Raw genomic sequence first — 57,027 nt, 5'->3', positions numbered from 1 at the left:
GGGAAGTCCGCGAAGGAGATGGAGATGTCCATCGCGGTGATGACGAGCTCGACGACCTTGGCGAAGCGCACGGCGTCGAAGCGCTGGTTGCCCTTGCCGTCGTCGTCGAGGAACTTCATCAGGTTCAGCGAGGCGAGGTTGCAGGACGAGTTGTCCAGGTGCATGTACTCGCTGCAGGGGTTGGACGCGGTGATGCGGCCGGTCTCCGGCGTGGTGTGCCAGTGGTTGATGACGTCGTCGTACTGGATGCCGGGGTCGGCGCAGGCCCAGGCGGCCTCGGCCAGCCTGCGGAAGAGGGCCCTGGCGTCGACCTCCTCGATGACCTCGCCGGTCATCCGGGCGCGCAGCCCGAACTTGGCGCCGTTCTCGTACGCCTTCATGAACTCTTCGTTCACGCGGACGGAGTTGTTGGCGTTCTGGTACTGGACGGACGCGATGTCGTCGCCGCCCAGGTCCATGTCGAAGCCCGCGTCGCGCAGGGCGCGGATCTTCTCCTCCTCCTTCACCTTGGTCTCGATGAAGGCTTCGACGTCCGGGTGGTCGACGTCCAGGACGACCATCTTGGCCGCCCGGCGGGTGGCGCCACCGGACTTGATGGTGCCGGCGGAGGCGTCGGCGCCGCGCATGAAGGAGACGGGACCGGAGGCGTTGCCACCGGAGGAGAGCAGCTCCTTGGAGGAGCGGATGCGGGAGAGGTTCAGGCCGGCGCCGGAGCCGCCCTTGAAGATCATCCCCTCTTCCTTGTACCAGTCGAGGATGGACTCCATGGAGTCGTCGACCGAGAGGATGAAGCACGCCGAGACCTGCTGCGGCTGGGCGGTGCCGACGTTGAACCAGACCGGGGAGTTGAAGCTGAAGACCTGGTGGAGCAGGGCCCAGGTGAGCTCGTGCTCGAAGATCTCCGCGTCGGCGGGCGACGCGAAGTAGCCGTGGTCCTCGCCGGCCTTGCGGTACGTCGTGACCACGCGGTCGATCAGCTGGCGGAGGCTGCTCTCACGCTGCGGGGAACCGACGGCGCCGCGGAAGTACTTGCTGGTGACGATGTTGACCGCGTTCACCGACCAGGAGTCGGGGAACTCCACGCCGCGCTGCTCGAAGTTGATCGAGCCGTCGCGCCAGTTGGTCATGACGACGTCACGGCGTTCCCAGACCACCTCGTCGTAGGGGTGCGTCCCCGGGGTGGTGTGGATGCGCTCGATGCGCAGGCCCTTGGCGGCGGGGGCCGCCGCGGCCGCCTTGCCGGCCTTGGCTCGGGAACCCCGTGCCGGGCCGCTCGTCGTCTCTGTCATGTGCCGCCTCCCATTACAGGCATTACAGGTAAAACGCCCTGAAGCGCCGCGGTCTTCCCGCGTCTGTGTCTCTCACGGCCGGTGCACCCCCAGGTGCCCGGCAAGTCCGGTGCCGGTGCGCGCCGCTATGGCGCGGCGACGGTGGCGGTGGGGACGGCTCCGTCCCGGTCCCGCCCTCCGGTGTCGCCCGGCGGCCCCTGGTCGCGCAGCTCGGCGATCGCCGCCTCGAAGTCCTCGAGCGAGTCGAAGGCCCGGTAGACCGAGGCGAACCGCAGATAGGCGACCAGATCCAGGTCCTTCAGCGGGCCGAGTATGGCCAGTCCGACGTCGTGGGTCGACAGCTCGGCGCTGCCCGTGGCACGTACCGCCTCCTCGACGCGCTGCCCGAGCTGGGCGAGGGCGTCCTCGGTGACGGGCCGGCCCTGGCAGGCCTTGCGGACCCCGGCGATGACCTTGTTGCGGCTGAAGGGTTCGGTGACCCCGCTGCGCTTGATCACCATCAGCGAGGCCGTCTCCACGGTGGTGAAGCGGCGGCCGCAGTCGGGGCACTGCCGGCGACGGCGGATCGAGGTGCCGTCGTCGGTGGTCCGGCTGTCGACGACGCGACTGTCGGGGTGTCGGCAGAAGGGGCAGTGCATCGTTTCCCTCTCCCTCCCTCACCCACGGTGAGCGCACGACTTCTGAGCCCGAGGGGCCGGTGACGGCCCCGCGAAGCAGCCACAAGCATAGGCGATCCGGAAGGGCTTGATGACCCGGGGACCACTACTTGTGGGGGCTGCACACCATCCAACCACTAGATCTGGTGGCGTGGTGGCCACATGCGCCCATCGCACGAACCGCGTGTCGCGGCCCGCTGACGGGACGGGAGCCTACGCGACGCGGCGCTTACCGGGAGAGCCGGGGCGCGAGTGACACACTGGGTGTACGCATCGTCACGGCTCGCGCATCATGGGACTGTGCGGAAGGACGGGGGCGCCGGCGCAATACCAGCCCGGGGAAACGGCGTTCGGCTCCCGAATGCGGAGCGAATTCGAATTCACATTCGATCAATACCATCTACACCTTGATCGCGACAGCGGATCCATGCAAATTCACTCGAACGTGTGTTTGGCGCAACCTTTCGAAAGCAACTACCGTTGTCCTACTAGGGAGAACATCTCGAGAGGGGCCGCCGTGACCACCACCGCCGACAGCGCCGCATTGACCGCCCATGACCGCCCCCAGGACCGGGTACGCCCGATGGAAGCGATGAACGACGAGACGCCAAAGCCCGCGCGAGCGCTACCCGGACGACCTCCAGGAATCCGGGCGGACAGCTCCGGACTCACCGACCGCCAAAGGCGCGTCATCGAGGTGATCCGGGATTCCGTCCAGCGGCGCGGATACCCGCCGTCCATGCGCGAGATCGGCCAGGCCGTCGGGCTGTCGAGCACCTCGTCGGTCGCCCATCAGCTCATGGCCCTGGAGCGCAAGGGATTCCTCCGGCGCGACCCCCATCGCCCCCGGGCGTACGAGGTGCGCGCCTCCGACTCCACGCAGGCGCAGCCAACGGACACCGCCGGGAAGCCGTCCGCGTCGTACGTCCCGCTGGTGGGCCGGATCGCCGCCGGCGGCCCGATCCTCGCCGAGGAGTCCGTCGAGGACGTGTTCCCGCTCCCCCGCCAGCTGGTGGGCGACGGCGAGCTGTTCGTCCTGAAGGTCGTCGGCGACTCGATGATCGAGGCCGCCATCTGCGACGGCGACTGGGTGACCGTGCGCCGTCAGCCGGTCGCGGAGAACGGCGACATCGTCGCCGCGATGATCGAGGGAGAGGCCACGGTCAAGCGCTTCAAGCGCGAGGACGGGCATGTGTGGCTGATGCCCCACAACGCTGCGTACCAGCCCATTCCCGGGGACGAGGCGACCATCCTCGGCAAGGTGGTGGCGGTGCTGCGCCGGGTCTGACCCAGGACCCGCCCGTGACCGGGCCCCGGAACCTCTGCGCCGGTTCCGGGGCCCCGTTGTGTGCCGGGGGCTGCTCCCGCTGTGCCGCCGGGGTGCCCGGTCGACGAACACCAGACGATGCTTCGGGCCAGCACCGGCCTCGCGGCGGCGATCGCCGCCGCGCCGCTCCCGCAGCGCAGACTCCTGCTGCGCCTCCCATGCCGGGGCGAGCTCAGCGACGAGTTCGGCAAGATGCTGTCGGGATATGCCCGATAGGGCAGGATGAGACAAGGCCGTGCGGGCTGATGACTTCACATCCACGGGCGCCGCGCCTCGCGCCGCCTACGCCTGCCGCCGCTCCCACTGCTCCTTCGTGATCTCGTACCGCACACCCCCGTGCTCGGAACCCTCGACCGCCATCATGTCGTCCGGCGTGGGGATGCTCTCCGCGAGCGTCATCCCGAGCTTCTCCATGACGTTGCGCGAAGGGCGGTTCACGGTCATCGTCTCGGCCCAGACCATGCGGATGCCGAGCTCGGCGAACCCCTTCGCCAGTAGCGCCTGCGAGACCTCGGTGGCGTAGCCCCGGCCCCAGGCCGCCTGGCGCAGGCGGTAGCCGAGTTCGGCCTCCTCACGCGGGCCGCTGCGCAGCGGACGCAGGCAGAACCAGCCGACGAACGCGCCGCCGTCCTTCTCGTACGCCGCGAACAGGCCGAGGTCGTGACCCCAGCGCTCGTAGCCGGCGAGGATGCCGGGGATGGCGAGGTCGCGGACCTCCTCCGGCGGGGTCGGAGCGCCGCCGGTCAGGTAGCGCATCACCGCCGGGTCGCTGTCCAGCTCGATCAGCAGGTCCGCGTCGGCGGCGGCGAAGGGGCGCAGGGTCAGGCGCTCGGACTCGAGGTAGGTGGTCACGTGAGGATCATGGCCGAGACGGGTCTGACGGTCCAAGGCGTTTTCGGGCTGCGTCTGTCACCGGGGCTGGAGGAGCAGCAGCATGGCACTGCCGCCTGCACGTCAGGCCAAGGACCCGCCTCCATCGCTCCCCAAGTCGTTACTCGGCCGCCGGGGCGGCGGCGTCGATGGCCGCCAGTGAGCGGCGGACCTGGTTGCGGTCGGTCGTCTGCCAGAAGTCCGGCATCGAGGCCTTGATGAAGCTGCCGTAGCGTGCCGTGACCAGCCGGGGGTCGAGCACGGCGACGACCCCGCGGTCCCCGGAGGCGCGCACCAGCCGGCCGGCGCCCTGGGCCATCAGCAGGGCCGCGTGCGTGGCGGCGACCGCCATGAAGCCGTTGCCGCCCTTCTCCTCGACCGCCTTCTGGCGTGCGCTCATCAGCGGGTCGTCGGGGCGGGGGAACGGGATCCGGTCCATGACCACCAACTGGCAGTTCGGCCCGGGCACATCCACCCCCTGCCACAGCGAGAGGGTGCCGAACAGGCAGGTGCGGGCATCCGAGGCGAAGCGGCGGATCAGCTCGCCCAGGGTCTCCTCGCCCTGCAGCAGGATCGGGTGGTCGATACGGCCGCGCAGCGCCTCGGCGGCGGCCTGGGCCGCGCGCATGGACGAGAACAGCCCGAGTGTGCGGCCGCCCGCGGCCTCGATCAGCTCGGCGAGCTCGTCCAGCATGTCCTCGCGGCCGCTGTCCCGGCCGGGCTGGGACAGATGGCGGGCGACGTAGAGGATGCCCTGCTTGGGGTAGTCGAAGGGCGAGCCGACGTCGAGGCCCTTCCACTCCGGCGGATCCTCCTCCCCCTCGGCGGCCATGGTGCCCTCCGGGGCCAGCCCGAGCGAGGCCGCGACCCCGTTGAAGTCGGCGCCCAGCCGGAGCGTGGCGGAGGTCAGGACGACGGAGCGCTCGGTGAACAGCTTCTCCCGCAGCAGCCCGGAGACGCTGAGCGGGGCGACCCGCAGCGAGGCGCCGAAGCGGTCGTGGCGCTCGTACCAGACGACGTCGTACTCGGAGCCCTCGACGATGCGCTCGGCGACCTCGTGGACGTTCTCCGTGGCGGCGAGGGCCATCTTCCGTACCGCGTCCTCGTCCTGCACGGAGCGGTCACGGGTCTCGCCGAGCGAGGTGATGACCTGCCGGCAGGCGTCGCGCAGCGCCATCAGGGCGTAGCGGAGGTCCTCGGGCAGCTCCTCGAGACGCCCCGGGAGGGCGAGTTCCATGAGCCGCTCGAAGCCCTCCGAAGCGCTCATCAGGGCGTCGGCGGCCTTCTCGTTGACCAGCTTCGCCGCGAGCTTCACGGTCCGGTTGACCCGGCCGGGGGTGAGCTCGCCGGTGGCGACGCCGGTGACCCGGGAGACCAGTTCGTGGGCCTCGTCGACGACGAGCACCTCGTGGGAGGGCAGGACGGGCGCGCCTTCGAGGGCGTCGATGGCCAGCAGCGCGTGGTTGGTGACGACGACGTCGGCGAGCTTGGCGCGCTCGCGCGCCGCCTCCGCGAAGCACTCGGCACCGTACGCGCAGCGCGAGGCGCCCAGGCACTCACGGGAGGTCACCGAGACCTGCTGCCAGGCGCGGTCGGAGACACCGGGGGTCAGGTCGTCGCGGTCGCCGTTCTCCGTCTCGTCCGCCCAGTCGCGCAGCCGGAGCAGGTCCTGGCCGAGCTTGCTGGTCGGCGCGGCGGCCTCGAACTGGTCGAAGAGCCCGTCGCCCTCGTCCTGCGGCACGCCCTCGTGGAGCCGGTGCAGGCACAGGTAGTTGGAGCGGCCCTTGAGCATCGCGAACTGCGGTTCGCGGCGCAGCAGCGGCTGCAGCGCGTCGACGGTGCGCGGCAGGTCGCGCTCGACGAGCTGGCGCTGCAGGGCCAGGGTCGCGGTGGCGACCACCACACGCTCGCCGTGGGCCAGCGCGGGAACCAGATAACCGAGCGACTTGCCGGTGCCGGTGCCGGCCTGGACGAGCAGGTGGGAGCCGTTGTCCACGGCTTCGGCGACGGCTTCGGCCATGGCGACCTGGCCGGGCCGCTCCACCCCGCCGACCGCGGTGACGGCGGCGTGGAGGAGGTCGGTGAGGGCGGGCTTCGAGGGCTGTGTCATAGGGGGTCCAGCCTACGGGGCGGCACCGACAGCGCGGTCGCCACCACCGGCCGTCCGCCGGTCCCCCCGCGGGACCGGCGGGTCACAGGACGTGGCGCAGTACGCGGTCGCGGACCAGCAGCGCGGCCCGCTTGCCGGGCAGCTCGACCTCCGCCGAGAAGCGGAATCCGGCGGTGAGGAAGGCGGCCACGGACGGGGTGTTGCGCAGGTCCGGCTCGGCGATCACCCGGGTGCAGCGGGGGCGGCGGCGCAGGACGTGGTCGGCGACGGCCCGCAGCAGGGTGCCCCCGAGACCGCGGGCCCGGTCGGCGACGGGCCCGATGAGCAGGTGGAGCCCGGTGTCGTGGGGGCGGGCCGGGTAGTGGCGGGCCAGCGGGTCGAGGTCGGCCCGGTAGACCTCCCAGTAGCTCATGGGCACCCCGTCCAGGACCCCGACACAGGGCACGCTGCGCCCGTCGCCGTCGAGCTGGGCGCGCAGGTGCCGCTCGGCGACCTCGGGCCGGCCCGCGAGCTCCCAGAACTCCGCGACGGCCGGGTCGTTCATCCAGCGGGCGATGACGGACAGGTCGCGCTCGGGGCGTACGGGGACGAGCTGGAAGGTGCCCGCGGGGGTGCCGACCGGGCCCCAGTCGGCTACCCCGTCGAGGAGGTCGTCGAGCGGGGTCGCGGAGCCCGCGCGGTCGTCGGCGGTGACGTCCTCGTCGAAGAGGGCGCGGACCTCGGGGGGCAGTTCGAGGTCGAGGGTGTCGTCCGCGTTCTCGTCGCAGGGGTCCAGGGGGTCGGCGGTCGCCGCCGGGGAGGCGGGGGCGCGGGTGGGGTCGGCGGTCGCCACGGTGGTCGCGGCCTCCTCTCGTCAGGCGGTCAGCGGGTTGGGGACGGTGACGTAGACGGACTGGGTGTCGACGGGGCCGACCAGCTCGTCGATCCCGTGCAGCCGCGTGAGGAGATTGGCCTTGCAGCGCAGCAGGGGTTCGGCCAGCAGCCGCGCGGGCAGGCCGGAGCGGCCGGCGCGCGCGGCCTGTTCCAGGAAGCGGCGCAGGGCGGCGAGGAGCACCCGTTCGTCGGCGAGGCGCTGGGAGCCGAGGGCGCCGACGAGGCCGAGGACGTTGTTGACGCCGAGGTAGTAGGCGAAGCGCTCGTCCGCGACGGCGTCGGCGACGAAGGTGTCGCTGCTCTCGCCGGCCCCGGGCAGCAGGGCGGTGAGGCCGGCGCGCGCGGACTCGCGGAAGTAGTAGCCCTGGTTGTCGCGGTAGCGGCCGCCGGACGGCCAGCCCTCGGCGTCGAGGACGACCAGGGTGTTCTGCTGGTGGGCCTCCAGGGCGATGCCCGCCTGGCCGTCGAGCCACAGGACGGGCCGGACCACGGCGTCGAGGTAGCGCAGGAACCACTCGGTGGCGACGGCCGCCACCGGTCGTCCGGTACGGGAGGCGAGCCGGGCCAGCAGTTCGGCGAGCCGGGACCGCAGGACGCCGCCGCCGTCCGGGGCGGGGCGGGGGGCGGTGAGGCCGGCGAGGCAGCGCACCTCGTCGCGGGGGCCGAAGGGGTTGTGCCGCAGGACGACGTCGAGGCCGGGCACGGGGACGCCCGCCGCGGTGCCGACGGCCAGCCAGGCGGGGTCGCGCACGATGTCGAACCCGGGGTGTGCGGCGTGCCAGCGCGCGGCGAGGCCGGCCCGGAGCAGCCGGTGCACCTCGACGCCGCGGTGGAGCTCCTTGCGGAGGTTCTCGCGTCGGGAGTTGGTGATCCGCAGGGCCAGCGAAAGCTTGAGCATCGCGCGGGCGCCGGGCCGGTACACGGTGCGCAGCGAGGACGTGGGGTGCCAGGGGTCGCCGGCGGCGCCGAGGTCGTGGAGGAGTCCGGCCTCCAGCAGTGCCCGCACCCCGGGGCGGTGGGCGACCTCGCGGGCCTGCCAGGGGTGGAGCGGGAGCGGCACGGTGCCCGCGGGGAGCCGCCGGACGAGTTCCGGTCCGGCGAGGGCCGCCAGCAGCTGCTCGGCGGGGAGGGGGCGGCCGCGTTCGGTCCAGGCCGAGTCGGTGGCCAGGAGCGAGCGGTGCACGGACAGCCAGTGCAGGGGGAAGGCCCCGCGCAGCTCCGGGGCGTACACCGCGGCCTCGGCCTCGGTGATCCCTTCCCGGCCCTTGGGCGCGGGGTGCAGCGGGTGGCCCAGGACGAGGGCCTGCTCGGCGTCGAGGAAGGGGTCGGTGCCGTGGGGGGCGGCGGGGCGGGCGCGGCGGGCGGCGAGGAACGCGGCGGTCTGGCGTACGGAGTCGGCGACGCGCGCGACGAGGCCGGCGCCGTCCGGGCCGGTCGCGGAGGCTTCCCGGGCGAGCAGCGCGGCGAGGGTCACGGCGTCCAGCGGGGTGCCTCCGGCGGCGGGCCGCGGGGCGCCGAAGCGGTGGTGGCCGACGGCCGACCGGTGGTGGACCGGGACGAGGAGTTCGGTGCCGCTCGCGGGGAGCGGCACGCGCAGGGTGCGGCCGTCCGGCTCGGGCTGCAGCCCCGTCTCGCGGACCCAGCAGCGCAGCAGGGCCTCCGTGCCCGCGGCGTCGGCGGCGGCCCACGGATCCGTCTGCTCCAGCGGGTCGGCGCCGGGCGACGGGGCGGGCGGCGCCGGCGGCCCGGCGTGGCCCGGCAGCGCGGTGTCGCCCTGCGGTTCGGCCGCGGCGGCGCGCTGCTGGGGGACGGCCACGGTGGCTTCGTCGCCGGGACGTAGGGTCATCGCTTCGCTCCGTGAGGGGTCGGCGTCCGGTGGGATCCGCCCCGGAACGGGGCCGGTGGGCGCAAGGTCACACCCGGACCGCCGTCGCCGCGGCGAGGGCGTCGGCGAGGCGGTCGAGGACTGCTTCTGACTGTTCTTCGGTGATCGTCAGCGGCGGCAGCAGCCGGATCACGCTGGCGTCCCGGCCGCCGAGTTCGACGATGAGCCCGCGGTCGAGGGCGGCCCGGCGGACGGCCGCCGCGAGGCGCGGCGCGGTCGGGGGGACGCCCAGGGGGCCGGCGGCCGCTTCCGGGTCGACGAGTTCGACGCCGATCATGAGGCCGCGGCCGCGGACGTCGCCGACGCAGGGGTGCTCTGCGGCCAGGCCCCGCAGCCGGGCGAGCATGCGGTCCCCGAGCAGGGCGGCACGCTCGGCGAGGCCGTTGCGCCGCACATAGGCGAGGGTGGCGGTGCCCGCGGCCATGGCGAGCTGGTTGCCGCGGAAGGTGCCCGCGTGGGCGCCGGGCTGCCAGCAGTCGAGTTCCTCGCGGTAGACGATGACGGCGAGCGGGAGGCTCCCGCCGATCGCCTTGGAGAGGACCATCACGTCCGGGACGATCCCGCTGTGCTCGACGGCCCGGAAGGTCCCGGTGCGCCCTACTCCGGTCTGCACCTCGTCGGCGATGAGCGGGATGCCGCGGGCGGCGGTCGTCTCGCGCATCCGCCGCAGCCAGGTGTCGGGGGCGGGGATGACACCGCCCTCGCCCTGTACGGGTTCGAGGAGCATGCCCGCGGGGGGCTGGATGCCGCCCTTGGGGTCGTCGAGGAGGTTCTCCGTCAGCCGGGCGGAGAGCTCGGCGCCGTCGTCGCCGCCGACGCCGAACGGGCAGCGGTAGTCGTACGGGTACGGGAGCCGGGTGATCCGCGCGTCGGCGGTGCCCGCCGCGCCGCGGACTGCGGTGTCGCCCGTGGCGGCGAGGGCGGCGGCCGTCATGCCGTGGTAGCCGCCGGAGAAGGCGAGCAGTCCGCCGCGGCCGGTGGCGGTGCGGACGAGCTTGAGGGCGGCCTCGACGGCATCGGTGCCGGCCGGCCCGCAGAACTGGATGCGCCCGTGGTCGGCGAGTTGACGCGGCAGGGTCTCGAAGAGGGCGGTGGTGAAGGCGTCCTTGACGGGGGTGGCGAGGTCCAGCACGTGGAGCGGGGCGCCGGAGTCGAGGACGGCGCGGATGGCCTCCAGGACGACGGGGTGGTTGTGGCCCAGGGCGAGAGTGCCGGCGCCGGAGAGGCAGTCGAGGTAGCGGCGGCCGTCGGCGCCCTCGATGGTCATGCCGCGGGCCCGCACGGGGACGACGGGCAGCGAGCGGGCGTAGGTGCGGGCGGCGGACTCGCGCTGGGACTGGCGCCGCAGGATGCCCGCGGTGTCCTCGGACTCGCCCTCGCGCGCCGCGGGTCGGCACCTCGCGCTCGGCATGGCGGCCACGTGCTCACTCCTCGGTGTCGGCGCTTGCGTTCCCGGAGCTACCAACGAGGCACGCGCTTACCGGCAACTGCCTGGGGCCGAGATCCTGGCGAGGAACCGCCGGCGCGGCGTCAGCCGTCCTCTCGTCGAGGGCATGGTGAGGGGGTGCCCTCCAGTGGGCAGACGACGTGTTGACGATGTGTTGACAACAGGGGGGCCACAACCCATGGCACCGATAAGCCGGTTGGCCGCTGCCGCCGTCGCCGCGGCACTGCTCGCCGTGACCGCGACGGCCTGCGGCCCGTCCGACGACAACGCCGACGCCAAGCCGAGCCCGACGCCCACCGCGACGTCCGGGGACGGCGGACTCCAACTGCCGACCGCCCTCCCGAGCAGCCTCGACGACCTGGACAAGTGGGCCGACGCGCTGAAGGACGGCGGCTGGAAGAACTGGGACAAGGACAAGTGGCTGCGCGACGCGGCCGACTTCATCAACCCCGTCATCAAGGACCTCTGGGACGCCGACCGGCTCCGCAACGCCGACGGGACCCCGGACGACGAGCAACGGCCCGACCTGGGGCGGGCCGACGACGGCGCCACCGACCCGGAGCCCGCCGCGATCCGGGCGCAGCGCCTTGCGACCCCGTACCACGATGCCTCCCCGGCCACGGGCAAGCTGCTCTTCGACATGCCCGACGGCCAGGCGGTCTGCTCGGCCACGGTGGTGAGCGACCCGGCGAACCCCGGCCGCAGCAACCTGGTGTGGACGGCGGGCCACTGCGTGCACGCGGGCGCGCGGGGCGGGTGGTACCGCAACATCGTCTTCGTGCCGTCCTTCAACGACACGGGCCTGAGCGGCGCCGCGCTGCGGAGCGCCGGCAAGGAGCAGCTCGCCCCCTACGGCACATGGTGGGCGACGAAGGCGGGGACCTCCCAGCAGTGGATCGACGGGGGCGGGGAGTCCTCGCAGACCAGTTCCGCCTACCCCTACGACTTCGCGGTGCTGAAGGTGACCGATCCGGACTCGGACAAGTCGCTGGAGGAGACGGTGGGGGCCTCGGTGCCCGTCTGGTTCGACGCGCCCACCTCGGCCGCCATCGACTCCATGGACATCCGCGGCTACCCGGCGGCGGCCCCCTTCGACGGCTTCGGCTACCAGCAGTACCACTGCTCGGGCGACCCGGTCCGGCTCGCCCTGGACTCGCGGGCGCCGACGATGCACTGGCTGGGCTGCACCATGACGGCGGGCTCGTCCGGCGGCGGCTGGTTCGCCCGGAAGCCGAACGGAGAACAGGCCCTGGTCAGCAACACCTCGATCGGTCCGCAGGACGGCCCCCGCTGGCTGGCGGGACCGCGTCTGGGTTCCGAGGCCGAGGAGGTGTTCGACGCCGTCCGCGGCTGACACCGCCGCCCGGACGCCGGAAGGACCCTCCCCCAGCGCGGGGGAGGGCCCTTCCGGTGTGTACCGGGGATGCCGGACTAGCGGCGCGCGGCCAGTGCGAACGGTTCGAGGTCCGCCGCGAGCTCGTCGTGCACCCGCGCCTTGAGCAGGGTGCCCTCGCCGGTGTGCTCCTCGGAGAGCACCTCGCCGTCCGCGTGGACGCGGGCGACGAGCTCACCGCGCGTGTACGGCACCAGGGCCTCGATCTCGACGGCGGGCCGCGGCAGCTCGTCGTCGATCATGCCGAGCAGCTCCGCAATACCCCGCCCGGTGCGGGCGGAGACGGCGATGCAGTGCTTCTCCCGGCGCAGCAGGGACTGCAGCAGCACCGGGTCGGCGGCGTCCGCCTTGTTGATCACCACGATCTCCGGCACGTCGAGCGCGCCGACGTCGCGGAAGACCTCGCGCACCGCGGCGAGCTGCTCGTCCGGGTTGGGGTGCGAGCCGTCCACCACGTGAAGGATGAGGTCGGCCTCGGCGACCTCCTCCATGGTGGAGCGGAACGCCTCGACCAGGTGGTGCGGCAGGTGCCGCACAAAGCCGACGGTGTCCGCCAGCGTGTACAGCCGCCCGCTCGGGGTCTCCGCCCGGCGCACGGTCGGGTCCAGGGTGGCGAACAGCGCGTTCTCCACCAGGACGCCCGCCCCGGTGAGCCGGTTGAGGAGCGAGGACTTGCCGGCGTTGGTGTAGCCGGCGATCGCGACCGAGGGCACCTTGTGGCGCTTGCGTTCCTGGCGCTTCAGGTCGCGGCTGGTCTTCATCTCCGCGATCTCGCGGCGCATCTTGGCCATCTTCTCGCGAATGCGCCGGCGGTCGGTCTCGATCTTGGTCTCACCGGGACCACGGGTGGCCATGCCGCCGCCCGAGGAGCCGGAGCCACCGCCGCCCATCTGCCGGGAGAGCGACTGACCCCAGCCGCGCAGCCGCGGCAGCATGTACTGCATCTGCGCGAGCGAGACCTGGGCCTTGCCCTCACGGCTCTTGGCGTGCTGGGCGAAGATGTCGAGGATCAGCGCGGTGCGGTCGACGACCTTGACCTTGACGACGTCCTCGAGGTGGATGAGCTGGCCGGGGCTGAGCTCACCGTCGCACACGACGGTGTCGGCACCGCTCTCCATGACGATGTCGCGCAGCTCCTGGGCCTTGCCGGAACCGATGTAGGTCGCCGGGTCGGGCTTGTCGCGGCGCTGGATGACACCGTCCAGGACGAGGGCGCCGGCGGTCTCGGCGAGGGCGGCGAGCTCCGCGAGGGAGTTCTCGGCGTCCTGCACCGTGCCGTCCGTCCAGACCCCGACGAGCACGACCCGCTCCAGGCGGAGCTGGCGGTACTCGACCTCGGTGATGTCCTCGAGCTCGGTGGAGAGGCCGACGACCCGTCGCAGCGACGCACGGTCGGAGCGGTCGAACTGGTCGCCGTCACGCTCTCCGTCGATCTCGTGACTCCACGCGACGTCCTCTTCCATCAGGGCGTCGGCCCGAAGGCTCTCGGGGAGGCGCTGGCGGCTGCGGGCAGAAGAAGCAGAAGAAGAGGAGGAAGAGGAGGTCATTGGATCCTTTGCTCGGATGGTCGACGGGAACGCGGGGCACTCGGCCCCTCGTACGGTGACAACGTCCCGCGGGCCCGGAGGATTCCCCGGGTCCGGGCGCGCCGTCGTCGCCGTAGGTAGATGGTCGCACGGCCCTCGCCGCCGGGTCACGCGACTTTCCCGGCCTCACGCCGGTGCGCGTGGCCGTGCACCGGTTTGGCGGGCACGGAGCGTTTCCAGTCGGGGTGGCCGGGCATCGGGGGCGTGGTGGGCCCGTAGAGCCAGGCCCGCAGGAAGCCGCCCAGGTCGCGGCCGGCGACGTCGGAGGCGAGCGCGATGAAGTCGCCGGTGGAGGCGACCCCGTCGCGGTGGCGGGCCACCCAGGCCCGCTCCAGCCGCTGGAAGGCGTCGGGGCCCATCTCCTGGCGCAGGGCGTAGAGCACGAGCGCCCCGCCGAAGTAGACGTTGCCGCGGAAGATACCGAGCTTGCCGTCGCTGCCGGGCGGCTTGGGGGCGGCGGCCGGGCCGCCGTCACGGCGCAGGCGCGCGTCGGCGCCGTAGGCGGCCTTGGCGAACTGCTCCAGCGTGAGCTCTCGGTAGTGCTCGGCGGCGTAGCGCCACTGGTACCAGGTGGCGTGCCCCTCGTTGAGCCACAGGTCGGACCAGGTCGCGGGCGAGACACTGTCACCGAACCACTGGTGGGCCAGCTCGTGCACCATCACCGGCGCCGCGTCGGCCTCCCGGCTCAGCAGCACCCGCCGCTCGAAGAGCGAGAGGGTCTGGGTCTCCAGCTCGAAGCCGGTGACGGTGTCGGCGCTGAGGATGCCGTACGTCTCGAGGGGGAAGGGGCCGACCTGCTCCTCCATCCACGCGATCTGCCCTGCGGTCAACGCCAGGCGCTTCTCCAGCTTGGCCCGGTCCGGGTCGGCGGTGCCGACGACGTCCCGCAACGGCAGGCCGCCGGGGCCGGTGCGGCGCAGGACGGTGGAGCGGCCGACGGACACCTGCGCGAGCTCGGTGGCCATCACGTGGACCGTGCGGTAGTTCCAGGTCGTCACGGGGCCCTTGCGGACGGCCGTCTCGGGCAGGCCGTTGGCGACGACCGTGAGGTCGTTCGGCGCGGTGACGTGGAAGGCGAAGCGGGCCTTGTCCGAGGGGTGGTCGTTGCAGGGGAAGACGGTGTGGGCCGCGGCGGCCTGGTTGGCCATGGCCAGGCCGTCCTTGGTGCGGATCCACCCGGTGTCGCCCTTGGCCGCGGGGTCGCTGGTGTGCACGACGGTCACCCGCAGGAGGTCGCCGCGGGGGACGGGAACGGCGGGGGTGACGACCAGTTCCTCGCGCCAGGTGCGGAACGCCGCCCGGCGGCCGTTGACCTCGACGGAGCGGACGTCGCCGCGGAAGTCGAGGTGGAAACGGTCCAGGGTGTCCGTGGCGAAGGCGTCGACCCGGGTCACGGCGTCCAGCGGCCGGTCGTTGCCGTGGTAGGTGAACGAGATGTCGTAGTCGTGGACGTCGTACCCGGGGTTGCCGAGTTCGGGGTAGAGCCGGTCGCCGAGCCCCACGGGCGTCGTGTCACCGGGCAGTCCGGCCGCGGTGAGTGCGGCCACGGCCGCCGCGGTGACGCCGGCACGGCGCGCAAAGGATCCGATCATGGGATACGGCTATCAGCGCACCGTGCCCGCCGGGCGGCGGCGCGTGGGCACCCCACCCGATCGGGTACTCCTCTACGGCTGCGCGGCTGCCACGGCCTCCTGGGCGCGGTACACGTCGTACACGCCGGGCACGGCGCGCATCGCGCGCATGAGCGCGGGCAGCGCTCCCGGATCGGGCAGTTCGACGGTGTAGGTGTGGCGTACGCGGTGCTCCTGCGGGGGCTCGACGGCGGCGTAGACGATGGCCACGCCCTCGGTGGCGATCACCTCGGTGAGGTCGGCGAGCAGCCGGGGCCGGCCGAGCGCCTCGGCGTAGAGGGTGGCCCGGTGCCCGGTGACGGGGGCGTCGGAGCGCCAGTGGACGGCGACCTGGGCGCGGCCGGAGGCGGCCATGCGCGCGGCGACGGGGCACTCGCTGCGGTGCACGGCGACGGTGCCGCCGCGGATGGGGAAGCCGGTGATCCCGTCGGGCGGCACGGGGGTGCAGCAGCGGGCCATGCGCACGGCCGCGCCGGGCGGGTCGGTGTCCGCGAGCGGTTCGGCGGCCCTGCGGGCGGCCGTGGCGGCGGCGCGGACGGCGGGCGCGGCCGGCTCCTCCTCGTCGGTGGCCACCGGATGGGCCTCCAGCCAGCGGGCGATGGCGATCCGGGCGGCCGGGGTGCGGGCGTGCTCCAGCCACTCGGGCGAGGGCCCGTATCCGTCCGCGTCGCCGTCGGCGCCCTCGGTCATCAGCAGGTGGACGGTGTCGCCGTCGCGCAGGACGGTGCCCAGCGGTGCGAGCCGCCCGTTGACCCGCACCCCGACGCAGGCGTGGGCGCCCTCGCCGTGCAGCGCGTACGCGGCGTCGGTGCAGGTGGCTCCGTCGGGCAGGCCCACGGTGCCGCCGTCGGCGGAGAAGACGGTGATCTCGCGGTCCTGGGCGAGCTCATCGCGCAGGGTGCTCCAGAAGAAGTCCGGGTCGGGGGCCTCGCGCTGCCACTCCAGCAGCCGGGCGAGCCAGCCGGGGCGCGTGGGGTCGACGCGCTCGCCCTCGTCGCACTCCGCGGTCTCGGCGGTGGCGTACGGGTTGCCGAGCGCGATGACCCCGGCCTCGGCGACGTGGTGCATCTGCCGTGTGCGGATGAGGACTTCGGCGACGCGTCCCTCGCCGTCGCGGATGGCGGTGTGCAGCGACTGGTAGAGGTTGAACTTGGGCGCCGCGATGAAGTCCTTGAACTCCGCGATGACGGGGGTGAAACAGGTGTGCAGTTCGCCGAGGACCGCGTAGCAGTCGGCGTCCTCGGCGACCTGGATCAGCACCCGCCCGAAGTCGCTGCCGCCGGGCAGCGCGCCGCCGCGCTTGAGCCGGACCCGGTGCACGGAGACCACGTGCCGGGGCCGCACCTCGACCTCGGAGCTGATGCCGGCCTCGCGGAGCACCCGGCGGACGTCCTCGGCGACGGCGCCCAGCGGATCGGGCAGGGCGGCGTGCTCCAGGATCAGTTCGGTGGTGCGCAGGTAGTCCTCGGGGTGGAGGATGGCGAAGACCAGGTCCTCCAGTTCGGTCTTCAGCGCCTGGACGCCGAGGCGTTCGGCGAGCGGGATCAGCACGTCGCGGGTGACCTTGGCGATGCGGGCCTGCTTCTCGGGCCGCATGACGCCGAGGGTGCGCATGTTGTGCAGCCGGTCGGCGAGCTTGATCGACATGACGCGGACATCGTTGCCTGTGGCGACGAGCATCTTGCGGAAGGTCTCCGGCTCGGCGGCGGCGCCGTAGTCGACCTTCTCCAGTTTGGTGACGCCGTCGACGAGGAAGCGGACCTCCTCGCCGAACTCCTCCCGCACCTGATCGAGGGTCACCTCGGTGTCCTCGACGGTGTCGTGGAGCAGCGAGGCGGTCAACGTCGTCGTCTCCGCGCCGAGTTCGGCCAGCAGCAGGGTCACGGCGAGCGGGTGCGTGATGTAGGGCTCGCCGCTCTTGCGCATCTGCCCGCGGTGCGAGGACTCGGCGAGCACGTACGCCTTGCGCAGGATGGCGAGGTCCGCGCCGGGATGTCGAGTGCGGTGCACCTTGGCAATGTGCTCGATGGACTCGGGGAGCCGGCCCGCGCGGCCGCCGGGGCCCAGCAGGGCCGCACGTCCCATCCGGCGCAGGTCCGCGGCCCGGGGGATGCGCCTGCGTCCTGCGGCGCCCGGGGCGGTCTCCACTGCGTTGTCCGGTCTCATGCGGCACCTCCGGCAGCGTCACCCACCGGCGGGATGGCTTCCGTGCCGGTGCTTGATGCTACCGAGCCCATCACGTGCCGCTGCCACGCTCTCGCCCAGCGTGATCGGCATCACCCGTTCGAGCGAATACAGGGCCTTGGGAGCGGGTATCGTCAGCCGCCGTCGCCGAGCCAGGCCGGATCGATGACGCCCTCGGCGACGATGACCGCGGGGCCGGTCATCTCGACCGTCCCGTCGGGACGTTCGGTGATCACCAGGGTGCCGCCCGGCAGATCGACCCGGTACGTCTCGGGACGGCCGGTCACGGCCGGGTCGCGGCCGTCGCGCCGGGCCGCGGCGACCATGACGGCGCAGGCCCCGGTGCCGCAGGAGCGGGTCTCGCCGGAGCCGCGCTCGTGGACCCGCATGGCGACGTGGCGGTCGCCGCGGTCGACGACGAACTCCACGTTCACGCCGTCCGGGTAGGCCGCGGCGGGCGCCCACGCCGGTGCGTCCAGCAGCTTGCCTGCGTCGGCGAGGTCGTCGACGAAGGCGACGGCGTGCGGGTTGCCCATGTTCACGTTGCGGGCGGGCCAGCTGCGCTCGCCGACCGCGACCTCGACCCCGCCGGCGGGGAGCGCGGCGCGGCCCATGTCGACGGTGATGTCGCCGTCCTTGTCGATGTGCACCCGGCGCACGCCCGCGCGGGTCGCCACGGCGACGTCACCCGCACCGGTGAGTCCGGCGCGCAGGAGGTAGTGGGCGAAGACCCGTACGCCGTTGCCGCACATCTCCGCGATGCTGCCGTCGCTGTTGCGGTAGTCCATGAACCACTCGGCCTCCGCGGCCATGGCGGCGGCCTCCGGGTGCCTCGCCGACCGCACGACCCGCAGCACCCCGTCGCCGCCGATCCCGGCGCGGCGGTCGCACAGGCGCGCGACGGCCGCCGGGGTCAGCTCGAGCGCCCCGTCGGGGTCGGGGATGATCACGAAGTCGTTCTCCGTGCCGTGCCCCTTGAGGAAGGGCAGGCCCTGCGGTGCTGCGCTGGTCATGCGCCGAGTCTACGGGTCAGCGCAGACGGGCGACCCGCCAGAAGGCGAGCAGCGCCAGCACCACCGTGATCGCCGCGTACAGCGCCACGAAGCGCCAGTCCGGACGGCGGCCGGAACCGCGGGCCGGCAGCCCCGGCCAGGTGTAGCCGACCCGGCGGGCGGCCATGAGCCCCCAGCCCGCGGAGCAGCATCCCAGCAGGAGGCCGAGCATCGCGACGACGGCGCCGCCGTCACCGGCCTCGAAGGCCAGCGGGAAGGCGAACATGAGCGAGCCGAGCACGCCGAGGGCGACGATCGGGGCGATCTGCCACGCGCGCAGGCGCCGCTCGGGACGCAGCTCGCGGAAGGACTGCTCCTCCTCCGCGAGGGTCGACCCCTCCAGCGGGTCCTCCAGAGGGCCGTCCACCACGAGCCGGTCGCGCGGCTCGAGGTCCTCCCCTGAGGCGCGCTCGGTGCGATCCGGCTGGGGTCCATTGCGAGGGCCGGCTTCCATCGCCACGCGCCCTCCCAAGAAGTCCGACACCGTAGCTCCGATGCTCGATGATGGCACGGGCGAAGCGGCGTCAAGTGCCGCTGGGGCGTCCCGATGCCATCACGTGATCAGGCTGTGACCGCCCGACCGGGCGGGGCCGACGACTGCGAGCGCCTGGGTCACCAGTTCCTGTCCGCGGCCGCTGAGCCACCGGACACGGCCGTCCCGGCGGAACCACGAGTCCTGGCGGCGCGCGAAGCGCTTGGTGGCGCGCACGGTCTCGGCGCGCGCCTCCGCGTCGGTGCACTCCCCGGCCAGCGCGGCCAGCACCTGCTGGTAGCCGAGCGCCCGGGAGGCCGTGCGTCCCTCGCGCAGGCCGGCCCCCTCCAGGGCGGTCACCTCGCCGACCAGTCCGGCCTCCCACATGCGGTCGACCCGCAGCGTGATCCGTTCGTCGAGTTCCGGACGGGGGACGTCGACGCCGATCTGGACGGTGTCGTACACGGAGTCGTGACCGGGCAGGTTCGCCGTGAAGGGGCGGCCGGTGATCTCCACGACCTCCAGCGCGCGGACGATCCGCCGGCCGTTGCTGGGCAGGATCACCCGGGCCGCCTCCGGGTCCACGGCGGCCAGGCGGGCGTGCAGCGGGCCGGAGCCGAGCGTGTCGAGTTCCGCCTCCAGCCGGGCCCGCACCTGCGGGTCGGTGCCGGGGAACTCCAGGGCGTCGATGGCGGCGCGCACGTAGAGCCCCGAGCCGCCGACGAGCACGGGGGTGCGCCCGGCGGCCAGCAGACGGTCGATCTCGGCGCGGGCCAGGCGCTGGTACTCGGCGACGCTGGCGGCCAGGGTGACGTCCCATATGTCGAGCAGGTGGTGCGGCACGTCCTGCCGCTCGTCCTCGGTGAGCTTGGCGGTGCCGATGTCCATGCCGCGGTAGAGCTGCATGGAATCCGCGTTGACCACCTCTCCGCCGAGGGCCTGGGCAAGGGCGACACCGAGGTCGGACTTGCCGGCCGCGGTGGGGCCGACGACGGCGATCACGGGGGGGACGTCGTTTCTCACGTGCACAGTTTCGCAAATTCCGGCGGCGCGGTTTCACCTGCGGACGAGTAAGATCGTTACGGGAAAAGGGTCATTTCCGACAAAGGCATCCATGGGAGACGGTGACGCATGAGCCTCAAGGACACGCTGAAGGCCAAGGCCGAGCACGCCAGGGCCAGGGCCGGCGCCAAGGCCGGCGACTTCATGGACCAGCACGGCGAGGCGATCGGCTCCCGGCTGGACAAGGTCGCGCGCACGGTCGACGAGAAGACGAAGCACAAGTACAGCGGAAAGATCCACAAGGGCGTGGACAAGACGAAGGACGCCATGGAGCACCTGAAGGACGGCGGCTCCAAGGACACGCACTGAGGACGGTCCGGGCCCAGGGACCCGCCCCTGCTACGACCAGGCCGCCACGAAGTAGCCGACGCCGTACGGCGCCTGGTCGTACAGCAGGTCACCGCTGAGCCCGGCGCCGTCGGCGGCGCCGGCGAGCACCTGCCAGGGGGCGCGTCCCGCCGCTCCCAGTTCGGTCGCCAGCGGCACGTCCAGGTCGGACAGCGCCTTGGTGTCCGCGGCGCCCAGGGCGCGCGCCACGGAGGCGTCGAAGGGTTCGGCGCGCTCGTCGAGGTAGCCGGGCGCCTTGAGCGTGCGGCAGGTGCTGCCGTCGCCCATGACCAGCAACGCCACCCGGTCGGCCAGCTCCGCCAGGCCCCGCCCCAGCTCCAGCATCCGGGCCGCCGGCGCGGACACAGGCACCCCGGCGGCGTGCAGCGGCGCGGTCGAGCCGGCCCGGTTCAGCAACCAGGCCGCGAGCGTCAGCGAGGGGGCCAGGGGCTCGGGGTCGCCGCCGTCGCCGAGCCGCACCGCGAGGTTCACGCCGTAGGGGCGCAGCGAGCCCGTGCCGCCGCCCTCCCAGACGTGCGCGGAGTCCGCGGGGCCCACCACCACGAGCAGATCGGGGCGCGCGGCGGCCGGCACGGCCAGGGCGTCCGCGCAGGCGGTGCGCAGCGGGTCCAGTTCCGGCGCCGCGCCCGACGCGACGTCGGGCACGAGCAGCGGCGGACAGGGGCATACGGCGGCGGCGACCAGCATGATCGGAACCCTACCGTCCGCCGTCTCAGAAGCCCTCGGGCACGCGGTCCCAGGGCTCCGCCGTGGCGGCGACCTTCGGGTCCTTGCTGTCGTGGACCAGTTCGGCGACCGTGAAACGGCAGACGTAGGTCGTGGTCACACCCTCGTTGACCTGGACGAACCCCTCCCCCGAGCGGTAAAGCCAGCTGCGCCGCACGCTGAACGGCTTGCTCGGCCGGTAGGCCAGCGCCGTTTCCTCCAGCTTGCGCAGCGCCTCCTCGCGGGTGCCGTCGACGTGGCCGAGGAGCTCGAACTCCCACCGCCTGGCGTCGCCGCTGCCCACGGTCTCCTCGGCGAAGAGCCCCCAACGAGCCATCCCGCGTCCCCCACTTCCCCGCGTCCCCGCGGTCCCCGCGCCGTCAGTCGCAGCCGCATCCCGGTGCGGCCGCCGCCGGTGCCGGCACGGGCGCGCCGATCGTCGGCAGGCCCAGCATGACACCCGCGGGCTTGGCCGCCGCGGCCGAGGTGCGCCGCTCCCAGGCGTCGCCCGCCGCGGTGCGGCGGACGCCGAACGCCGGGTGCTCGGCGAGCAGGTGGTGCGGTGCGGCGTAGCTGATCTCCGCCATCACCACGTCGCCGGGACGGACCGGCTCGGCGGGCGGCGCGAAGTGCACCAGGCGGTTGTCGGGGGCGCGGCCGGACAGGCGCCGCGTGGCGTCGTCCTTGCGGCCCTCGCCCTCGGCCACCAGCACCTCCAGGGTGCGGCCGACCTGCTTCTTGTTCTCGTCCCAGGAGATCTCCTCCTGCAGCGCGACCAGCCGCTCGTAGCGCTCCTGGACGACCGCCTTCGGCACCTGCCCCTCCATCTCGGCGGCGGGCGTGCCCGGACGCTTGGAGTACTGGAAGGTGTAGGCCTGCGCGAAGCGCGCCTCGCGCACCACGTGCAGCGTCTGCTCGAAGTCCTCCTCGGTCTCGCCGGGGAAGCCCACGATGATGTCGGTGGAGATGGCGGCGTCCGGCATCGCGGCGCGCACCTTCTCGATGATGCCGAGGTAGCGGTCCTGCCGGTACGAGCGGCGCATCGCGCGCAGCACCGCGTCCGAACCGGACTGCAGCGGCATGTGCAGTTGGTGCATCACGTTCGGGGTCTCGGCCATGGCCGCGATCACGTCGTCGGTGAAGTCGCGGGGGTGCGGCGAGGTGAAGCGCACGCGCTCCAGGCCTTCGATCCCCCCGGTGGCGCGCAGCAGCTTGCTGAACGCCTCGCGGTCGCCGATGTCGGAGCCGTAGGCGTTGACGTTCTGGCCGAGCAGGGTGACCTCGATGACGCCCTCGGCGACGAGCGCCTCGACCTCGGCGAGGATGTCGCCGGGGCGGCGGTCCTTCTCCTTGCCGCGCAGCGCGGGGACGATGCAGAAGGTGCAGGTGTTGTTGCAGCCGACCGAGATCGACACCCAGGCCGCGTAGGCCGACTCGCGCCGGGTCGGCAGCGTGGACGGGAAGGTCTCCAGCGACTCGGCGATCTCGACCTGAGCCTCTTCGGCGATCCGGGCGCGCTCCAGCAGCACCGGGAGGCTGCCGATGTTGTGGGTGCCGAAGACGACGTCGACCCAGGGGGCCTTCTTGACGATGGTGTCCCGGTCCTTCTGCGCCAGGCAGCCGCCGACGGCGATCTGCATGCCGGGCCGGGCGGCCTTCTGCGGCGCCAGGCGGCCGAGGTTGCCGTAGAGGCGGTTGTCGGCGTTCTCCCGGACCGCGCAGGTGTTGAAGACGACAACATCTGCGGACACCGAGCCGTCCTCGTCCTTGGGCGCGCGGACGTAGCCGGCCGCCTCCAGGAGGCCTGCCAGCCGCTCGGAGTCGTGGACGTTCATCTGGCACCCGTAGGTGCGGATCTCGTAGCTCTTCACATCCTGCTCTTCACGCTGCACCCGTCCAGGGTAAGGGGCGCGTCGCGGGCCCTCGTGACCGCGCCCGCCCCTGTGCGGGCGGGCACCGGACCCCATGGGCGGCGCCGCGGCGTCAGGCGGCGGGCGGCTCGGGGAGGAGGCGGTGCTTGACCCACGGGCCGGCGGTCTGCACGGGGTGGTGGAAGCTGCCTCCGGTCACGCCCGTACCGCGCGGTACGACCGCGATCTGCCCCCGGACGGCGGGGCGCGCCCCGGGACGGTTGGCCCCCGTGGGGCGGACCTGGGCGTCCGGGAGCCGCAGGCCGCGGGACGGCGCTGGCCAGTGCGGCGCCGGGCCTGGCACTATCGCGGGGATGGAGCTCCCCCGTATCGGCAGACGCCGGGCCGTGCAGGCCGTGCTGGCGGTGGCGGCGGCGGTCGCGCTGCTGCTGTGGTGGGTGCTGCCCTCCGACGGGCCGTCGTACCCGAGGGACAGGGTCGACTTCGCCACCGGTGTGCGCAACGGCGTGTACGACACGTACGGGAAGCGGCTCCAGCCCTATCTGCACACGGACCTGCCCGGGGTGCCGGTGCGCCTGGTGCGGTCCGAGGGGTCCGTGGACAACGTCCGGCGGGTGGCGACCGGCGAGGCCGACTTCGCGATCGCCGCGGCCGACGCCGTCGCGGACTACGACGGCCCGGGCGGGGGACGGCTGCGGGCCTGCGCGCGGCTGTACGACGACTACGTGCAGCTCGTGGTGCCTGCCGACTCCCCCGTGCGGTCGGCGAAGGACCTGCGCGGGCTCCGGGTGGGTATCGGCCAGCCCGGCTCCGGGGTGAACCTGATAACGCAGCGGCTGCTGGAGGCCGCGGACCTCGGGGAGCCCGGCGACGTGCGGCGCCGGACGGTGGGCATCGACCGGGCGCCGGAGATGCTGCGCGAGGGGAAGCTCGACGCGTTCTTCTGGTCGGGCGGACTGCCGACCAGGACCATCGCGAACCTGGCGGAGACCACCGACGTGAAGCTGGTCCAGCTCGGCGACCTCGTGGCCCGGCTGCACGCCGAGAGCGAGGAGTCGGCGTACTACCGGCAGGCCGTCATGCCCGCGGACGCCTACCCGATGGTCCAGGGCGGCCGCGCGGTGCAGACCATCGCCGTGGCCAACCTCCTGATCACCACCGACCGGACGGACACCGGCCTGGTGGACCGCCTCACCCGCACCGTGATCGACAGCCGCGACCGGATCGGTCAGGAGGTGCACGCCGCCCAGCTGATGGACCTGCGGACGGCGGTCTTCACCGACCCCCTGCGGCTGCACGCGGGCGCCGAGCGCTACTACCGGTCCGTGAAGCCCTAGTCCGGCGCCACCGGCCGCCGGTACGGACCATTCCGCCCGACATGTGATCGTTCCGCGTCCCGGGGGCGATGTTCATCCCCGTCAGAGCCCCCTAACCTGTAGCGGACCACGTACCGATGGGGGCACACGCATGAGTTCTGGGGGTATGCCGCACACCCTCGTCGACGGCCGCTACGAGCTGCGCCGCCAACTGGGGCGCGGCGGTATGGGCGTGGTGTGGGAGGCGTACGACAACCGGCTCGGCCGTCAGGTCGCCGTCAAGGAACTGCTGTTCCGCGGCGCGCTGGACCCGGAGACGCAGGCCCAGTGGGTGGAGCGGGCGCGCCGGGAGGCGCAGGCCATCGCCCGGATCGGGCACGAGCACGTGGTCGCGGTGCACGACGTGATCGAGGCCGACGGCCAGGTCTGGATCGTCATGGAGCAGGTCAACCCGCACTCCCTGGCGGACCAGTTGCGCGAGCGGGGCCGGATCCCGGCGCTCCAGGCGGCGCAGATCGGCCTGGAGGTGCTGCGCGGGCTGCGCGCGGTGCACGCGGCCGGGGTGCTGCACCGGGACGTGAAGCCGCACAACATCCTGTTCCGCCGGGACGGGCGGGCGGTGCTCATGGACTTCGGGATCGCGACCTTCGAGGGCGCCGCCCAGGTGACGCGGAGCCACGAGACTGTCGGCACCCCCCAGTACCTGGCACCGGAGCTGGCCAACCGGCTGACGCCCACGCCCGCCGCCGACCTGTGGTCGCTGGGCGTCACGCTCTACGAGATGGTCGAGGGCCGGGCCCCCTTCCGCGGCCCGACGCCGTACGAGGTGCTGGAGGCCGTCCGCACGGCCGAGCCGCCGCCGACGGCGCACGCGGGGCCGCTGCGCCCGCTGATCGACGGGCTGCTGGTCAAGGAGCCCGGGGCACGGGTGTCCGCGGAGCGCGCCGAGCAACTGCTGCAGCACGTGGCGCAGGAGACCCCGCAGTTCCCGGTCGCCGTCCACCCGGACTACGACCCGGACGCCACGCGGACGGACGCGGACGCCCGGCCCGCGCCGGACACGACCGAGCCCGGCGCCGGTACGCCGCCGGTGCGCGAACCCGAAGGGCGGACGTGGCGCCGCCGCTGGTACACGCTCGTCGCGGGCGGGGTGGGTCTCGCGGTCCTGGCCACGGGCGGCTGGTTCGCCGTCGACAGGCTGCGGGACGAGGGGCCCGCGCTGTCCAGTTCACCGACGTACAAGGCGGCGCGTGAGCGCGGTTACCTCATCGTCGGCGTCAAGAAGGACCAGCCGGGCCTCAGTGAGGCGTCCAGCACCGCCGAGGGCGGGTACGAGGGCTTCGACATCGACCTCGCGCGGGCCATCGCCAGGCATCTGGGCTTCAAGAAGGTGCAGTTCACCGTCGTGGACACCCAGTCCCGCGAGTACCGTCTGAGCGCCGGGAACGTCGACTTCATAGTGGCCAGTTACTCGATCACGCCCGCCCGCAAGGAGAAGGTCGACTTCGCCGGGCCCTACTACCAGGCCGGCCAGGACTTCCTGGTGCGCACCGACGCCCCCGTCCACAGTGTGCAGGACCTGTTCGGCCGTGATGTCTGCACCGTCACAGACTCGACGCCCGCCGATCGGCTCCGCAAGGAGTACCCGCAGATAAGGACCGCGCAGCAGGCCTCGTACGGGCTCTGCGTCGGCGAACTGCTGGCGGGCAAGGTCGACGCCGTCTCGACCGACGACATCATCCTGGCGGGCTACCGGGCCCAGCACACCAAGCAACTGCGGCTGCTGGGCGCGCCCTTCGGGAACGAGGAGTACGGGGTGGGGCTGCAGCAGAACGAGCCCGCGCTGAAGCGGGCCATCTGCGACACCATAAAGGAGCAGATCACCTCGGGCGCCTGGCGCGCGTCGTACGTGAAGCACCTCAAGCCGCTGACGTCGCAGGGGCTCGCCGACCAGCGCCCGCGGCTCGACGAGATGTCCGAGTGCGGCTGAGCCCCGCGCGGCCCGGACGGCCGCGCGGGGCGGCCGTCACCGCAGGGCGAACGTGGTGACCACGGCCGCGTGATCGGAGGGCCAGGCGTTGCCCGCGACGTGCGGCTCGGGGCGGGGCTCCCCGGTGACCAGGGTCGTGGAGTCCAGCACCCGCAGGCCGGACCCGGCGTACAGGACGTAGTCGATCCGGTCCTGCGGCTCGGGCTCCGGGTTCACCGGTGACCAGGTGGTGCCGGGGTCGCGCACCGGGTCCGGGTGGGCCTCGCGGTACGAGTCGCGCAGCCCGGCGGCCTCTGCGGCGAGGGTGACGGGCCAGGGCACGGGTCCGTACCCGCCGCGCAGGGGCGCCGCCTCGGCGGTCCAGTCCAGGTGGGAGGGGACGTTGAAGTCGCCGACGAGGACGACCGGGACGGTGTCGCGGGCGGCGAGGTCGCCCGCCATGTCGTGCAGGATGTCCCGGATCTGGTCCAGGCGTCCCGAGGCGGCCTCGTGCTCGACGAGCACCTCGACCGGCTGCCGGTCGTGGAGGGCGTCGTAGGGGCCGTACGGGGTGTGGTTCAGGTGCGCGCTCCACAGCGTGACGTCGCACCCCTCGTCGAGCCGCACGGTGGCGCCGAGTCCGCCGTAGAACGGGCTCGCGGGCAGTCCGTGGCGGGAGACGATCGGGTAGCGGCTGATGACGCCGAGGTTGTCTCCCGCCTGGTGGTGCTCCCAGCCCAGGGCCTCGGCGAGTTCCTTCGCGGAGTGCGTCCGGGTCTCCTGCAGGCCCACGACGTCCACGTCGGCGTCGAGCAGCACGCGCAGCTGCTTGTCGCGGTGGTCGTCGACGCGCGTGCCGCCGAGCCACAGGTTCCAGCTCATGACGCGCAGGTGCCGCACCATCGGCTCGCCCGCGGCGACGACCGGCACGCGCACGGTGACGGTGGCGGAGCGCCCTTCGGCGTCCGTGGCGGTGACGGCCACCTCCGCGTCGCCGGGCACGTCGGGGGTCCCGGTGACGGTGCCGTCGGCCGACACCCGGGCCCAGCCGGGCCCCGCGGCCTTGGCGTACGTGACGGGGGCGCCGCGCAGCAGCCCGGCGACGGGGGCCCGCATCGGCTCGCCGACACGGGTGCGGCGGCTGGTGAAGGCGGGCACGAGGAAGGACGGCGGCTGCGCCACCAGGGCCCGCAGCAAGGAGACGTCGGCCCGTTCCAGGCTGCCGAGCACCGCGCGGCCCGCGCCGGGGGCGATCGGCGCCAGGGACGGCACGGCCAGCACCCGGCAGCCGGCGGCCTCGGCGGAGGCGACACCGGTCGGGGTGTCCTCGACGGCCACGCACGCGCCGGGGTCCACGCCGAGGGCGCGGGCGGCGGCGAGGTAGGGGTCGGGGGCGGGCTTGGTGCGGGGGGTGTCGTCGGCGGTGAGGGAGACCGCGAAGCGCTCGGGGCCGAGCACCGCCAGCACGACGTCCACGACCTCCCGGGGGGACGCCGAGACCAGGGCGATGGGGATGTCGTGCCGGGCGAGTTCGTCCAGCAGCTCCAGCGCGCCGGGGCGGGGCACCGTGCGGGCGCGGACCCGCTCGGCGAACTCCCGGTGCAGGACGGCGGCCAGTTCGTCGGCGCCGGTCGCCGTACCGGTCGTGGTCGCCAGGTGGGCGGCGGTGTGCTCGACGGCGCGGCCGAGGACCTCGGTCACGTCCGCGTCGCCGAGCACGTGCCCCAGCCCGGCGGCCACCTCGGCGACCGCCTCCCACCACAGCTCCTCGGTCTCGACGAGGGTGCCGTCCATGTCGAACAGGACAGCCTGGAGCGGGTGGTGCGGTGGGTGGGTCACGGGGCTCTCTTTCATCAGCGGTGTGGGGGGATGGGGGTGCGGTCGGGATCAGACGGCGCGCGCGGTGACCAGGACGGGCCGGTCGGGCAGGGACACGGTGACGGTCGCGCCCGGCGGGAGGGCGGCGGCCTCGGAACTGGCCAGGTCGGCCTTGACCGAGGTGCCGTCGGCCAGTCGCACGGTCACCCGGGTGACGGCGCCGAGGAAGGCGGTCGCCACGACGCGCGCGTCGCCGGTGGGGTCGGCGTCCACGCTCACCGCTTCGGGTCGGACCAGGACGTCCACCTCGGTGCCGGCGGGCACGTCGCCCTGGGCGGGCAGCCGCCGGCCGAGGACCTCGACGAGGCCGCCGTCGGTGAGCCGGCCCGGCAGGCGGCTGTTGGTGCCGACGAACTCGGCGACGAAGGCGGTGGCGGGGCGGTCGTACAGTTCGGCGGGCGCGGCGCACTGCTCCATCCGCCCGGCGTTCATGACGGCGACGCGGTCCGCCATGGACAGCGCCTCCTCCTGGTCGTGCGTCACGAACAGCGTGGTGATGCCGAGTTCGCGCTGGAGGCGGCGGATCTCCTCGCGCAGGGTGGTGCGCACCTTGGCGTCCAGCGCGCTCAGCGGCTCGTCCAGGAGCAGGACGCGCGGGCGCAGCGCCAGGGCGCGGGCGAGGGCCACGCGCTGCTGCTGGCCGCCGGAGAGCTGGTGCGGGTAGCGGTCACCGTGGTCCGGCAGACCGACGAGCTCCAGGAGCTCGGCGGCGCGGGTGCGCCGCTCGGCGGCGCCGACCTTGCGCATGCGCAGCCCGAAGGCGACGTTGTCGGCCGCGCTCAGGTGCGGGAAGAGGCTGTACGACTGGAAGACCATGCCCGCGTCGCGGCGGTGCGCGGGGATCCTGGTGACGTCCTCGCCGTCGACCAGGACCTGGCCGGAGTCGGGGTGCTCGAAGCCGGCGAGCATGCGCAGCGCGGTGGTCTTGCCGCAGCCGGACGGGCCGAGCAGCGCGACGAGTTCGCCGGGCCGGACGGTCAGGTCCAGCCCGTCGAGGGCGGTGGTGGCTCCGAAGGAGCGGCGCAGGGCCCGGAACTCGACGGTGGCGCCGCTGCTCGCGGCGGTCACGGCGTCGGCGACCGGGGCGGGGGAGGTGTCGGTCATCTGTCGGTCACTTCCGGGAGGCGGATGAGGTGGGGCGGCGTCCGCCGACGGCGGCCAGGACGAGCAGCAGCACCCAGGTGACCAGCAGGCTGAGCACCGAGACGGCCACCGACAGCTGGGCCTGCGAGCCGCTGACCGTGACGATCCACACCGCGAAGGGCTGGAAGCCCAGCAGCTGGGCGACGGTGAACTCGCCGAGCACCAGGGCGAGGGTGAGGAAGGAGGCGTTGAGCAGCGCCCCGCGCAGATTGGGCAGCACGACCCGGATCAGGGCGGCCGGCCAGTTCGCGCCGCAGGACCGGGCGGCCTCGACGAGGGTGCGGACGTCGACCGCCCGCAGTCCGGCGTCCAGGGCCCGGTAGACGAAGGGCAGCGCCATCACGACGTAGGTGAGCACCAGGACGACCGGGAAGGCCGGGTTCTGGATGGCCACGAAGGTCTGGAAGAACGGCGTGCTGGCCAGGTGCTCGGGGCCCCAGCGCAGCACGCTGCTGACCCCGGCCACCAGCGCGATCGGCGGCACCACCAGCGGCAGCGAGCAGATCACCTCCACCAGCGGGCGCAGCCGGGGCGCGGACAGCCGCAGCGCCACCATGGCGGGGACCATCAGCAGCAGGACGACGCCGATGGTGGCGGCCGCGAGTTCCAGGGAGAGCAGCAGGCTGGAGGTGAAGCCCTCCGCCTTGAGGATCTGCCCGTACGCGTCGAAGGTGACGCCCTGGCCGGGGACGTCCACGGTGAAGATCACCGAGGCGGCCAGCGGCACCAGGAAGTAGAGGCCGGCGACGACGAGGACGATGCCGCGCCAGGGCCGGATCCGTGTGTCCGTCAGTCCAGCCATCGCGCGCTCCGTCGTTGCAGGGGCAGGTAGACCGCCATGACCAGGCCGGCGACGACGATCATGTCGAGGCTCAGGGCCAGCGCCACGTTCTCCTGCCCGACCAGGACGTTGCCGGAGATGGCGTCGGCGATCTGGAGGGTGATCAGCGGAACGGAGCTGCCGACCATCGCCGCGGCGGTGGCGTAGGCGGCGAAGGCGCTGCCGAAGAGCAGGACCAGGCCGCCGAGGAGCGAGGGGGCCAGCACGGGCAGGGCGACGTGCCGCCAGTACTGGCCGTTGGTGGCGCCGTTGTTCTGCGCGGCCTCCCGCCACTGGACGCGCAGCCCCTCCAGCGCCGGGGTCACGGTGAGCACCATGAGGGGGATGAGGAAGTAGAGGTAGACGATGACCAGGCCCCAGAAGCTGTAGAGGCTCCAGCCGTGGTCGGCGAGACCCAGGTGACGGGTGAGGACGCCCGCGTTGCCCAGGGTCGCCACGAAGGCGAAGGCCAGCGGCACCCCGCCGAAGTTGGCGAGCACACCGGAGGCGGTCAGCACGGCTTCCCGCAGCGCGCGGAACCGCGAGGTCACCACGGCCTGGGCGAGCAGCAGCCCGAGCACCGCGCCGATGGCGGCGGAGAGCCCGGACAGCTTGACGCTGCCCCACAGGGCGGTCAGGTAGGCGCCCTGCAGGGAGGTGGTCAGGTTGGCCGTGGTGTACGAGGAGGCCCCGCTCGCGGGGTCCTTGACGGTGAAGGCGCCGTTGACCATGGCGACCGCGGGGGCCCCGAAGCTGATCGCCACGAAGACGAGCAGCGGGAGCACCGCGAGCCAGCCGGCCGAGCGCCGCCGCGCCGGGGCGGTGGCCCCGGCAGCGGCGGCGACGGGCGCCGCGGTGGCGGTCATCGGGTCGGTCATCCGGAGACGGCCTTGCCCCAGCCCTGGGCCAGCACTTCCTTGGCCTTGTTCTGCTGGTCGTCGGTCGGGAAGGACGGGGTGCCGGTGACCGCGGGGAGCTTGGCGGCGGCGGCCTTGTCGAGAGTGCCGGCCTTGTCCATGGCGGGCATCAGGACGGGGCGGGCGAAGCCGGCGAGCCACAGGTTCTGGCCCTCGGCGCTGTAGAGGTACTCCTGCCACAGGCGGGCGGCCGCCGGGTGCGGGGCGTCCTTGTTGATGGCCTGCGCGTAGTACTGGGCGTACTGGCCGTCGCTCGGGACGGAGACCTTCCAGTCCACGCCCTTGCTGGCGAACTCCTCGGCGTAACCGGCGTTGAGGTAGTCCCAGTCGATGCTGATCGGGGTCTCGCCCTTCTCGACCGTGGCCGGGGTGGACTCGACGGGGTTGTAGTTGCCGTTCTTCTTCAGCTTGCCGAAGAAGTCGATGCCGGGCTGGATGTCGTCGAAGGAGCCGCCGTTGGCGAGCGCCGCCGCGTAGACACCGCCGAAGGCCGAGCCGGACTTGGTCGGGTTGCCGTTCAGCGCGACCTGGCCCTTGTACTCGGGCTTGAGCAGGTCGGCGAAGGTGGTCGGGCAGTTCTTGACGCGCTTGGCGTCGCAGCCGATGGAGACGTAGCCGCCGTAGTCGTTGTACCAGCGGGCCTGGGCGTCCTTCTGGGCGGCCGGGATGTCGTCGTAGGAGGCGACCTTGTAGGGGGCGAACAGGCCCTGCTGGGCACCGCTGATCGCGAAGGAGGCGCCCAGGTCGAGGACGTCGGGGGCGCGGTCCTGGCCCTTGCGGGAGGTGACGGCGTTGATCTCGTCCTGGCTGGCGGCGTCCGGGGTCTCGTTCTGGATCTTGATGCCGTACTTCTTGGTGAAGCCGTCGATCAGCGCGCCGTAGTTGGCCCAGTCGCGGGGCAGGGCGATCGCGTTGAGCGTGCCCTCCTTCTTGGCGGCGGTGATCAGGGCGTCCATGCCGCCGAATTCCTCGGCGGAGGTCGCGGTGGCCGCGCTCTTGCCGTTCTTGCCGTCGGCGGAGGTCTGCGTGGTGGGGGCCGAACCGCAGGCGCTGAGGGCCAGCGCGGTCACGGCGAGGCCGGCGGCGAGAGCGGCCGCCTTCGGAAGGGACGCGGGCACGGATGTCTCCTGGAGGGGAAGTCGGGTCCTGAAGGGCAAAGAGGTCGGGGAGCGCTTCAACTTGTCCGAACAAGTTGGCCTTCAGTAGGCCGGGCGTCAATGGCCTTTCCGTAAACGGCGGGAAAACCTCTGCAAGCTTGGAGAGGGCAGTCGTCCCTTTTCGGCCAAGGGCCTGGTGACAGGCCCGGGAAGCCGTGAACCCCTGCGCGCGATCGACGCCAAGCTCGTCTACGCTGAGCGGTGTTGTGCGCAGACGGTGCATGAACGGAAGGGGGCGCAGTGGCGGCACGGCACGAGGAGATCGCCGAGGAGCTCCGGCGGGCCATCGACGACGAGGAGTACACGGTCGGTGCCCTGCTCCCCCCGGAGACGGAACTGGCCGCCCGGTACGGCGTCTCCCGCGGGACCGTGCGCCAGGCCGTCGCCGCGCTGACCACGGCGGGACTGATCGGCTCCCGCCAGGGCGCCCGCCGCGTCGTGCTCGCCAGCCGGCGCAGTCAGAGCTTCGCGGAACTGCGCAGCTTCGCCCAGTGGGCTCGGGCCATGGGCCGTGCCGCCTCAGGCACCGTGGTCCGCGCCGAGACCCGGCCGGCCACCGCGGAGGACGCCACGCGCCTGCACCTGCGCACGGGCACGGACGTGCTGTACGTACTGCGGGTACGCGGTCTCGACGGTGAGTGCGTCCTGGTGGAGCGCACGGTCTACGCCGACTGGATCGCCCCCGCGGTGCTGCGCATCGAGCCGGACTGCGAGTCCGTCACCCAGCGGCTGTACGACGACATGGGCCTGGTCTTCGCCTACGGGGAGCACCTGATCGACGCCGTCTCGGCCGGCACCCGGGACAGCGAACTGCTGGGCGTGCGGCGCGGCAGCCCGCTGCTGCGGGTACGCCGGGTGACCACGACGCAGAAGGGCCGCCCGGTGGAGTGGTCGGACGACCGCTACCGCTCGGACGCGGTCAACTTCAGCATCCACAACTCGATCGGTTCCAACCCGCTGGCCCGCCAGGCCGGCCCCGGGCTCAGGGAGCCGTTCGCGGCACCGTCAGGGTGACCCGCAGTCCGTGCGGCTCGTTCGGGGCGAACACGATGGAGCCGCCGCCCTGGGCCAGCAGCACCCGCGCGATGGACAGGCCCAGACCCGAGCCGTCGACGTTCTGATGGCGCGGGCTGCGCCAGAAGCGGTCACCGATGCGGGCCAGTTCGTCCCCCGTGAGCCCCGGGCCGCCGTCGGCCACGATCACGTCGACGGCTCCGGGGCCTCCCCGCGGTTCGGTGGTGACCAGTACGCGCCCGCCGCCCGGCGTGAACTTCACGGCGTTGTCGATCACGGCGTCGAGGGCGCTGGACAGCGCCACCGGATCGGCCCAGCCGGTCACCGCGGCGGCGCCGCCGTAGCCGAGTTCGACGCCGTCGCGCTCGGCGACCGGCCGCCACGCCTCGACGCGTTCCGCGGCGAGGGCGGCGATGTCGGTGAGGGCGAGGTTGGCCTCCGCGTGCTCGGCGGTGGCGAGGCCCAGCAGATCGTCCAGCACCGAGGCCAGCCGCTTGCCCTCCTCCTGCACCGAGGCGATCTCCTCGTGCCCGTCGGGCAGTTCCAGGCCCAGCAGCTCGATCCTCAGCAGCAGCGCGGACAGCGGGTTGCGCAACTGATGGGAGGCGTCGGCGACGAAGGCCCGCTGCTGGTCGAGGACCTCCTCGACGTTGTCGGCCATCTCGTTGAACGAGCGGGCCAGGCGGCGCAGTTCCGGCGGACCCCCGGAGACGGCCACGCGGGACTTCATCCGGCCGGTGGCGATGTCGTGGGTGACCCGGTCCAGCACCCGGACCGGGCGCAGCACCCAGCCGGTGAGCCGGAAGGCGGCCATGACGGCCACGATCATGGCCGCCAGTTCACCGGCCGCGAGCAGCAGCCAGCCGCGCAGGATGCGCGAGCGCATGGCACCGGTCGGCGAGTCGGTCAGCACCACCGCGACTACGTCGCCGTCCCGGACGACCGGGGAGGCGACCGGCAGGGAGCGGTGCTGCCAGGGCCAGATCTGCGTGGGGTCGTGGCTGCGCCGCCCGGCGAGGGCCTCGCTGTACGCGGTGAAGGCCTCGCCGCCGGTGGGCAGCGTCCAGCCGGCCGGGGCCGAGGCGATCGGCTTGCCGTCGCGGTCGAAGACGCCGGCCCTGATGCCGTAGACCTCCTGGTACTGCAGCAGCTCCGTCCGCAGCGTGCTCTCCCGTTCGCCCCCGCCGTCGGTGCTGACGTACTGCGCGAGCGCGGCGAAGCGCGCGGTGTCGTCGATGCGGTCCACGACGACCCGCTGCTGCTGGGTGGCGGCCAGGCTGGCGGCGAGCGGGAAGCCGAGCGCCAGCAGCACACCGGCCATCAGCACGATGAGCAGCGGCAGCAGCCGGGCATGCACGGAAGAACGGCCCCCTAGCCGGAGGGCACGACGAGGCGGTAGCCGACCCCGCGCACGGTCTCGATCAGGGAGGGCAGGCGCAGCTTGGAGCGCAGGGACGCCACATGCACCTCGAGGGTGCGCCCGGTCCCCTCCCAACTCGTCCGCCACACCTCGCTGATGATCTGCTCACGACGGAAGACCACCCCGGGCCGCTGCGCCAGCATCGCGAGCAGGTCGAACTCCTTGCGGGTCAGCGCGACCGGCTCGTCGCCGACGGTGACCTTGCGGGTGGCCAGCTCCACCCGGACCGGGCCGAGCCCGATGACGTCCGGGGCCGGCGCACCCTCCGCCTCGGGCCCCGTCGACGTCTCCTGCGCCTTGCGGCGGCAGACGGCGTGGATGCGGGCGAGCAACTCACCGGTGTCGTACGGCTTCACCACGTAGTCGTCGGCGCCGAGGTTGAGTCCGTGGATGCGCGACCGCACGTCGGCGCGGGCGGTCACCATGATCACGGGAATGGCGGTACGCAGCCGGATGCGGCTGCACACCTCGAAGCCGTCCTGGTCGGGCAGGCCGAGGTCGAGCAGGACCACGTCGAAACCGGGACCGTGGTCGGGCAGCAGCGCGTGCAGTGCCTCCTCGCCGCTGCGGGCATGGGTGACCTGCAGTCCGTGCTTGGCCAGCACGGCCGCCAGCGCGGCGGCGACCCGGTGGTCGTCCTCCACGAGCAGCAGTCTCATCCGTTCACCTCCCGCGGCCCGGTCCTTCACGCCCCCGCAATCATGCTCTACCACCGAATACACGCCGATCGGCCACGTGCGCGTCAAGCGCAGCCCGGTCCTGCGTGGCGACTGTTACGGAGCCGGTACGCTGCACAACCGGCCGGGCTCACCCACAGTGCCGGATTTGTGCCAGCCAGTGACCGGATCGTAATGCTCAAGTTCCCCTCAGATGTGCTGACTCCGTTCGCCGGGCGTCAATAGGGTGATCGCCGAGGTCTGGTCAACCGACGAGGATGGAGCACACGCCGATGACCGAAGTCCCGGTGCCCGAGGACGCCGTTCCGGCGGCCGACGACCTGGTCGTACTGAAGGACGTGAACAAGCACTTCGGCGCTCTGCACGTGCTCCAGGACATCAACCTCAGCATCGGCCGCGGCGAGGTCGTGGTCGTCATCGGCCCCTCGGGGTCGGGCAAGTCGACCCTGTGCCGGGCCGTCAACCGCCTGGAGACGATCGACTCGGGTCTGATCACGATCGACGGGAAGCCGCTGCCCCAGGAGGGCAAGGAGCTGGCCCGGCTGCGCGCCGACGTCGGCATGGTCTTCCAGTCCTTCAACCTCTTCGCGCACAAGACGGTTTTGGAGAACGTCACGCTCGGCCAGGTCAAGGTGCGCAAGGCCGGCAAGAAGGCCGCCGAGGACCGCGCCCGCACCCTGCTGGACCGGGTGGGCGTGGGCAGCCAGGCGGACAAGTACCCGGCACAGCTCTCCGGAGGCCAGCAGCAGCGCGTGGCGATCGCCCGGGCGCTGGCGATGGAACCGAAGGTCATGCTCTTCGACGAGCCGACCTCGGCGCTCGACCCGGAAATGATCAACGAGGTGCTGGAGGTCATGCAGCAGCTCGCACGCGACGGGATGACGATGGTTGTCGTCACCCATGAGATGGGCTTCGCCCGGTCCGCCGCGAACCGCGTCGTCTTCATGGCGGACGGGCGGATCGTCGAGCAGGCGACGCCCGACCAGTTCTTCAGCAATCCCCGGAGCGACCGGGCCAAGGACTTCCTTTCGAAGATCCTTCACCACTGAGAGCGACACCGACGGTTCGCCGACCTAAGGATGATCACGATGAGCTTCCGTACCACTGCCGCCGCCGCTCTGGCCGTCCTGGCGCTGACCGCCACCGCCACCGCGTGCGGCAAGGAGGGTTCGCCCTCCTCCTCCGGCACCCCTGACAAGAGCGGTTCCAGCAGCGCTGCCGCCGCCGAGCTGCCCACCTACACCGTCAAGACCGGCGTGGACCTGGCCGGCTCCAAGACCTGGGACCGCATCAAGAAGAACGGCAAGCTCGTCGTCGGCGTCAAGGCCGACCAGCCGAACCTGGGCTACCAGGACCCGGGCAGCAAGAAGTACTCCGGCTTCGACATCGAGATCGCCAAGATGATCGCCGCCGACCTCGGCTTCGACGAGAGCAAGATCGAGTTCAAGACGATCCAGTCGGCCAACCGCGAGACCGCCCTCTCCGGCGGCCAGGTCGACTACTACGTCGGCACCTACACCATCAACGACGAGCGCAAGAAGTCCGTCTCCTTCGCCGGCCCGTACTTCGTCGCGGGCCAGGACCTCCTGGTCAAGAAGGGCAGCGGTATCAAGAGCACGGACGACCTCAAGGGCAAGAAGGTCTGCTCGGCGACCGGCTCCACCTCCATCCAGCGCATCAAGGACGGCGGCTACGGCGCCGAGCCGGTCGAGTACGACTCGTACTCGCTCTGCGTGCAGAACCTCGCCTCCGGCCAGGTGGACGCGGTGACCACGGACGACGCCATCCTCAAGGGCTACGCCGCCCAGGACCCGGCCAACCTCGAGGTCGTCGGCAAGCCGTTCTCCGAGGAGCCCTACGGCGTGGGCCTGCTCAAGGACGACAAGGTCCTGCAGGAGGCGCTCACCGCCGCCCTGAAGAACCACGAGGACAACGGCGACTGGAAGAAGGCGTACGACGCCACGCTCGGCAAGTCCGGCGTGAGCGCCGAGATCCCTCAGCTGGAGTCCTGAAACGGCCGGGACCCGGCCTGAGCCGGGTCCCGTCCCCCTTCCCCGGCACAGCCCGAGCCTGATGCGCCGGCGGCCAGGAGCGGCCGTCGGCGCACCCCCTTCGGAGAATCGATGAACGTACTGCTGGACAACTTCGCGCTCTTCCGCGAGGGGTTCCTCGGCACGGTCGAGCTGACCGCGCTGAGCGGGGCGATCGCCCTGGTGCTCGGGGTGATCATGGCCGCGTTCCGGGTGTCCCCGGTGCCGCCCCTGCGCGCCTTCGGCACAGTCTGGGTGACGCTGCTGCGCAACACCCCGCTGACCCTGCTCTTCTTCATCGCGGCGCTGGTGCTGCCCCGGCTGGGGCTGAACACCTGGAGCTTCTTCCGGCTCGCCGTGCTCGCGCTGAGCTGCTACACCTCGGCCTTCATCTGCGAGGCCGTGCGCTCGGGCATCAACACCGTCCCGCTCGGGCAGGCCGAGGCCGCCCGCAGCCTCGGGATGACCTTCACCCAGACCCTGCGGCTGATCATCCTGCCGCTGGCCACCCGGACCGTGCTGCCTCCCATCGGCAGCCTGCTGATCGCGCTCGCCAAGAACTCCGCGATCGCCGGTGGCTTCAGCGTCTTCGAGCTGTTCAGCGTGCAGAAGACGCTCGGCGAGGAGGGCTACAACATCTTCGCGATCTTCATCTGGGTGGCCGTCGCCTACCTGATCATCACCCTCTTCATCAGCGCGGTCTTCCGACTGCTCGAGAACCGGCTGGCGGTGGCCCGATGAGCGCGAACGTCCTCTTCGACGCGCCCGGCCCCCGGGCCAGGGTCCGCAACCGGGTCGTCGGCGCGCTCGCCGCCCTCGCGATCCTGGCGCTGCTCTGGTTCGTCTACCGGCGGCTCGACAGCTCCGGGCAGTTCGCCTCGTACCTCTGGGAGCCCTTCCAGTACACCGACATCCAGCAGCGCCTCGTCGACGGTCTGGTCTCCACGCTGAAGGCCTTCGCGCTCGCCGCGGTCTTCTCGCTGGTGCTGGGGGCGGCACTGGCGGCGGGCCGGCTGTCGGACCACGCCCCGGTGCGGTGGGTGGCGACCGTCGTCGTGGAGTTCTTCCGCGCGATGCCGCTGCTGATCATGATCTTCGCGCTGTACGTGGGCGTCTTCACCGCAGCCCCGCTGTGGGCACTGGTGATCGGCCTGACCCTGTACAACGGCTCGGTGCAGGCCGAGATCTTCCGGGCCGGCATCAATGCCGTGCCGAAGGGCCAGCGCGAGGCCGCGTACGCGGTCGGCCTGCGCAAGACGCAGGTCATGGTCTTCGTACTGATCCCGCAGGCGACCCGGGCCATGCTGCCGTCGATCATCAGCCAGCTGGTGGTCACCCTGAAGGACACCTCGCTCGGCTACATCATCACGTACGAGGAGCTGCTCTACACGGGCAACCTCATCGCCAAGAACAGCGCGGGCTTCCCCTTCATCCCGATGATCATCATCGTGGCGCCGATCTACATCCTGATGTGCCTGGCGCTCAGCGCGCTGGCCAACTGGATCGAGCGGCGCGGCCGCCGCAGCCGCAAGGGCGCGCCGCCCAAGGCCGGCGACATCAAGGCGGTGGAGGCCGCGGCGGAGTGACGGTGCGCCAGGCGTACCACCGCGCGGCAGGTGTGGTCACTTGACGCACGCACGCGCAGTAGGTTGCATACGCAATGTGACTGCACAACTTCCCGGGACCCTGCCGTGGACCCGGTGATCATCGCGGGGGCGGGTCCGGTCGGGCTCGCCCTCGCGCTCTGCCTGGCCCGGCACGACGTGCCGAGCATCGTCCTCGACGAGCACGACCACCCGCCCGCACTCTCCCCGGAGCGCACGGCCGTACTGAGCCCGGAGACCGCCGGGCTGCTGGTCCGGCTCGGCCACCGCCGGCTGTACGAGTCCGGCGCGACCTGGGACGCGTGGCGGACGCTGCGCCGCCGGCAGGAGACCGTCCGGGTGGAGTTCGGCGACCCAGCCTCCGGTGGGCAGGGCCCCTCCCCCCTGCACATCGGGCAGGAGCGCCTGGAGCGCGGGCTGCGCGGGGCGCTCGCCGAACAGGCACTGGCGCGGATCGTGCCGGGCGCCCGCATCGAAGCGGTCGAGCAGGACGAGCGCGGTGTCAGCGTCCGCACCAAGGGCGCCAACGCCACCTGGTGGCGCGGCAGTTACCTGATCGGCTGCGACGGCCCGCGCTCCACCGTGCGCAAGCTGCTGGGCGTGCGGTTCCCCGGCCGTACGGCCGTCGACCGGCACGCCGTGGCCGCCCTGCGGGTCGCGCTGCCCGACGAGGGCGTGGCGCTGCTGCACCGCGAGCCGCCGGGGCCGGGCGCGGGACCCGAGGTGACGGCCCGTCCGCTGCCGGACGGGGTGTGGCGGCTGGACTGGCTGCTGCCGGCCCGCGGAGAACCGCTCACCTCCGACGAGCTCGTCTCGCGCGTCCGCGGCACCCTGACGGCCTGGTGCGGAAGCGTTCCTCCGTACGAGCTGCTGGGCTCCGCCGAGTACCCGGTGCACCAGCGCCTGGCCCGGCGCTGGCGCGCCGGACGCGTCTTCCTGGCCGGCGACGCGGCGCACCTCATGGGCGCGCTGGGCGCGCAGGGCCTGGAGGAGGGCCTGCGCGACGCCGACAACCTCGCCTGGAAGCTCTCCCTGGCCTGGCACCACGGGGCGTCGGACACCCTGCTCGACAGCTACCAGGCCGAACGGCGCGGCGCGGTGGGCGCCCGGCTGCGGGCCACCGACCAGGTCCTGCCGCTGCTGCGGACGAGCGGTGTCTGGCACACGGTGCGGCGCTCCGTGCTGTCCGGCTCCGCCCGGCGGTACGCCGAGCTGCTCACCGACGGCCACCTCGGCCGGGGCGCGCTCGGCGCCCCGCCGGTCTACGCCCGCTCACCGCTCGCGCTGCCCGCCCCCCGCGGAGCGGGCGCCGCCGCCTCGGCCTCCTCGGCGGCCGCGGCCGCGCCGTCGCCACTGCTGGGGTCCTGCGCCACTCCCCCGGGCGGCGCGGTCGTCGACGTCCCGGTCACGGCGCTCGACGGCTCCCGTGCACACCTGTACGAGCGGCTCGGGCGTGACCTGCTGGTCGTCCTGGTCGCGCCGGGCACCGGGGTGTGGGAGAGCCGGCACTGGCTCACCGCGGGCCTGATGCCCCGGCTGGCCAAGGCGGTGGCGGCCCTGCCCACCCGGGCGGAACTGCTCGTCACCGAGGCCTATCCGGGGTCGACGGCGCACAGCGTGCTGCTGATCCGCCCGGACGGCCATCTGGTGACCGTGATGACCGGCTGCCGCCCGACCGAGCTGTACGCCTACGCCGACCTCGCCCGCGGCGGCCCCCCGAGCGCCGTCCAGGACCGCGTCCCCCACTGACGGGCCCCGGCCCCGGCCCTGGCCCGGGCGCGGGCGCGGGCCGGCCGGGGTCCGGGTCGCGGGCCGGTCCGTTCAGCGGGCGAACTCCGTGGCCCGGGACTCCCTGACGACAGTGACGCGGATCTGGCCGGGGTAGGTGAGTTCCTCCTCGACCTGCTTGGCCACGTCGCGGGCGATGACCTGCGCCTGGATGTCGTCCACGTCCTCCGGGCGCACCATGACCCGGATCTCGCGTCCGGCCTGCATGGCGAAGACCTTGGAGACGCCCGTGTGGGCGGCGGCGATCTGCTCCAGCCGCTTGAGCCGGCGGACGTAGCTCTCCAGGGACTCGCGCCGGGCGCCGGGACGCCCGCCGGAGATGCCGTCGGCGGCCTGGGTGAGGACCGCCTCGACGGTGCGGGGGGCGACCTCGTTGTGGTGGGCCTCGATGGAGTGGACGACGTCCTCGGACTCGCCGTGCCGTCGCGCCAGGTCCGCGCCGATGAGGGCGTGGCTGCCCTCGACCTCGTGGGTGAGGGCCTTGCCGATGTCGTGCAGCAGGGTGCCGCGCTTCGCCACGGCCGGGTCGACGCCGAGCTCGGCGGCCATCATGCCCGCGATGTGCGAGGACTCCAGGAGATGGCCGAGCACGTTCTGGCCGTAGGAGGTGCGGTAGCGCAACCGCCCCAGCAGCGTGACCAGTTCGGGGTGCATGTCGGTGATGCCGATCTCGGTGAGCGCGTCCTCTCCGTGGCGCACGCACAGTTGCTCGACCTCGGCCTGCTTGCGCTCGTAGACCTCCTCGATGCGGTGCGGGTGGATACGGCCGTCGGTGACGAGTGCATCCAGGGCGAGCCGGGCGACCTCGCGCCGCACCGGGTCGAAGCAGGAGAGCAGCACCGCCTCGGGCGTGTCGTCGATGATGAGGTTGACTCCGGTGACGGCCTCGAAGGCACGGATGTTGCGGCCCTCACGGCCGATGATCCGGCCCTTCATCTCGTCGCCGGGCAGTTGCAGCACCGACACCACGGACTCGGCCGTCTGCTCGGTGGCCACCCGCTGGATGGCCCCGGCGACGATCCGCCGGGCGCGTTCCTCGCCGCGGTCGCGGGCGGCCCGCTCGATGTCGCGGGCGATCACCGCCGCCTCGCGCTTGGCCTGCTGCTCCGCGGAGCGCACGAGGTCGGCACGGGCCTCGGCGGCGGTGTAGGCGGCGACGCGCTCGAGGACCTCGCGCCGCTCCTCCTCCAGCCGGTTGAGCTCGGCGCGGCGGCGCTCCAGCTCCTCGCGTTCCTCCGCCAGTTCGCGGCGACGCCGGTGGAGTTGCTCCGACTCGGCGTCGATACGGGCCTCCCGGTCGGCGAGCCGCTGCTCACGCCGCTCCAAGTCGGCCCGGATCTCGCGGACTTCCTCCTTGGCGGTGGCCCGGATCTCCCGGGCCTCACGCTCGGCCGCAGCCCTGAGCTGTTCGCGTTCCGCGCGAAGCCGTCGGAGCAGCACGCCCGCGGTGACGGCGACGACCACGGTGACGGCCACGGCCGCGACCGTGAAAACGGATTCGGTCCCCAGCGCGATGCCCATGGCACCAACTCCCGTATCTCTGAGGACGCGATCCCTCACCCGTTGTGAGGCTAAGTCGACTCAGAGGCACGGTCAAGGAACCTCAGCGAAGGTTCAGTCGGGCAGGTAGTACTCCAGCGACTCCGGGTCCTCACCCTCCTCCTCCAGGGCGCGGCGGACCACCCTCAGGGCGAGCCCTTCCGCGTACCCCTTGCGGGCGAGCATCCCGGCGAGCCGGCGGATCCGCTTCTCCTTCTCGAGACCGCGGGTGGCCCTGAGCTTGCGATCGACGAGGGCGCGGGCCGTCTCCTCCTCCTGCTCCGCGTCGAGCTGCCCCACGGCGTGGCCGATCGCCTCGGCGTCCACCCCCCGGGTGCGCAGTTCCTGCGCGAGGGCACGCCGGGCAAGGCCCCGGCCGCGGTGCCGGGACTCGACCCAGGCGTGGGCGAACGCCTGGTCGTCGATGAGCCCGACGTCCTCGAACCGCTCCAGCACCTGCTCCGCCGCCTCCTCCGGGATGTCCCGGCGGCGCATGGCGTCGGCAAGCTGCTTTCGGGTGCGGGGGGTCCCGGTGAGCAGGCGCAGACAGAGTGCCCGCGCCTGCTCCACTGGGTCCAGTGGGCGCTCCTGCTCCGCACTGTCCCCCTCCTGCCCGAAGGCGGGCAAGGAGGGGGAGGAGGAGTCACCACGATCCTTGCGCCGGGATACCACCGTCAGGCCTTGGCGGCCGCGGCCTTGGTCGCCTTGACGGCCTTGGGCGCCGGGACGGTCGCGGCGTCGGCCTTGGCCGGGTCGGCCGCTGCAGCGGCGGGAGCGGTCGCGTCGGCGCCGGCCTCGTCAGCCGCGGCCTCCGGCCGGACGCCGATGCCGAGCTTCTCCTTGATCTTCTTCTCGATCTCGTCGGCGAGGTCGGGGTTGTCGCGCAGGAAGTTGCGCGCGTTCTCCTTGCCCTGACCGAGCTGGTCGCCCTCGTAGGTGTACCAGGCACCGGACTTGCGGATGAAGCCGTGGTCCACACCCATGTCGATCAGGCCGCCCTCACGGCTGATGCCCTGGCCGTAGAGGATGTCGAACTCGGCCTGCTTGAAGGGCGGCGCGACCTTGTTCTTGACGACCTTGACGCGCGTGCGGTTGCCGACCGCGTCCGTGCCGTCCTTGAGGGTCTCGATACGGCGGATGTCCAGCCGCACGGAGGCGTAGAACTTCAGCGCGCGGCCACCGGTCGTCGTCTCCGGCGAGCCGAACATCACGCCGACCTTCTCGCGGAGCTGGTTGATGAAGATCGCGGTGGTCTTGGACTGGTGGAGCGCACCGGTGATCTTGCGCAGCGCCTGGCTCATCAGACGGGCCTGCAGACCCACGTGCGAGTCACCCATCTCACCCTCGATCTCGGCCCGCGGCACGAGGGCCGCCACGGAGTCGATCACGATGAGGTCCAGCGCGCCGGAGCGGATCAGCATGTCGGTGATCTCGAGGGCCTGCTCGCCGTTGTCCGGCTGGGACAGCAGCAGGGAGTCGACGTCCACGCCGAGGCGCTTGGCGTAGTCGGGGTCGAGGGCGTGCTCGGCGTCCACGAAGGCGACCTTGCCGCCGGCCCGCTGGGCGTTGGCCACCGCGTGCAGGGTCAGGGTCGTCTTGCCGGAGGACTCCGGGCCGTAGACCTCCACCACGCGGCCGCGCGGGAGACCGCCGACGCCGAGGGCGACGTCCAGGGCGGTGGATCCCGTCGAGATGACCTCGATGGGCTCGTTCGGCCGATCGCCGAGGCGCATGACGGCACCCTTGCCGAACTGCCGTTCAATCTGTGCGAGCGCGGCGTCGAGCGCCTTGTCGCGGTCGGTTCCTGCCATGGGTTCCACCCTGGGTGTCTGAGTCGTTCGCTTCACGTCCATGACGCTACTGCCTGCCACTGACAACGCGTCCCGACGCCGCCCCCGGCCTGTGGACAACCCATGGGAGTCCGTGAAAACCCTTGGGAAACCGGGCCCGGCACCTCCATAAGAATGGATGTTCGATTTTCGTGTCAAGCGACCCGCGAACCTCAGGCGCCCCCGTCGTCCGCCCCGCCCCGGTGGTCCCGCCGGTCCCGCGCGTCCCGGGAAGCCCTCTCGGGCCCGGGACCGGTGCCCGGCCCGCCGCCCGGCCCGTCGGCCGCCCCGCCCCGGCCGGCCCCGCGCGACCGCCACCGGAACAGCGGCCGCCGCTGCGGCCCGTGCGCCCGCGGGTCCGTGACGGCGTACCGCTTCACGTACGCCCCGAGGAAGCCCTGCAGCGTCGCCGTCGCCGGGATCGCCACCAGAGCGCCCACCGCCCCCAGCAGCGCGGTGCCGGCGATCACCGACCCGAAGGCCACCGCGGGGTGGATGTCGACGGTGCGCGCGGTGATCCGCGGCTGCAGCACGTAGTTCTCGAACTGCTGGTAGACCACGACGAAGCCCAGCACCCACAGCGCGTCCCACGGGTCCTGCGTGAACGCGATCAGCATCGGCAGCGCCCCCGCCAGGTACGTGCCGACCGTCGGCACGAACTGCGAGACGACACCGACCCAGACCGCCAGCGCCGGCGCGTACGGCACCTCGATGACCACGAACAGCACGTAGTGGGCGACGGCGGAGATCAGCGCCATCAGGGCCCGCGAGTACAGGTAGCCGCCGGTCTTGGCGACCGCGATCTCCCATGCCCGCAGCACCTCGGCCTGCCGGGCCGGCGGCAGCACCGAGCAGACGGCGCGGCGCATCCGGGGCCCGTCGGCGGCGAAGTAGAAGGTGAACAGGCCGATCGTCAGCACCTGGAAGACCCCGCCGAGGACCGTCGCCGACAGCCCCCACACGTTGCCCGCCTGCCGCTGCACATAGGTGCGCAGCCAGTCGGAGTGCAGCACGTTCTCCTGCAGCTTGCCGACGGACAGGTCGGTGCCGAAGGTCTGATTGACCCACACGACCACGTCGTCGACGTACTCCGGCAGATTGCTGCCGATCGAGGTGATCTGGTCCACCAGCAGCGAGCCGAGCAGCACCACGAAGATCCCGCCCGCGGCGAGCACGATCAGGAACACCAGCCCGGTCGCCCAGCCCCTGCGCATCCCGCGCGCGGCCATCCAGTCCACGGCCGGCTCGATCGCCAGGGCGGCGAAGAAGGCCAGCAGGATGTTCACCAGCAATCCGATGACCTGGTGGAACGCCCAGTTCGCCAGTTGGAAGGCGGCCAGCAGCGCGATCGCCAGCACCATCGCCCTCGGCAGCCAGCGCGGCATCCCCGAACCCACCGCACCCTCTCCCGCACCCGTTCCGCGCCCCGGTTCCCGGGGCTCCCCCGGGGACCGCGGAGCCCCGGTCGCCCCGGTCGCCCCGGCTATCGTCTCGTCGCTGCCCGTCACGCCCTCAGTCCCGCCCCCGTGCTCAGCGGCGCGATGCCGGGACGTCGACGGCCGCGCACACCGCCCGCCAGACGTCCTTGGTCTCCCAGCCCTCGTCCAGTGCCTGGTGGACGGTCCGGCCGCCGAGCTCGGACATCACGTGGTCGCGCGCGAAGGAGTCGGCGTACGTCTCGCCGAAGTGCACGCGCATCCGTTCCCAGAACACCGTCAGCTTCATGCGCCCAGTATCCCGCGCCGCCGGCCGAACGGGCGGGCGTCGCACAAGGGCCCACGCGTCCGCCGTCCGGGGCCGCTCACAGCGGCGGGGCGGCGGGGCCGACCGGGGCGTTGGGTACACTGGGTGAAGCGAAGGGGAGTAGTCCCGCAATACCGGCTGGTCGACACACTGGACGTCCGTGGACGTCCCGGCCACCGGGCCGCCGCACCGGGTGCGGGGGTGGACGAGACCTTCGGCCAAGGCAAGACGTGGTCCGCACCGCCGTGCGGGCCGCTCCGTCGTGCCGGGCCGTCGGCGCTTCCCGTCGCCCTCTGGGTGCCGTCGAGTCCACGGTCCGGTCCCAGCAGAAAGCACCGGAATGACCTTCGACCCCCTGGCGCTCGTCACCGCCTTCGGGCTGATCTTCCTCGCCGAACTCCCGGACAAGACGATGTTCGCCTCGCTGGCGATGGGCACGCGCATGCGCCCGCTCTACGTCTGGTTCGGCAGCTCGACCGCCTTCATCCTGCACGTGGCCATCGCGGTGGGCGCGGGCAGCCTGATCAGCATGCTGCCGAACATGGCGGTGAAACTGGTCTCCGCCGCCCTGTTCGCCTTCGGCGCCGTGGTGCTGCTGCGGGGCGGGGGCGACGACGACCACGACGAGGCCGGCAGGACCGTGACCGGGTTCTGGCCGGTGTACTCCACCGCGTTCACGGCCGTGTTCATCAGCGAGTGGGGCGACCTCACGCAGATCACCACCGCCAACCTCGCCGCCACCAACGGCTGGCTGCCGACCGCGATCGGCTCGGCCGCGGCACTGATGTCGGTCTCCGCCCTCGCACTGGTGGTGGGCCGGTTCATCGCCAAGAAGGTCCCGCTGAAGACCATCCAGCGCGTCGGCGGCGTCTGCATGGCGGGCCTGGCCGTCTGGACCCTGGTCGAGGCGTTCACGGGCTGAGCCTCACGGGCCGGCGTTCACGGACTTGGTTTCGCGGGCTGACAGACCGGCGTCCCGGGCCTTCGGACCGGGCGCACCGCCCACACCTTTCCCGCTTCATCCGCTTTTACCGAACAGCGCCATTACCCACCACGATGACCCGTAATGTTTGCGGGGCGTACATTCGGTATATGCGACCGCCAGCGCTGGAGGACGGCCTTCCTACTCCGGCCCCCGGACCCGTCGGGGACCCGGAGCCGCGATGAAGGACAGCCTCACGCACCGCCTGCGGCGGCTGCCCGGGCGGCGGGCGGCGCCGCACCGCTCGGGGGCCGCCCCCTCCTGGGTGACGCTGCTGACCCAGGGCCACGGGCCGCTGGGCCTGGCCCTATTCATGATCATCTCCATCGTCGTCACCGGCTTCATACTGCCGCCCACCGAGCACCTGGCCTCGCTGATGGTGGTGGTCCCCGCCACCACTGCGGTGCTGGCGGGGCCGGGGACGACGACCCTGAGCGCCGCCCTGTCCTGCGTGGCGGCCTTGGTGCTGGACGTGCACGACGACCTGCTGGGCACGTCCATCCCCGCCGTGCACCAGCTGGAGATCCTCCTCGTCTCGGCCTTCGTCATCGCCTCCCGCAGCATCCGCGACCGCAGCGTCAGGGAGCTGATGGAGGTGCGGATCGTGTCCGACACCATCCAGCGCGTCCTGCTGCGCCCGCTGCCCCCGCGCATCGGGCCGCTGCTCGTGCGGGCGGCGTACCACGCCTCCCATCCGTACGCGCAGATCGGCGGGGACCTGTACGCGGTGGCCAGGAGCGCGGCGGGGGTGCGCTTCCTGATCGGGGACGTCAAGGGCAAGGGGTTGCCGGCGGTCGAGGACGCGGAGGCCCTGCTCGGGGCGTTCCGGGGGGCGGCCCGCAGGTTCGGCTCGCTCCCGGAGCTGATGGCCGACCTGGAGCACTCGATACGCGGCCACTTCGAGGAGACGGGCCGGACCGACAGCGACGCCGTGGAGCGGTTCATCACCGCGCTGGTCCTCGAGGTCCCCGACGACTGCACCGAGATCCACATGGTCAACTGCGGGCATCCGCCGCCCTACATGGCACGGCGGTCCGGCACCCTGCTGCTGTCCCCCGTCACGCCCTCTCCCCCGCTCGGCCTGGGCAGCCTGGACGCCGGGGACTACGTCGTCGACACCTTCCCCTTCGGCCGCGAGGCGACGCTGCTGCTCTACACCGACGGGGCCATCGAGGCCCGCAACGACGACGGCCAGTTCTACGACCTGGGCGCGCACGTGGCCACCTGGCCGGGCTCCCGTCCGGAGGAACTGCTCCAGCACGTGCTCGACGGGCTCTCGCTGCACGTGGGCGGCGGCGCCATCAAGCTCGACGACGACATAGCCATGATCGCGGTGCAGTACGGCGACGGCTTCCCCTCGCCCTCCCCGGCCCCGTCCGACGAGCGGCTCCTCACCTCCTGAACGCGGGCGCGGGCGCGCGGCACCTGAAGCACGCCCGGACCCTGGACGAGAGCGGGCGCGGCCTGTTCATCGTCTCGCGTTGCGCCGACCAGTGGGGCACCCGCTACCACGGGCAGGGCAAGACCAGCTGGGCCGAGCGGACGCTGCGGACCCCGGCGCCCGCGCAGACCGCCGGCGACGCCGCGCCCTGATCACCGGGGCGGACCCGCCGGCGCCGGCCGTTTCGCGAGGGAGCGCAGCGCGAGGGCCGCCGCCGCCTCGGCCAGGCCCAGCAGGACGAGCCACAGCCCGACCAGCCGGGCCAGCGCGACCGCCGACTGCACGGGGAAGGCGAGCACGACGATCCCGGCGACGACCCCGAGCGCGGCCACCGCGAACGCCATCCCGCGGTGCGGCATGTCCCGTCCCGCGATGGCGATGAACCCCACGAGCAGCCCGGACACCAGCCAGTACGCGCCGAGGACGAGGGAGAGCACGGCGGTGGTCTGCAGCGGGTGCCGCAGGCACAGGACCCCGGCGAGCACGGCGACCACCGCGACGATCACGGCCGTCACCCTGCCGCCGCCGTCCCGGCGGGAGAACGCCGTGACGAAGCGGAAGACGCCCGCGAGGAGCAGGTAGAGGCCGATGACGACCGCCAGCACGTGCAGCGTCTCGTCCGGCCAGACGAGCACGACGACCCCCGCCACGAGCGTCGCGAGCGCGAAGCCCAGGGACCACCCCCAGGAACCGCCCAGCTTGCCGAGCACCTCGTCGGGGTCGGCCGGACCCTGCGTCGTGGCGTGTCCGTACGGTGCGTTCATGGTCTCCCCCGGCGCTGCGCGCGGCGGCGCACGCCGCCGCGCGACGAGGACCGTTCAGTGCAGGACCTTCTCCTTGAAGCGCTGGAACTCCTCCTCCGTCAGGTCGCCCTTCGCCTTGAGCTCCGAGAGCTTGGCGAGCGCGTCGACCCCGCCGGCCGCCGTGCCGCCGCCGGCGGTCTCGCGGACGTACTCGTCGAACGCCTTCTGGCGGTTGCGCATCTGCTCCGCCTCGCGCCTGCCCATGCCCGAGCCGCGGAAGAGCAGGTACGCGAGGATCCCGATGAAGGGGAGGACGAGCACGAAGAGCAGCCATGCCGCCTTGGCCCATCCGTTCATCGCGTCGTCGCGGAAGACGTCCATCACGACGCGGACGATGAGGAAGATCCAGATGACCCACAGGAAGATCCACATCATCGTCCAGAACGCGCCCAGGACGGGGTAGTCGTAGGCGAGGTACATGTGACCCGTCATTTTCCGTCTCCTCCCGGCGCCCGCCCCGTTCGGTTCCGGGGAGGGCGCGGGCCCGGGGGCGGATGCCCGCCCGTGAGCTGCCTGGTGGGCCGGCGTCAGCCGTCCGACGCCGCCGCCTCCTCGGCCGGATCCTGCGCTTCGCGGCCCTCGAGGCCGAGGGTCAACCGCCCGTCCCTGACGTCGGCGACGACCGTGTCTCCTGGGTTGAGGGTGCCGTCGAGCAGCATGTTGGAGAGCCTGTTGTCGAGTTCGGTCTGGATGGTGCGGCGCAACGGACGCGCCCCGAACTCCGGTTGGTAGCCCCGGTCGGCCAGCCACTCCTTGGCGGCCTGGGTGACATCGAGGCCGATCTGCTGGGCGTGCAGTTTGCGGCGGCTGCGCTCCAGCAGCAGGTCGACGATCTGCACGAGGTCCGACCGGGTCAGCGCGTGGAAGACGATGATCTCGTCGATGCGGTTGAGGAACTCGGGCCGGAAGTGCGCCTGGAGCTCGGCCATCAGGTCGTCCCTGATGTCGTCGATCGCCCCTTCGTGGTCGAGGATGTGCTTGGAGGCGATGTTGCTGGTCATGATGACCACGGTGTTGCGGAAGTCCACCGTGCGGCCCTGGGCGTCGGTGAGGCGCCCGTCGTCCAGCACCTGTAGCAGCAGGTTGAAGACGTCCGGATGGGCCTTCTCGACCTCGTCGAACAGCACGACGCTGTACGGCTTGCGGCGCACCGCCTCGGTGAGCTGCCCCGCCTCGTCGTATCCGACGTAGCCGGGCGGGGAGCCGACGAGCCGGGAGACGGTGTGCTTCTCCTGGAACTCGCTCATGTCGAAGCGGATCATGCGCTCGGGGTCGCCGAAGAGCAACTCGGCGAGCGCCTTGGCGAGTTCCGTCTTGCCGACGCCGGTCGGCCCGAGGAACAGGAAGCTGCCGGTGGGCCGGTCGGGGTCGCCCATGCCGGCGCGGCCTCGGCGCACGGCCTGGGCGACGGCGTCGACCGCCTCGTCCTGGCCGATCACCCGCCTGTGGAGGTGCTCCTCCAGCTTCATCAGCCGCTCGCGCTCGGTCTCGGTCAGCTGGGAGACGGGGATGCCGGTGCGCGCGGACAGCACTTCGGCGATGTCCTCGGCGGTGACGCCCGGGGTCTGCTCCCGTTCCCCGGCGACCGCGGCGAGTTCGTTCTCCAGCTCCCGGATCCGCTCCTTGAGGCCGCCGGCGCGTTCGAAGTCCTCGGTGCTGACGGCCTCGTCCTTCTCGCGGCGGAGCTTGGTCAGGCGCTCCTCCAGCTCGTCGGACGGGCCCGGGCCGCCCAGGGACCGCAGGCCCACGCGGGCGCCGGCCTGGTCCATGAGGTCGATGGCCTTGTCGGGCAGGAAGCGGTCGCTGATGTAGCGGTCGGACAGGGCGGCCGCGGCGTCCAGCGCCTCGTCGGTGTAGCGCACCTGGTGGTGCGCCTCGTACGAGTCGCGCAGTCCGCGCAGGATCTCGACCGTCTCGTCGACGGAGGGCTCGGGCACCATCACCGGCTGGAAGCGGCGTTCGAGGGCCGCGTCCTTCTCGATGTACCTGCGGTACTCGTCGATGGTGGTGGCGCCGACCACGCTCAGATCGCCGCGGGCCAGGGCGGGTTTGAGGATGTTCCCCGCGTCCATGGCCCCCTCGCCGCCCGCCCCGGCGCCGACGACGGTGTGGAGTTCGTCGATGAACAGGATGACGCCGCTCTTCGCCGCGGTAACCTCGTCGATCACCTTCTTCAGGCGTTCCTCGAACTCCCCGCGGTACTTGGAGCCGGCCACGAGTCCGGCGAGGTCCAGGCCGACCACCCGGCGGTCCCGCAGGGCCCTGGGCACCTCCCCGGCCACGATCCGCTGGGCGAGGCCCTCGACGATGGCGGTCTTGCCGACGCCGGGGTCGCCGATGAGCACGGGGTTGTTCTTGGTCCGCCGGGACAGCACCTCGACGGTCTGCTCGATCTCCTCGCCGCGGCCGATCACCGGGTCCAGCCGCCCGCCGCGCGCCTCCTCGGTGAGGTCCCGGCCGTACTCGTCCAGGGTCGGGGTGTCGGTCGGCGCGGACCGCGTGCCGCCGCCCCTGCCCGCCATGGCCGTGGGGTCGGCGCCCTCGGAGCGCATCTCGAGGCCGGAGCGCGGATCGTCGGCGAGCGCGGCGAGGATGTGCTCCGGGCCGATGTAGGAGGCGCCGGTGGCCTGGGAGCGCGCGTGCGCGGCGAGCAGGGCGCGCTTCGCGGCCGGGGTGAGCGCGGGCTCCCCGCCGCCGGTGCCCGAGGGCAGGACCGCCGCCACGTCCTCGGCCAGCCGGTCGGGGTCCACGCCCGCCTGCTCCAGCAGTTGCCGGCCCGCCGGTACGCGGGTGGCCGCCCACAGCAGGTGCTCGGTGTCGAGGTCGGCGCCGTCCGCGGCCGCCCTGCTCGCGGCGGCCGCCAGCAGTTGGCTGGAGGAGTCGCTGAGCAGTCGCCCGATGGGGACGCGCTGGACGGCGGGTGGCGATGCCGCCGGGCTCATCCCGAAGAAGCGGTTGAAGAGGTCGGAGAACGGGTCGCCGGACCCGAAGGGGGAAGTCGTCACCTTGCCCACCCGTCCGGCGGGCCCACAACGGCTGAGTGGCGCCCGCCGTAGTCGATTTGCCCGTACTCCACCAGTGTTGGCCCGATCGGGCCCGCGTGCCACCGCAGTGTCCGGACGGTCACGGAGCGCGGCCCGGCGCCGCCGTTCAGCCGGTCCTGGTCCGGGCGGCGGCCGCGTCGACGCGGTGGGCCGGGGGCACCGGCAGCTCGTCCGGCATCTCCCGCGCGGGGTTCCCGGCCCAGTGGGCGCCCTGCGGCATCTCCTCGCCCTTCATCAGGAAGGAGTCGGGCGCGAGGACCGTCCCGTCGCCCATCGTCACGCCGTAGTGGACGAGGGCGCCGACGCCGACGGTGCAGCCGGCCCCCAGGGCACTGTGGTCGGACTTGAAGGTGCCGTCCTCCTGCGAGTGGCACTGGATGCGGCTGCCCTCGTTGAGCACGCACTCGTCCCCGATGGCGACCAGGGAGCGCTCCGGGAAGTAGCAGCCGTCGTCGAAGACCCGCCGGCCCACCCGGACGCCCAGCCAGCGCCAGATGACGCTCTTGAAGGGCGTGCCGTTGAAGACCATGATCGCCTCGCTCACGCTGGTCACCTTCCAGTAGCGCTCGTGCCGCCAGAAGGGACGTTCGTAGATCGAGCAGTACAGCGGCCGCAGCCCCCGGAATCCGGTGGCGATGCGTTCGGAGAGCACCATGTCGACGACGGTGAAGGCGAGGGTGAGGACGTTGGCGAGGGCGATCACCGACAGACCGAGCGTGGAGTACAGGTCCGCGGCGATCGACACCACGAGCGCCGCCCAGAAGAAGAAGACCCACCGTGCGAGCAGATGCAGCGCCATGGTGAAGACGTTGTGCCGGTTCTTGGCCGCCAGACGGCGCCGGAAGGTCTCGCCGTCCTTGAGGTGGTCGAACTTGCTGTCGCGCAGGACGGACCGCGGGATCTCGAAACTGGGCGAGCCCAGCAGGCCGACGCCCTGCCTGACCTGCCCGTCCACCGGGACCATGACCTTCGTCGCCAGCAGGCAGTTGTCCCCCGTCCTGCCCTGCGACGGGTAGGCGACGTAGTTGCCGACGAAGTTGTGCGGACCGATGGTGACCCGCGAGACGCAGAAGGACGAGCTGGAGAAGTCGGCGTTGACGATCGACAGCCCGTCGGCCACCATCGTCCCCCGGCCGACGGAACTGAGGAACGGGTTGTCCTGCTTCATGATCGTGCCGAAGTTCGACCCGGTCTGCTCCACGTGCGAGAGCCGGTAGCCCAGGCCGCCGAGGTAGTGGACGATCGCCGAGCTGTCGCCGAACAGGGTCTTGAAGAAGCGCCGGTTGGTCAGGAAGCCGATGGTCCGGTGCATCCCGTACCGGAAGCCGAACAGGGGGTAGACCGTGTCCGGTCTGACGGCGAGGTTCAGCACGCGCGGGACCGTCACCGTGAACAGCAGGCCGAGCACCACCGCGCCGAAGAACAGGGCGATCGAGGTGACCAGGGCGTCGGCGTAGAACCCCCAGGTCGTCAGCGCCGTGGGGCCCGGCTCCAGGAGCGAGGCGAACTGCGGCACGGCGGCGAACAGCAGCACCGAGCCGGCGATGGCCAGCGGCACGTACACCAGGACCGCTCCGAGCAGTTGCGACAGGGAGTAGCCCGCCCGGCGCGCGGCGCCGCAGCGGGCCGGTCCGACGGCCCGGTAGTCGACGTCGGCGGGCTGGGCCGGGGACCCGTGCCAGTGCTCGCCGTCGGGCACGCGCTGGCCGGCGTGGAGCGAGGAGGCGTGCCCGAGCTGGGTACCGTCGCCCATGACCGTGTCGATGTCGATCACCGTCACCTCGCCGACGAGCACGTCCTTGCCGAGCGTGACGGGGCCGGTCCTGATCACCCCGGACTCGGCGCGGTAGCCCGAGAAGAACACGTCCTTGCGGATCACCGTGTCGTCGCCGATGGTGAGCAGGTCGGTGCAGACCGGCACGCGCCGTGACAGGACGGTGACGCGGCGCCCGATCCTCGCGCCGAGCGCCCGCAGGTAGAGCGTGTACAGCGGCGACCCGTGGAAGAACACCAGCGGATCCGACCGGATGAGCGTCTTGACGCACCAGAAGCGCACGTAGTCCATGCTCCAGATGCGGATCTGCCGGGGGCGCCACCGGCCGACGAGCACCCACTTGGCGACGACGGGGAGCACGCACACCGCCGCGAAGGTCACGCCGCCGAAGGCGATCGCCCGCAGATAGGTGTCGACCAGGCCCGAGGCCCCGGCGATCCAGTCCACGCCCTTGGTGAGGACGAGGGCGGCCCCGAAGGAGTACGCCATGAAGAAGGCGAGTTGCAGCACCGCGCAGAGCACGTAGTGGGGGGCGCCGGTCGGCGCTCCCGCGACCGGCCGCGGCGCCGCGGCCCGTACCGGACCTGTCGCGGTCTCGGGGGCGGCGGTGGCGGCCGGCGGGGCGTCGTCGAGGGCGGCGGCCAGGCTGCGGACGGTGGGATGGCGGTAGATCTCCTTCATCGACACCGACGGCGCGTCCGGCCGTTTCCTCAGCCGTGCGCAGAAGTGCGCCATGACCAGCGAGTCGGCGCCCAGGTCGTCGAAGAAGTGGCTGTCCACGCGGACCTGATCGGCGTGGACGACGCCGGCCAGGGTCTCCGCGAGGATCCTTTCGGTGCCGGTCCCGGGACCGGCGCGATCTCCCCCGGTGGTCGGGGCCTGATCCTGATCGCGCCCACGGACCTCGGCTGATTTGTCCACCATGTGATCACCTGAGGGTCTACGGCCTTCCGCAGCCCAGCGGCCCGCTGCCACGAGGTCGTGGGCGCTTGTCCGGCCGTACGGGAAGAAGTCGTCTCCTTGCAGTCTCGAACGTCCGGCGCCGGGGCGCCAACCGCCGGGCCCGCGGCGGGCGGAGCGGTCACCGTGCGTAGGCTCCGCGGGCTCCGGGCAGGCCCCGAAGGCGCCGCCGGTCAGCCCCGGAGGGCCGTGCGACAGGCCGCTGTCGCGGGCTCGTGCCACGATGTGCGGGTGAGCGCGTTCTCGTCACTGCAAGCAACGGGGCAGACTCCGCGCCGCCCTGGCGTGACCACTCCGCGTCTGCGTTTCCTGCGCACCGAGACCGCGGGCGCCGGTTTCCTGCTGGCGGCCACCGTCATCGCCCTGGCCTGGGCCAATCTGGCGCCGGAGAGCTACGAGTCGGTGTGGCACACCCATCTGTCGCTCACCCTGGGCTCGCAGGGGGTGTCGCTCGACCTGCGGGAGTGGATCAACAGCGGGCTGATGACGCTGTTCTTCTTCATGGTCGGCCTGGAGACCCGCCGGGAGTTCGACCTCGGCGAGTTCCGCGAACGGACCCGGATCACCCTGCCCACGACGGCCGGACTGGCCGGCATGCTCGTACCGCTCGCGCTCTACCTCGCGTTCACCCACGGCACCCCCGAAGCGCGCGGCTGGGGCACCGTGATCTCCACCGACACCGCGTTCGCCCTCGGGCTCTACGCCCTGCTGGGCCGCAGACTCCCCGCGGCCACCCGGGCGTTCATCCTGACCGCGTCCGTCGTCGACGACTTCATCGCGCTCGCCGTCATCGCCTTCGCCTACACCAGCGGCATCTCCTGGCCGGAACTACTCGTCGCCATCGGCATCTTCGTCGTCGGACTCGTGGCGTCCAACTCCATCGTGCGGGCGTGCGGCGAGTTCCGCGGCGCCGCCTTCGCGCTGACCGGTGTGGCCGTGTGGTTCGCCCTGCTCGGCTCCGGGGTGGATCCCGTCGTCACCGGGCTGGCGCTCGGCCTCATGGCCTGCGACCACCCGGCGCGCGGCGCCGACCTTCGCCGGGCCAGCACGCTCTACCTGCGTTTCAGGGAGCAGCCCACCCCCGCTCTGGAGCGCGACGCCCGGCGGGGCCTGGCGCTGTCGGTGTCGCTCAACTCCCGGCTGCAGGAGCTGTTCCGCCCCTGGACGAGCTACCTGATCGTCCCCGCCTTCGCCCTGGCCAACGCCGGCATCACCCTCGACGCACGGCAGTTGGCGGCCGCGTTCACCTCCCCCGTCACCTTGGGCATCGTCGTCGCCTACGCGGTGGGCAAGCCGCTCGGCATCGTGGGCGCCTCGGCGCTGACCACGCGGCTCAGCCGCGGGCGGCTGCGCCCGCCGGTCGGCTGGGGGGCGGTGACGGCCGGCGGCACCATCTCCGGCATCGGCTTCACCATCGCCCTGCTCATCGCGGCCCGCGCCTTCGAGGGCGCGCGGCTCACCGAGGCCAAGGTCGGCATCCTCGCCGCGGTCGTCCTGTCCTTCCTGTTCACCTGGGGCGTGACGCTCGTCCTGTCCCGGCTGCCCCGGGCGGTGCGCCGGCGGGCGCTGCTGGGCAAGGCGCAGCAACTGGAGGACCTGGCCGTCCCCGTGGACCCGGAGCGCGACCATGTGCGCGGCCCGCACGACGCCCTGGTCACCGTCGTCGAGTACGGCGACTTCGAGTGCCCCTACTGCGGTGAGGCGGAGCCCGTCATCCGCGACCTGCTCGCCGACTTCGGCGACGTACGGTACGTCTGGCGCCATCTGCCGCTCGCCGATGTGCACCCCCACGCCGTGCAGACCGCCCGTGCCGCCGAGGCAGCGGCCGAGCAGGACCGCTTCTGGGAGATGCACGACCAGATCTTCGCGCACCCCCAGGCGCTCGACATCCGCGGACTGGAGCGGCTGGCCGAGGCGGCCGGGCTCGACATGGAGCGCTTCCGGCACGACCTCGAGAGCCGTGCCGTCGCGGTCCGGGTCGCCGAGGACGCCGAGTCCGCGGACCTGAGCAATGTGTCGGGCACGCCGACCTTCTTCATCAACGGCCGCCGCCACTACCGCGCGTACGACATCGAGACCCTGTCCGCGGCGGTCCGCGTCGCCCTGGAGCGCGCCAAGGCGGCCCTCCACCACTGACGCCCTCCGGGCGCCGGAGCGCCACGTGCTCGCCGCCCGTGACGTGTCCCCCGTCCCGTCGCTGGAGGCCCGTCTCACGGCCGCGGTGGCAGCGCGGCACTGGTGCGGCCGCGGCCAGGCCCGTCCGTGGCGGCACTCACCGCGCCCGAGCGCGCCCGGCAGGCACCAGGTGCAGGGCGAGCCAGGAGCCTCCGTGACCGGCCGCGGCGGGGGCGCCGGCCCAGCCGCCGCCGTGGGCCGCCGCGCGGAGCGGGTACGGCACCCGGGGCAGGACCTGCGCGC

Annotated in this window: 46 protein-coding genes and 1 pseudogene (1 of these 47 only partly in view); 15 read left to right on the top strand and 32 right to left on the bottom strand. The window is 72.6% G+C overall.

Annotated elements, in window-relative coordinates; genetic code table 11:
* Together PV342_RS35455 and nrdR are read right to left on the bottom strand one after the other, a co-directional pair.
* Window positions 1-1,289, bottom strand: partial view of a vitamin B12-dependent ribonucleotide reductase gene (locus tag PV342_RS35455; RefSeq protein WP_329185329.1) — the 5' end (the start) only. Its footprint begins 1,624 nt before the window's first position; 1,289 of the gene's 2,913 nt are visible here — the first part of the coding sequence; it begins with the start codon at window positions 1,287-1,289; its stop codon lies off the left edge, out of view.
* 125 nt (window positions 1,290-1,414) lie between these two features.
* Entirely contained in the window at window positions 1,415-1,927 is a 513-nt protein-coding gene (nrdR, locus tag PV342_RS35450; RefSeq protein ID WP_018561833.1) for a transcriptional regulator NrdR, read from the bottom strand.
* 535 nt (window positions 1,928-2,462) lie between these two features.
* Here nrdR and lexA point away from each other — a divergent pair.
* Window positions 2,463-3,233 carry a transcriptional repressor LexA gene (gene lexA / locus PV342_RS35445; RefSeq protein ID WP_026251503.1) on the top strand — a complete coding sequence of 257 codons (771 nt, stop codon included), beginning with the start codon at window positions 2,463-2,465 and terminating at the stop codon, window positions 3,231-3,233.
* A 117-nt stretch (window positions 3,234-3,350) separates the two neighbouring features.
* Window positions 3,351-3,488 (top strand): hypothetical protein, encoded by a 138-nt coding sequence (locus tag PV342_RS35440; RefSeq protein ID WP_400795466.1) that lies wholly within the window; start codon window positions 3,351-3,353, stop codon window positions 3,486-3,488.
* 66 nt (window positions 3,489-3,554) lie between these two features.
* Here the strand turns inward: PV342_RS35440 and PV342_RS35435 are convergent, their stop codons facing one another.
* The 5 genes from PV342_RS35435 to PV342_RS35415 form a co-directional block, all read right to left on the bottom strand.
* Window positions 3,555-4,124, bottom strand: a complete 570-nt coding sequence (locus PV342_RS35435) for a GNAT family N-acetyltransferase (protein ID WP_400795463.1) — start codon at window positions 4,122-4,124, stop codon at window positions 3,555-3,557.
* A 139-nt stretch (window positions 4,125-4,263) separates the two neighbouring features.
* The gene (locus tag PV342_RS35430; RefSeq protein WP_386987447.1) at window positions 4,264-6,252 is read right to left on the bottom strand and encodes an ATP-dependent DNA helicase; all 1,989 of its coding nucleotides are present in this window, start codon (window positions 6,250-6,252) and stop codon (window positions 4,264-4,266) included.
* Between the two features lie 82 nt (window positions 6,253-6,334).
* Window positions 6,335-7,084 carry a GNAT family N-acetyltransferase gene (locus tag PV342_RS35425; RefSeq protein WP_400795460.1) on the bottom strand — a complete coding sequence of 250 codons (750 nt, stop codon included), beginning with the start codon at window positions 7,082-7,084 and terminating at the stop codon, window positions 6,335-6,337.
* Between the two features lie 21 nt (window positions 7,085-7,105).
* On the bottom strand, window positions 7,106-8,971 hold the full coding sequence (locus tag PV342_RS35420; RefSeq protein WP_400795457.1) for an IucA/IucC family protein: 1,866 nt from the start codon (window positions 8,969-8,971) through the stop codon (window positions 7,106-7,108).
* Between the two features lie 67 nt (window positions 8,972-9,038).
* Window positions 9,039-10,421 carry a diaminobutyrate--2-oxoglutarate transaminase family protein gene (locus PV342_RS35415; RefSeq protein WP_500320280.1) on the bottom strand — a complete coding sequence of 461 codons (1,383 nt, stop codon included), beginning with the start codon at window positions 10,419-10,421 and terminating at the stop codon, window positions 9,039-9,041.
* A gap of 214 nt (window positions 10,422-10,635) precedes the next feature.
* Between PV342_RS35415 and PV342_RS35410 the strand changes: the two genes are divergently transcribed.
* A complete protein-coding gene (locus tag PV342_RS35410; protein ID WP_400795454.1) occupies window positions 10,636-11,811 on the top strand; it encodes a trypsin-like serine peptidase in 1,176 nt (391 codons plus the stop codon).
* Between the two features lie 77 nt (window positions 11,812-11,888).
* Here the strand turns inward: PV342_RS35410 and hflX are convergent, their stop codons facing one another.
* The 6 genes from hflX to miaA form a co-directional block, all read right to left on the bottom strand.
* Window positions 11,889-13,397, bottom strand: coding sequence for a GTPase HflX (gene hflX / locus PV342_RS35405; protein WP_500320273.1), 1,509 nt, complete (start codon window positions 13,395-13,397; stop codon window positions 11,889-11,891).
* 146 nt (window positions 13,398-13,543) lie between these two features.
* Window positions 13,544-15,028, bottom strand: a complete 1,485-nt coding sequence (locus PV342_RS35400; RefSeq protein ID WP_018561825.1) for a M1 family metallopeptidase — start codon at window positions 15,026-15,028, stop codon at window positions 13,544-13,546.
* A 72-nt stretch (window positions 15,029-15,100) separates the two neighbouring features.
* A complete protein-coding gene (locus PV342_RS35395; RefSeq protein ID WP_386987458.1) occupies window positions 15,101-17,233 on the bottom strand; it encodes a RelA/SpoT family protein in 2,133 nt (710 codons plus the stop codon).
* Between the two features lie 152 nt (window positions 17,234-17,385).
* Window positions 17,386-18,264: a diaminopimelate epimerase gene (gene dapF / locus PV342_RS35390; protein WP_400795442.1), complete on the bottom strand. Its 879-nt coding sequence runs from the start codon at window positions 18,262-18,264 to the stop codon at window positions 17,386-17,388.
* A gap of 16 nt (window positions 18,265-18,280) precedes the next feature.
* Window positions 18,281-18,757, bottom strand: a complete 477-nt coding sequence (locus PV342_RS35385) for a hypothetical protein (protein ID WP_386987619.1) — start codon at window positions 18,755-18,757, stop codon at window positions 18,281-18,283.
* A gap of 99 nt (window positions 18,758-18,856) precedes the next feature.
* A complete protein-coding gene (gene miaA, locus PV342_RS35380; protein ID WP_329185339.1) occupies window positions 18,857-19,798 on the bottom strand; it encodes a tRNA (adenosine(37)-N6)-dimethylallyltransferase MiaA in 942 nt (313 codons plus the stop codon).
* A 108-nt stretch (window positions 19,799-19,906) separates the two neighbouring features.
* On the opposite strand from miaA, the gene PV342_RS35375 reads away from it, so the two are divergent.
* The gene (locus PV342_RS35375) at window positions 19,907-20,146 is read left to right on the top strand and encodes an antitoxin (RefSeq protein ID WP_386987465.1); all 240 of its coding nucleotides are present in this window, start codon (window positions 19,907-19,909) and stop codon (window positions 20,144-20,146) included.
* 30 nt (window positions 20,147-20,176) lie between these two features.
* On the opposite strand, the gene PV342_RS35370 is transcribed toward PV342_RS35375, so the two are convergent.
* Genes PV342_RS35370 through miaB form a run of 3 tightly spaced genes read right to left on the bottom strand, consistent with a single transcriptional unit; the run spans window position 20,177 to window position 22,761 of the window.
* Window positions 20,177-20,872: a class III extradiol dioxygenase subunit B-like domain-containing protein gene (locus PV342_RS35370; RefSeq protein ID WP_400795437.1), complete on the bottom strand. Its 696-nt coding sequence runs from the start codon at window positions 20,870-20,872 to the stop codon at window positions 20,177-20,179.
* Between the two features lie 25 nt (window positions 20,873-20,897).
* Window positions 20,898-21,227 (bottom strand): hypothetical protein, encoded by a 330-nt coding sequence (locus tag PV342_RS35365; RefSeq protein ID WP_329185341.1) that lies wholly within the window; start codon window positions 21,225-21,227, stop codon window positions 20,898-20,900.
* A 43-nt stretch (window positions 21,228-21,270) separates the two neighbouring features.
* Window positions 21,271-22,761 (bottom strand): tRNA (N6-isopentenyl adenosine(37)-C2)-methylthiotransferase MiaB, encoded by a 1,491-nt coding sequence (gene miaB, locus PV342_RS35360; RefSeq protein WP_386987622.1) that lies wholly within the window; start codon window positions 22,759-22,761, stop codon window positions 21,271-21,273.
* Between the two features lie 353 nt (window positions 22,762-23,114).
* Between miaB and PV342_RS35355 the strand changes: the two genes are divergently transcribed.
* Both PV342_RS35355 and PV342_RS35350 read left to right on the top strand, forming a co-directional pair.
* Window positions 23,115-24,098, top strand: coding sequence for a TAXI family TRAP transporter solute-binding subunit (locus tag PV342_RS35355; protein WP_400795434.1), 984 nt, complete (start codon window positions 23,115-23,117; stop codon window positions 24,096-24,098).
* A gap of 130 nt (window positions 24,099-24,228) precedes the next feature.
* Window positions 24,229-26,067 (top strand): bifunctional serine/threonine-protein kinase/glutamate ABC transporter substrate-binding protein, encoded by a 1,839-nt coding sequence (locus PV342_RS35350; RefSeq protein WP_400795431.1) that lies wholly within the window; start codon window positions 24,229-24,231, stop codon window positions 26,065-26,067.
* A 36-nt stretch (window positions 26,068-26,103) separates the two neighbouring features.
* Here the strand turns inward: PV342_RS35350 and PV342_RS35345 are convergent, their stop codons facing one another.
* Genes PV342_RS35345 through PV342_RS35325 form a run of 5 tightly spaced genes read right to left on the bottom strand, consistent with a single transcriptional unit; the run spans window position 26,104 to window position 31,922 of the window.
* Complete coding sequence (locus tag PV342_RS35345) at window positions 26,104-27,885, bottom strand: HAD-IA family hydrolase (RefSeq protein ID WP_500320268.1); 1,782 nt, start codon at window positions 27,883-27,885, stop codon at window positions 26,104-26,106.
* 48 nt (window positions 27,886-27,933) lie between these two features.
* On the bottom strand, window positions 27,934-29,028 hold the full coding sequence (locus tag PV342_RS35340) for an ABC transporter ATP-binding protein (RefSeq protein ID WP_391579652.1): 1,095 nt from the start codon (window positions 29,026-29,028) through the stop codon (window positions 27,934-27,936).
* A gap of 7 nt (window positions 29,029-29,035) precedes the next feature.
* The gene (locus tag PV342_RS35335) at window positions 29,036-29,869 is read right to left on the bottom strand and encodes an ABC transporter permease (RefSeq protein ID WP_433424651.1); all 834 of its coding nucleotides are present in this window, start codon (window positions 29,867-29,869) and stop codon (window positions 29,036-29,038) included.
* Entirely contained in the window at window positions 29,857-30,765 is a 909-nt protein-coding gene (locus tag PV342_RS35330) for an ABC transporter permease (protein WP_037732565.1), read from the bottom strand. Before PV342_RS35330 ends, PV342_RS35335 begins: the two co-directional genes overlap by 13 nt.
* Window positions 30,762-31,922: an ABC transporter substrate-binding protein gene (locus tag PV342_RS35325; RefSeq protein WP_400795422.1), complete on the bottom strand. Its 1,161-nt coding sequence runs from the start codon at window positions 31,920-31,922 to the stop codon at window positions 30,762-30,764. The genes PV342_RS35330 and PV342_RS35325 overlap by 4 nt, the downstream gene beginning before the upstream one ends.
* Window positions 31,923-32,201: 279 nt before the next feature.
* Here PV342_RS35325 and PV342_RS35320 point away from each other — a divergent pair, with 279 nt between their 5' ends.
* Entirely contained in the window at window positions 32,202-32,975 is a 774-nt protein-coding gene (locus tag PV342_RS35320) for a GntR family transcriptional regulator (protein ID WP_400795419.1), read from the top strand.
* Here PV342_RS35320 and PV342_RS35315 read toward each other — a convergent pair.
* Both PV342_RS35315 and PV342_RS35310 read right to left on the bottom strand, forming a co-directional pair.
* Window positions 32,944-34,332, bottom strand: coding sequence for a sensor histidine kinase (locus PV342_RS35315; protein WP_500320264.1), 1,389 nt, complete (start codon window positions 34,330-34,332; stop codon window positions 32,944-32,946). The genes PV342_RS35320 and PV342_RS35315 overlap by 32 nt on opposite strands.
* 14 nt (window positions 34,333-34,346) lie before the next feature.
* On the bottom strand, window positions 34,347-35,054 hold the full coding sequence (locus tag PV342_RS35310; RefSeq protein WP_361006379.1) for a response regulator transcription factor: 708 nt from the start codon (window positions 35,052-35,054) through the stop codon (window positions 34,347-34,349).
* A 290-nt stretch (window positions 35,055-35,344) separates the two neighbouring features.
* On the opposite strand from PV342_RS35310, the gene PV342_RS35305 reads away from it, so the two are divergent.
* The 5 genes from PV342_RS35305 to PV342_RS35285 all read left to right on the top strand — a co-directional run bounded on the left by PV342_RS35305 (window position 35,345) and on the right by PV342_RS35285 (window position 40,455).
* The gene (locus PV342_RS35305; protein ID WP_329185356.1) at window positions 35,345-36,121 is read left to right on the top strand and encodes an amino acid ABC transporter ATP-binding protein; all 777 of its coding nucleotides are present in this window, start codon (window positions 35,345-35,347) and stop codon (window positions 36,119-36,121) included.
* Between the two features lie 39 nt (window positions 36,122-36,160).
* Window positions 36,161-37,084 carry a glutamate ABC transporter substrate-binding protein gene (locus tag PV342_RS35300; protein WP_386987492.1) on the top strand — a complete coding sequence of 308 codons (924 nt, stop codon included), beginning with the start codon at window positions 36,161-36,163 and terminating at the stop codon, window positions 37,082-37,084.
* A 111-nt stretch (window positions 37,085-37,195) separates the two neighbouring features.
* On the top strand, window positions 37,196-37,843 hold the full coding sequence (locus tag PV342_RS35295) for an amino acid ABC transporter permease (protein ID WP_500320262.1): 648 nt from the start codon (window positions 37,196-37,198) through the stop codon (window positions 37,841-37,843).
* A complete protein-coding gene (locus PV342_RS35290) occupies window positions 37,840-38,688 on the top strand; it encodes an amino acid ABC transporter permease (protein ID WP_500320260.1) in 849 nt (282 codons plus the stop codon). The genes PV342_RS35295 and PV342_RS35290 overlap by 4 nt, the downstream gene beginning before the upstream one ends.
* A 105-nt stretch (window positions 38,689-38,793) precedes the next feature.
* Window positions 38,794-40,455: an FAD-dependent monooxygenase gene (locus PV342_RS35285; RefSeq protein ID WP_018561802.1), complete on the top strand. Its 1,662-nt coding sequence runs from the start codon at window positions 38,794-38,796 to the stop codon at window positions 40,453-40,455.
* A 72-nt stretch (window positions 40,456-40,527) separates the two neighbouring features.
* On the opposite strand, the gene rny is transcribed toward PV342_RS35285, so the two are convergent.
* The 5 genes and pseudogenes from rny to PV342_RS35260 all read right to left on the bottom strand — a co-directional run bounded on the left by rny (window position 40,528) and on the right by PV342_RS35260 (window position 45,587).
* A complete protein-coding gene (gene rny, locus PV342_RS35280; RefSeq protein ID WP_400795402.1) occupies window positions 40,528-42,015 on the bottom strand; it encodes a ribonuclease Y in 1,488 nt (495 codons plus the stop codon).
* Between the two features lie 93 nt (window positions 42,016-42,108).
* Window positions 42,109-42,759 (bottom strand): annotated as a pseudogene (gene recX / locus PV342_RS35275) (recombination regulator RecX); the annotation flags it as partial.
* Window positions 42,708-43,844, bottom strand: a complete 1,137-nt coding sequence (recA, locus tag PV342_RS35270; RefSeq protein ID WP_326572113.1) for a recombinase RecA — start codon at window positions 43,842-43,844, stop codon at window positions 42,708-42,710. The gene recA and the pseudogene recX, both read right to left, overlap by 52 nt.
* 191 nt (window positions 43,845-44,035) lie before the next feature.
* On the bottom strand, window positions 44,036-45,247 hold the full coding sequence (locus tag PV342_RS35265; protein WP_400796476.1) for an AI-2E family transporter: 1,212 nt from the start codon (window positions 45,245-45,247) through the stop codon (window positions 44,036-44,038).
* A 145-nt stretch (window positions 45,248-45,392) separates the two neighbouring features.
* A complete protein-coding gene (locus PV342_RS35260) occupies window positions 45,393-45,587 on the bottom strand; it encodes a DUF3046 domain-containing protein (protein ID WP_018561797.1) in 195 nt (64 codons plus the stop codon).
* A 358-nt stretch (window positions 45,588-45,945) separates the two neighbouring features.
* Between PV342_RS35260 and PV342_RS35255 the strand changes: the two genes are divergently transcribed.
* Both PV342_RS35255 and PV342_RS35250 read left to right on the top strand, forming a co-directional pair.
* Complete coding sequence (locus PV342_RS35255; RefSeq protein WP_400795397.1) at window positions 45,946-46,527, top strand: TMEM165/GDT1 family protein; 582 nt, start codon at window positions 45,946-45,948, stop codon at window positions 46,525-46,527.
* A 241-nt stretch (window positions 46,528-46,768) separates the two neighbouring features.
* The gene (locus tag PV342_RS35250; RefSeq protein ID WP_400795394.1) at window positions 46,769-47,989 is read left to right on the top strand and encodes a PP2C family protein-serine/threonine phosphatase; all 1,221 of its coding nucleotides are present in this window, start codon (window positions 46,769-46,771) and stop codon (window positions 47,987-47,989) included.
* 191 nt (window positions 47,990-48,180) lie between these two features.
* Here PV342_RS35250 and PV342_RS35245 read toward each other — a convergent pair whose 3' ends face one another.
* The 4 genes from PV342_RS35245 to PV342_RS35230 all read right to left on the bottom strand — a co-directional run bounded on the left by PV342_RS35245 (window position 48,181) and on the right by PV342_RS35230 (window position 54,573).
* The gene (locus PV342_RS35245) at window positions 48,181-48,792 is read right to left on the bottom strand and encodes an HdeD family acid-resistance protein (protein WP_400795391.1); all 612 of its coding nucleotides are present in this window, start codon (window positions 48,790-48,792) and stop codon (window positions 48,181-48,183) included.
* Between the two features lie 54 nt (window positions 48,793-48,846).
* The gene (locus tag PV342_RS35240; protein WP_329185369.1) at window positions 48,847-49,263 is read right to left on the bottom strand and encodes an SHOCT domain-containing protein; all 417 of its coding nucleotides are present in this window, start codon (window positions 49,261-49,263) and stop codon (window positions 48,847-48,849) included.
* Window positions 49,264-49,358: 95 nt separating this feature from the next.
* Complete coding sequence (locus PV342_RS35235; protein ID WP_400795388.1) at window positions 49,359-51,836, bottom strand: ATP-dependent Clp protease ATP-binding subunit; 2,478 nt, start codon at window positions 51,834-51,836, stop codon at window positions 49,359-49,361.
* Window positions 51,837-51,981: 145 nt separating this feature from the next.
* Complete coding sequence (locus tag PV342_RS35230; RefSeq protein WP_500320255.1) at window positions 51,982-54,573, bottom strand: Pls/PosA family non-ribosomal peptide synthetase; 2,592 nt, start codon at window positions 54,571-54,573, stop codon at window positions 51,982-51,984.
* A 321-nt stretch (window positions 54,574-54,894) separates the two neighbouring features.
* On the opposite strand from PV342_RS35230, the gene PV342_RS35225 reads away from it, so the two are divergent.
* Window positions 54,895-56,745, top strand: a complete 1,851-nt coding sequence (locus tag PV342_RS35225) for a Na+/H+ antiporter NhaA (protein WP_400795382.1) — start codon at window positions 54,895-54,897, stop codon at window positions 56,743-56,745.
* The last annotated feature ends 282 nt before the right edge of the window (window positions 56,746-57,027 follow it).

It is taken from the genome of Streptomyces sp. PA03-3a (assembly GCF_033792735.1).
Taxonomy (GTDB): Bacteria; Actinomycetota; Actinomycetes; order Streptomycetales; family Streptomycetaceae; genus Actinacidiphila.
Note: the sequence above shows the minus strand (reverse complement) of the source record. Positions and strands in the feature narration are given on the sequence as shown.

What these genes read in the sequence shown, in the direction of transcription:
- PV342_RS35355 (WP_400795434.1), top strand. Translation starts at nt 23,115, where the DNA reads ATGGAGCTCCCCCGTATCGGCAGACGCCGGGCCGTGCAGGCCGTGCTG.
- PV342_RS35295 (WP_500320262.1), top strand. Translation starts at nt 37,196, where the DNA reads ATGAACGTACTGCTGGACAACTTCGCGCTCTTCCGCGAGGGGTTCCTC.
- PV342_RS35305 (WP_329185356.1), top strand. Translation starts at nt 35,345, where the DNA reads ATGACCGAAGTCCCGGTGCCCGAGGACGCCGTTCCGGCGGCCGACGAC.
- rny (WP_400795402.1), bottom strand. Translation starts at nt 42,015, where the DNA reads ATGGGCATCGCGCTGGGGACCGAATCCGTTTTCACGGTCGCGGCCGTG.
- PV342_RS35395 (WP_386987458.1), bottom strand. Translation starts at nt 17,233, where the DNA reads ATGAGACCGGACAACGCAGTGGAGACCGCCCCGGGCGCCGCAGGACGC.
- PV342_RS35240 (WP_329185369.1), bottom strand. Translation starts at nt 49,263, where the DNA reads ATGACGGGTCACATGTACCTCGCCTACGACTACCCCGTCCTGGGCGCG.
- PV342_RS35310 (WP_361006379.1), bottom strand. Translation starts at nt 35,054, where the DNA reads ATGAGACTGCTGCTCGTGGAGGACGACCACCGGGTCGCCGCCGCGCTG.
- PV342_RS35440 (WP_400795466.1), top strand. Translation starts at nt 3,351, where the DNA reads ATGCTTCGGGCCAGCACCGGCCTCGCGGCGGCGATCGCCGCCGCGCCG.
- PV342_RS35255 (WP_400795397.1), top strand. Translation starts at nt 45,946, where the DNA reads ATGACCTTCGACCCCCTGGCGCTCGTCACCGCCTTCGGGCTGATCTTC.
- PV342_RS35230 (WP_500320255.1), bottom strand. Translation starts at nt 54,573, where the DNA reads ATGGTGGACAAATCAGCCGAGGTCCGTGGGCGCGATCAGGATCAGGCC.
- PV342_RS35415 (WP_500320280.1), bottom strand. Translation starts at nt 10,421, where the DNA reads ATGCCGAGCGCGAGGTGCCGACCCGCGGCGCGCGAGGGCGAGTCCGAG.
- PV342_RS35340 (WP_391579652.1), bottom strand. Translation starts at nt 29,028, where the DNA reads ATGACCGACACCTCCCCCGCCCCGGTCGCCGACGCCGTGACCGCCGCG.
- PV342_RS35350 (WP_400795431.1), top strand. Translation starts at nt 24,229, where the DNA reads ATGAGTTCTGGGGGTATGCCGCACACCCTCGTCGACGGCCGCTACGAG.
- PV342_RS35265 (WP_400796476.1), bottom strand. Translation starts at nt 45,247, where the DNA reads ATGCCGCGCTGGCTGCCGAGGGCGATGGTGCTGGCGATCGCGCTGCTG.
- dapF (WP_400795442.1), bottom strand. Translation starts at nt 18,264, where the DNA reads ATGACCAGCGCAGCACCGCAGGGCCTGCCCTTCCTCAAGGGGCACGGC.
- PV342_RS35300 (WP_386987492.1), top strand. Translation starts at nt 36,161, where the DNA reads ATGAGCTTCCGTACCACTGCCGCCGCCGCTCTGGCCGTCCTGGCGCTG.
- PV342_RS35400 (WP_018561825.1), bottom strand. Translation starts at nt 15,028, where the DNA reads ATGATCGGATCCTTTGCGCGCCGTGCCGGCGTCACCGCGGCGGCCGTG.
- PV342_RS35370 (WP_400795437.1), bottom strand. Translation starts at nt 20,872, where the DNA reads ATGCTGGTCGCCGCCGCCGTATGCCCCTGTCCGCCGCTGCTCGTGCCC.
- PV342_RS35385 (WP_386987619.1), bottom strand. Translation starts at nt 18,757, where the DNA reads ATGGAAGCCGGCCCTCGCAATGGACCCCAGCCGGATCGCACCGAGCGC.
- PV342_RS35290 (WP_500320260.1), top strand. Translation starts at nt 37,840, where the DNA reads ATGAGCGCGAACGTCCTCTTCGACGCGCCCGGCCCCCGGGCCAGGGTC.
- PV342_RS35430 (WP_386987447.1), bottom strand. Translation starts at nt 6,252, where the DNA reads ATGACACAGCCCTCGAAGCCCGCCCTCACCGACCTCCTCCACGCCGCC.
- PV342_RS35410 (WP_400795454.1), top strand. Translation starts at nt 10,636, where the DNA reads ATGGCACCGATAAGCCGGTTGGCCGCTGCCGCCGTCGCCGCGGCACTG.
- PV342_RS35250 (WP_400795394.1), top strand. Translation starts at nt 46,769, where the DNA reads ATGAAGGACAGCCTCACGCACCGCCTGCGGCGGCTGCCCGGGCGGCGG.
- PV342_RS35245 (WP_400795391.1), bottom strand. Translation starts at nt 48,792, where the DNA reads ATGAACGCACCGTACGGACACGCCACGACGCAGGGTCCGGCCGACCCC.
- PV342_RS35420 (WP_400795457.1), bottom strand. Translation starts at nt 8,971, where the DNA reads ATGACCCTACGTCCCGGCGACGAAGCCACCGTGGCCGTCCCCCAGCAG.
- PV342_RS35375 (WP_386987465.1), top strand. Translation starts at nt 19,907, where the DNA reads ATGAGCCTCAAGGACACGCTGAAGGCCAAGGCCGAGCACGCCAGGGCC.
- PV342_RS35260 (WP_018561797.1), bottom strand. Translation starts at nt 45,587, where the DNA reads ATGAAGCTGACGGTGTTCTGGGAACGGATGCGCGTGCACTTCGGCGAG.
- recA (WP_326572113.1), bottom strand. Translation starts at nt 43,844, where the DNA reads ATGGCAGGAACCGACCGCGACAAGGCGCTCGACGCCGCGCTCGCACAG.
- nrdR (WP_018561833.1), bottom strand. Translation starts at nt 1,927, where the DNA reads ATGCACTGCCCCTTCTGCCGACACCCCGACAGTCGCGTCGTCGACAGC.
- PV342_RS35330 (WP_037732565.1), bottom strand. Translation starts at nt 30,765, where the DNA reads ATGACCGACCCGATGACCGCCACCGCGGCGCCCGTCGCCGCCGCTGCC.
- hflX (WP_500320273.1), bottom strand. Translation starts at nt 13,397, where the DNA reads ATGACCTCCTCTTCCTCCTCTTCTTCTGCTTCTTCTGCCCGCAGCCGC.
- PV342_RS35365 (WP_329185341.1), bottom strand. Translation starts at nt 21,227, where the DNA reads ATGGCTCGTTGGGGGCTCTTCGCCGAGGAGACCGTGGGCAGCGGCGAC.
- PV342_RS35335 (WP_433424651.1), bottom strand. Translation starts at nt 29,869, where the DNA reads ATGGCTGGACTGACGGACACACGGATCCGGCCCTGGCGCGGCATCGTC.